Here is a 57671-nt window from a genome sequence, read left to right as displayed (position 1 = left end):
CTCGGATCGCAGGATGCGGTCGAGCATGTGCTGCTGCATGCGGTTTTGTGCACGGATGCCAAGAATATTGCGCACCCACACACTGGAGATATTGAGTGCAAAATCAAACAAAACAAGGCCGCCCATCAGGGCCACGGCCCAGTAGATGGAGCCCGCCACCACGCCCGAAGCCACATCGACGGCGTGCTGCACCGCCCACACCTGGGCCAGCGACACCCCCACCGAGGCCTGACCTATAAGGGCATTGAGCACGGCCTGCAGCCGATTGCCGCGCCAGGCCCACCACAACCAGCGCAGAATGCTGCGGGCCGAGTATTTGTTAGAGCCCGCCATCAACCGGCCCAACCGTCTCAAGGGGTTCTGTCTAAAGAGTTGCATACGCATGTTCTGTCTCGGGTCTCAAGGGTTTATCCGCGCTGGTCGGCTCCCCACATCAGCTTCTCGCGCAGCGTGGAGAAGTAGCGGGCTGACCGCAGTTTGACCATTTGCACCTCGTAGGGGGCCTTGCGGATGGTGATTTGCGTGCCCTCGCACAGCTTTTCCGACCGTCCGTCGATGGCCACGAGGAAGTTGTGGCTGCGGCTTTCCACCTCAAGCCGTATCACACTGTCGTCCTTAACCACGATGGGCCGGATGTTTAGGCTGTGGGGAGCCACGGGAGTGATGCAGAGTGTATCGGCCGACGGCACCACGATGGGCCCGCCCGTGGAGAGGTTGTAGGCCGTGCTACCGGTCGGTGTGGCGATGAGCAGGCCGTCGGCCTGATAGGTCACGAGGTACTCGCCATTGATACTACACCGGATGGAAATCATCGAAGCGTTGTCGCGTTTCAGCAGGGCGATGTCGTTCAGAGCATAGGGAGAGCCCTCGATGGGCTCGCCTTCGGCCTCGATCATAATCACGGTGTGCCGCTCTACACGGCATTCTCCGGCATAAATCTCGTCGATGGCGCAGCCCACCTCACCCGGCAACACTTCGGCCAGAAAGCCCAGCCGACCCATGTTCACCCCGAGGATGGGCGTACCCTTGGCCCCCACCTTACTGGCAGCACGCAGGAAAGTGCCGTCGCCGCCCAGTGAAATCACATAGTCCACGTCGAAATTGTAATCATCGAATACGCCCGAACACCAAGGCTCCTCGCCGCTTTTGACGAGAAATTCATAGTAGGGACGGTCGAAATAGACCTCGGCTTCGTGGGCACGCAGCGTGTCGACGAGCTGCCGCACGGCCACCGACTTATTGACCTGGTACTCGTTACCAAAGAGGGCAAAGCGCAGTTTCTTCATAGGCTGACGGGTGATGGGGTTCGGATTCCATGTTTTTGTAGAGGCGTGCCACGGGCAAGGCCTGTCCTTATTTATACTTCATACCCAGATTCTGCATGATGAAGCTGTAGATGTCGGCATACTCTTCGAGCTGTTTGGCCAGCGGCTTTCCACCTCCGTGCCCCGCCTTGCTGTCGATGCGGACAAGCACCGGAGCCTCGCCCGCCTGACACTCCTGCAGCGTGGCGGCGAACTTGAACGAGTGGGCCGGCACCACACGGTCATCGTGGTCGGCCGTGGTGACGAGCGTGGCCGGGTAGCGGGTGCCGGGTTTCAGGTTGTGCAGGGGCGAGTAGACCCGCAGATACTCAAACATTTCCTTGCTGTCGGCACTCGTTCCATAGTCGGGAGCCCAGTTCCATCCGATGGTAAAGCGGTGGTAGCGCAGCATGTCCATCACGCCCACCTCGGGCACACACACCTTGAAGAGGTCGGGGCGTTGCGTCATGCACGCACCGACGAGCAGTCCGCCGTTGCTGCCTCCCACGATGGCGAGCTTGTCCTTGCTGCTGTATTTATTGCTGGTGAGCCACTCGGCAGCGGCGATAAAGTCGTCGAACACGTTCTGCTTCTGCATCTTCGTACCGGCCTGGTGCCACTCTTCGCCATACTCGCTGCCGCCGCGCAGGTTGGCTTGGGCATAGATGCCCCCGCTCTCGAGGAAAGGAATGCGCATGGAAGAGAACGAGGGGGGCAGCGAAATGTTGAACCCGCCGTAGGCATAGAGGTACACAGGATTCCGTCCATCGCGCTTCAATCCTTTCTTATAGGTGAGAAACATCGGCACGCGCGTGCCGTCCTTGCTGGTATAAAACACCTGCTCGGTCACGAAATCGCCCTGCCTGAAGTTCACTTTCGGCTGCGCGTAGACGGTGCTGCGATCCTGTTCGGCATCGTAGCGGTAGACCGTGCCGGGCACGGTGAACGAGGAAAAGCTGTAGAAACACTCCTTCAACTCGCGCTTGCCGTAGAACGAGGCACTGCCTGCCGAGGGCAGCTTGATCTCGTGCAGCCGACGCCCTTCCAGCGTATAGAGGTACGCATGACTCGAAGCATCCTGGCTGTATTCCAGTATCATCCGGCCGTTGGTAAAGGTCACACCCTCGAGCACACCGCTGCCCTCGGGCACCAGTTCCTGCCACTCCGCAAAGCCCGGACGCTGCACCGTGGTCACCATCAGGCGGTTGCGGGGCGCGCCGTCGTTGGTGTAGAGGTAGATGCTGTCGCCTATGGTCTGTACGGGCGAATACTGCAGGTCCATGTTCGCCGTCATCTGGATGAACTGGGAGCCGGGCACGCGCAGGTCGCGCACGTAGAGATTGTTGCCCGATCCGGCACCCGCCTCATAGAGAAACATCAGCGTTTCCTCCTTGTTCACCGAGACACTGTAGAAGCGCAGAGGGTAGGCGGGATTCTGATAGAAGAGCACATCCTCGCTCTGCGGCGTGCCCATGCGGTGGTAGTACACCTTGTGCACCTCGTTCTTGCTGCTGAATTCCCTGCCTTTCTCCGGCGCATCGTAGGCACTGTAGTAGAATCCATCGCCGTACCAAGCGGCTCCACTGAACTTGCTCCAGCGGATATGGTCGGGCAGGTCGCGGCCTGTTTTCACGTCCTTGACATAGATTTCCTGCCAGTCGCTGCCGCTTCTCGAGATGGTATAAGCCATGTATTTGCCATTGTTGGAGAAGCTGACGCCCCGCAGGGCAACGGTTCCATCCGTGCTCAAAGCGTTGGGATCGAGAAACATCTGCCCCGTGCCGCCCAGCCGATCCAGCCGGTAGAGCACGCTCTGATTCTGCAATCCGTCGTTGCGATAGCAGTACCACGCGCCGTGCTGTTCAAAGGGCACTCCCACCTTTTCATAGTTCGCCACGGCTTTCAACCGGGCCATGAGCTTGCTGCGGAACGGGATTTTGCCCAGATAGGCAGCCGTCACGGCATTCTCTGCCTCGACCCAAGCACGGGTCTCGGCACTGGTGTCATTCTCTAAAGGGCGGAAAGGGTCGGGCACTCTTACACCAAAATATTCGTCCACGGTACCGTCTTTCGGGGCTGCAGGATACTGAATGTGCTGCGCCATAGCCGACGTTGCCGAAAGGGCAAGGGCCGACAGCCATAATGTTTTCTTCATAAGTCTCTCGTCTTCGAGTTTGTGTGCAGTCTGTTTGGCTACTCTTGCAAATTTACGCAAAATCGTCAACAAAAGCCGTTCTACGACCAACGAATATGCCGTTTTATCCTAAATTAACACACGCCACGGGCCCGAAAGTAGATTTTTTTCGTAAGTTTGTACAGTATTTAACGGCCCGACGCGATGCCAATTGGCCGCAAACGGCAACTAATCCCATCAAGACTATGGCTCAAGTTTATGAATTTCTGGCCACCGGTTTCGAGGAAATCGAGGCACTGGCCCCGGTCGACATCCTGCGCCGCGGCGGTGTCGAGGTGAAGACAGTAAGCGTCACGGGCTCCGATTTCGTGGAATCCGCACACGGCGTGACCCTCAAGGCCGACATGCGATTCGAGCAGGGCGGCGACTTTGCCGATGCCGACATGCTCCTGCTACCCGGCGGCATGCCAGGGGCTGCCAACCTCAAGGCCCACGAGGGCGTGTGCCAGGCCCTGCTCCGCCAGCACGAGCACGGCCGCCGCATCGGTGCCATCTGCGCCGCCCCGATGGTGCTCGGCGCCATCGGACTGCTGCAAGGCCGGCAAGCCACCTGCTACCCGGGCTTCGAGAAGTTCCTCACCGGGGCCGACTACACGGCCCGCCTGTGGCAAGAAGACGGCAACATCATCACCGGCGAGGGTCCCGCCGCCACTCTGCCCTACGCTTACCGCATCCTGGGCTACTTCGTTGGCGAGGACCAAATGCGCGAAATACAGCAGGGCATGATGTACGTTCATCTCATGGAGTCGCGCGGCTGAGACGCGCGCCGCCGCTTGTTCCAACATCAAGACAACCCTATGGACTATGCCATCATCGTGGCCGGAGGCAAGGGGCTGCGCATGGGCGGCGACCTGCCCAAGCAGTTTCTGCCCTTGGCCGGCCGGCCGGTGCTCATGCACACGCTGGAAAAGTTCCACGCTTTCAGCCCCGACCTTTCCCTCATCCTCGTGCTGCCCCACGACCAGCAACCCCTGTGGCAACAGCTCTGCACACAACATCATTTCGACATTCCCCACACCCTAACCGACGGCGGCGACACGCGCTTTGCCTCTTCGCAGCGCGGCCTGGCCTGCATTCCCGCCGACGCCGAGGGCCTCGTGGCCATCCACGACGGCGTGCGCCCCTTTGTCTCGCCGGAGGTCATCCGTCGCTGCTTCGACGCAGCCCGCGAAGACTATGCCGCCATACCCGTGATGCCTGTCACCGACACGCTGCGCTATGTGGACCGCGGCCACGGCAACAACGTCATGCGCGCACACTTCCGCACGGTGCAGACCCCCCAGGTGTTCGACATTTCCCTGGCCCGCCAGGCTTTTGCCCAGCCCTATCGCGACAGCTTTACCGACGATGCCTCAGTCGTTGAGAGCCTTGGCTGCCAGGTGACCATGGTCGAAGGCAACCGCGAGAACATCAAACTCACCACGCCGTTCGACCTGTTGGTGGGCGAGGCACTCTGCCAATTAAAAGGGGAAAAAGGGAAAAGAGAAAAGAAGTAAAGAGGTAAAAAGGAAAAAAATTGGCCTCGATTCATCATGCCCACCATCTTAGACCAAGACATCATGTACCTCGCCGGCGTGGGCCCACGCCGGAAAGAGATTCTGGGCAGCCAGCTCAACATCAAGTCGTGGCGCGACCTGCTGGAGTATTATCCTTATAAATATGTGGACCGCACGCGGATATACCGCATCGACGAACTCACGGGTGACATGCCGTTTGTGCAGGTCAAGGGCCGCATTCTGAGCTTCGAGGAGTTTACCATGGGGCCCCGCAAGAAGCGCATCGTCGGGCATTTCACCGACGGCCACGGCGTCGTCGACCTCGTGTGGTTCAATGGCACCAAATATGTTTACCAGAATTACAAGGTGGGCGAGGAGTTCATCGTTTTCGGCAAGCCGACCGTGTTTCAGGGCCGCTACCAGTTTGCCCACCCCGACATGGAGAAAGCCACCGACGTGAAGCTGTCCGAGATGGGCATGCAGCCCTGTTACGTCACCACGGAGAAGATGAAAAACATGGGCATGACCTCGCGCGCCATCGAGAAACTCACCAAGGCCCTCGTGACCCGCATCCCGCCGGGGGCCATCGCCGAGACGCTGCTCCCGTCGATGACAGGCCGCCTTCACCTCATGTCGCGCGAAGATGCTTTCCGCAAGATTCACTACCCGCAGAGCCTCGACGACGTGCAGCGCGCGCAGGTGCGCCTCAAGTTCGAGGAGTTGTTCTACGTGCAGCTCAACATCCTGCGCTATGCCGCCGAGCATCGGCAGAAATACCAGGGCTACATCTTCGGCCGCATCGGCCGCGCTTTCCTCTCTTTTTACAACGATCACCTGCCTTTTGCCCTCACCGGGGCCCAGAAGCGCGTGATGCACGAGATACGCAACGACATGCGCACAGGCCGCCAGATGAACCGTCTGCTCCAGGGCGACGTGGGTTCGGGCAAGACACTCGTGGCCCTGCTCACCATGCTCATCGCCATCGACAACGGCTACCAGGCCTGCATCATGGCCCCCACCGAGATTCTGGCCGAGCAGCACCTCGACACCATCCGCGCGTTTCTTCGGGACTCCGACGTGCGCGTGGCCCTGCTCACGGGCGTCGTCAAGGGCAAGCGGCGGCGCGAAGTGCTCGGCCGGCTGGCCTCGGGCGACATCGACATCCTCGTGGGCACCCACGCCGTCATCGAGGATACCGTGCAGTTCCGCCGGCTGGGGCTGGCCGTCGTCGACGAGCAGCACCGCTTCGGCGTGGCCCAACGGGCCAAGTTGTGGCACAAGAGCGAGCGTCCGCCCCACATCCTCGTCATGACCGCCACGCCCATTCCGCGCACGTTGGCCATGACCATCTACGGCGACCTCGACGTGAGCGTCATCGACGAACTGCCTCCCGGCCGCAAGCCCATCCAGACCTTGCACAAATACGACAACCAGACCACCTCGCTCTACAACGGCATACGCCAGCAGATTCGCGAGGGGCGGCAGGTCTACATCGTATTCCCGCTCATTGAGGAAAGCGAAAAAATGGACCTCAAGAACCTGGAAGACGGCTTCCGCTCGCTTTGCGACATCTTCCCGGAGTTCCGTCTGAGCAAGGTCCACGGCAAGATGAAGGCCCGCGAGAAAGAGGCCGAGATGCAGAAGTTTGTCAGCGGCGAGACGCAGATCCTCGTGGCCACCACGGTCATCGAGGTGGGCGTCAACGTGCCCAACGCCTCGGTCATGGTCATTCTCGAGGCCCAGCGCTTCGGCCTCTCCCAGCTCCACCAGCTGCGCGGACGCGTGGGACGCGGGGCCAAACAGAGCTACTGCATCCTCGTCACCGGCTACGAACTCTCGGCCGAGACACGCAAACGCATCGACATCATGTGCGACACCAACGACGGTTTCCGCATTGCCGAGGCCGACTTGAAGCTGCGCGGCCCCGGCGACCTCGAGGGCACCCAGCAGAGCGGCATGGCCTTCGACCTGAAGATTGCCGACATTGCCCGCGACGGCCAGCTTGTGCAGATGGCCCGCGACGAGGCCCAGCGCATCATCGACGACGACCCCCAGTGCCGGAAATCCGACTATGCCCTACTCTGGAACCACCTGCGCGAGCTGCGCAAGACCCACGTGAACTGGGCGGCCATCAGCTAAGCCGCACCATGCCCTCCCCCATATCCCCTTGCTTGGCACCGTCCGTCACGCCACGGGGTGGCTTTCGGCCGTGGGCCGAATGGCGGCCGGGAGCCATGCACAAATGGGCGGACACCATGTCGAAACAGCCTTTTCGAGGAGTGCGGCCATATCATTCGCAACGCGCGGTCGGACACATTCCATTCTGAATACGGCAAATGTTGTTCTGTTTTTCCCAACGACTTGCGATAGGTCAAGCAGCGGACTGAAATGCTTCCCTTTGTGTTATTTAACTGTTAACGCGTAGGGGGAAACGAGCATAATGTGTTAAATAGACCATAATTTCTGTTAAGAGGAGGGCGTTGGCGGCATTTTTTTAGTATCTTTGTCGGGTCTTCCGAAAATTGGCAGAGCTCTCGTGTTGCCCGTCAATTGGTTTTCGGGGTTGGCATGACCGCTGTTTGTCATGCCGTCGATGGCTCCGCGGAAGGCCAAAACCTATAAAGAAAACAATATAGATGACTTTTAAGACGACAATAAAGACACTTGCCCTATCCCTCCTCTTTGCCTTGGCGGCGGAGCCCGTCTGCGGGCAAGACCTGCTGGCCCGGCAAGCTCCCGTCGACCGCCGCGCCAAAAAGCTCGACTCCATCGAAGTCCGCGCTTTCGTAGAAAAAGAAAACCTGCAGTCCCCCGCAGCTCAACTTTATGGGGACGACTGGGACAACCGCTACGCACACCGCACCACCGAGCTGCCCGATTCCTTTGTCATCAACCTGCGCCACTTCTGCATGCCCACGCCAAGCCGCGTGGTAACCAGCAACTTCGGCAGCCGCTGGGGCCGCCAGCACAAGGGCCTCGACATCAAGGTCTACATCGGCGACACCATCCGCGCCGCCTTCTCGGGCAAGGTGCGCGTGGTGAGATACGAGGGTAGAGGCTATGGCAACTACATCGTCATCCGTCACCCCAACGGCTTGGAGACCATCTACGGGCACCTGTCCAAGCAGCTTGTCACCGAGAATCAGAACGTGCGGGTGGGCGAACCCATAGGCCTGGGCGGCAATACAGGCCGCAGCACCGGCTCCCATCTCCACTTCGAGACGCGCCTCTGCGGCGTGGCCCTGAACCCGGCGCTCTTCTTCGACTTCCGCAATCAGGACGTGGTGGCCGACCAGTACGTATTCAACAAGGCCACCTACGAGCGTGAGTCGGACGTGGCTACCCGCGAACGCGGCAAGGTTGGCAACGGCGGCTACACGCGAGACCAGATTTATGGCGAGGTGGGCCACAGCGAAGAGACGGCCTCCACGGCCGTGCGCAACGCGGCCAATGTGCCCGAGCGCGTCTACTACAAGGTGCTCAAGGGCGACACCCTCGAGTCGATTGCCAAGAAATGCGGCGTGACGGTCGACGTCATCTGCCGGCTCAACGGCTACCGCAAGAACCAGACCGTGCGGCCCGGACAAATCATTCGCTACGTGTAGCCGTCCTGCGGCTTCCGCCTACACCCCAACACACAGCATCCCCCGCCGGCCAGTCCGACGGGGGATGCTTGCGTTTGGCAACAGGCCAAAAGGGAGAGGACGAAACAAAGAGGGCGTGGCCGCAGAATGAAGAAGCCGCAATCGCATGTGTTTTACGCCGTAAACGCGAGGCCGCCACGCCGCAATCGCACGGCCGCCACGCCGCAATCGCACGGCCGTTACGCCGCAATCGCGCAGACCCCAAGGCGGCAGGGCGGTCGAAGCACGCGTCGCCCTACTTGCGCACCACGAACCACAGGTGCATGGCCACCGTGGAGAGCCAGCCGTAGTGGCGGGTCATCACGCGGAAACGCTCGAGCAGCGAGGCACGGTGGTGCCGAACGGTCATGCCGCCGTCGAGGTAATTGACCAGCACCTCGCCCACGCCACGCAGCGGCAACCGTGCGTCCTCGGCCCGCTTCATCACCCGGATGCACCAGTCCACATCGGCCGAGAAGCGGTAGCGCAGGTCGTAGGGCGTGGCCTGTGCCAGGTCGCGGCGGGCATAGAAAGCCTGATGGCACACCAGCATGCCGTGGCGGAACGACCGCCACGAGAGCACGGCCGGCGGCTGCAACTGCCGGTGACGCAGGAAGCGGCCCTCGTCGTCCACAATATCGGCCAGCCCGTAGAGCACGCCGGGCAGCCGCTCACCCTCGCCCACACTGGCCGCCACGTGCTCCAGCGTGTCGGCCGAGGGCAGCACGTCGCCCGCATTGAGAAACACCACATAATCACCCGTGGCACGGGCCAGCCCCTTGTTCATGGCATCGTAGAGGCCGTCGTCGGGCTCCGACGTCACGCTCACGCGGTGGCCGTTGCCGGCCTCGGCCGACCGTTGCCGGTAGGCTTCGGCACGGGCCACGGTGTCGTCGGCCGACCGGCCGTCGACAATGAGGTGCTCCACGGCCGGGTACGTCTGGGCCAGCACACTGTCGAGCGTGCGCTGGATTTCGTGACCGGCATTGTAAGTGCAGGTGATAAGGGAGAACGTAATCATAAGGAATAGTCTTTAAAAGCCATGGCCTGATTGTACACCTCGATGTAGCGCATGGCCACCGACCGCTGCGAATAGCTGGCGGCCACCTTGGAAAGGGCCTGGCGTTGCAGGTCGGCATAGTCGGCTTCGGCGAGCACCCAGCGGATGCCCGCGGCCAAATCGGCCGCATCGCGAAAGGCGGCCACGTAGCCATTGCGCCGGTGGTCGATCATCTCGGGGATGCCGCCCACCTTGAAACCCACGCAGGGCACGCCGCAGGCCATGGCCTCCATGATGGTGTTGGGCAGGTTGTCCTCGAGCGACGGCAGCACGAACACGTCGGCTGCATTGTAGACATCCACAATCTTCCGCTCGTCGCTCACATAGCCCAAGGGGAAAGCGGGCAGGGCCAGCTGGGCGACCACGTCTTCGGAGTGGCCGCCGAGGATAGCCACCACTGTGTCGGCAGCCATATCGGGACGGCTTTCGGCCAACTGCCTCACGGCCTCCACCAAGTAGGTCATGCCCTTGCGCTCCATCGTAGCACGCTGCGACACGAAAAGGATGACACGCTTGTCCACGGGCAGTTGCAGCCGGCTGCGGCACTCCCGACGGTCGCGTGGGGCATAGACACGGGTGTCGATGGGGTTGGGAATGGGCTCCACGTAGAGGCCGGCAAGCAGTCTGCTCTGCCGGGCTTGGTCGGCCAGCCACTTGCTGCACGTCACAAAGTGGATGTTGCTGTTGCGGTAAATCTTCTGCTTACGGGCGTAGACACGGGCCGAAAGATCGTTGACCGAGCCTCCGCCGGGCAGCAGCCGGCAGTGGTGACAACCCGTCTTGAAGGCTGCACAGCCTCGTGCATAGTGGCAGATGGCCGAGGCCGGCCACAGGTCGTGCATGGTCCAGACCACGGGTTTGCCGCTGCGAAGAATCTTGCGGATGGAGCCCAGCGAGAGCATCCCTTGGTTGATCCAGGAGAGATGGACGACATCGGCCTCGCTGAATTCGGGCAGCGAGGTGATGTCGGTACCGGCGTTAGCCATGTCGATCTCGAAGAGATGCTCGCGCGAGAAGTGCAGATGCGCGAAGATGCAGAACCGTTCCCACAGGAAGTTCCACCGCTGCAGCCAAGGCCGGGGCAGGCCGGCCACCATGATGTTGTCGGTCTGCTTGTCGCCCACCAGCATCTTGGCCTTGACCCCATTGTTGTTCAGGGCCTCCATCAGCCGGCCGGCAGCCACGGCCGCCCCCCCGGTTTTCTCGCTTGTATTTACGATGAGTACTCTCATGTGCAATACTGATTTAATGGCAAAGGTAATAAAATCATTTCAAAAGATAGCGGCCAAACAGGCTGTTTTAGGCCTAAATTAGCATTGTGTCCGTACACATTCGTTGATTTGCATCAAGAAAACGGGGCCTTTTGCAGGAAAGCAAGGGAAAAGTGTTGCGGCTTGCCGGAAATCGTCGTACCTTTGCAACGTCAAAAGGTTAATAGATTGTTTAGGTTAGTAATAGATTTAGGTTTTTAGTTATTAGGTTTAAGGTAGATTTGATAGATTGTTTAACGGATGACAATGAAAACCGTGAGGCTTTCATTCGATTTAAAAAAGTTTTTTAGTTAAACATAGGCTATACGCCGGAGCTCGTTGATGAGTTCCGGCGTATTCTCGTTGGTAGGAAATGAATATAGGAGAAAACTGTCGGTGCTATGGGCTGTCGGTTGCCGCTCAATCGGTTGCCGGCAGCCGCTCGATCAGGCAGACGGCATAGGCGGCCATGCCCTCCTCGCGGCCTACAAAGCCCATTCGCTCGGAAGTGGTGGCCTTGATGCTGATCTGATCCTCGTCGCAGCCCATCACTTGGGCCAGACAAACCTTCATGGCAGGGATGTGAGGATTGATCTTCGGCCGCTCGGCGCACACCGTGGCATCGATGTTGCACAGGCGATAACCCTTGGCGGCAATGAGCCCGACCGTCTTTTGCAGGATGATTTTGCTGTCCATATTGAGCGTGGCATCGCTTGTATCGGGAAAGTGATAGCCTATGTCGCGCAGGTTGGCCGCCCCGAGCAGGGCGTCGCAGATGGCATGTATCAGCACGTCGGCATCGCTGTGGCCCAGCAACCCCTGCGTGTGGTCTATCCGGATGCCTCCCAGGATGAGGGCGCGGCCCTCCACAAGTTTGTGGACATCGTAACCCATTCCTATTCGTTGCATGGTTCTTTGGTTTTGAAAGGAGTTATGGAGTTATCTTCTATTAAACAAATCCTTGATGCCGTCCATGTCGAAACTCATGGTGATGCGGAGTGTCTGGTCAAGCGGGTTGCTCTTGGCCGTGGCGATGACATAGGCCGCATCGAGCGAGAAGACGCTCATCTTGAAGCCGGCGCCCACGGTGAAGTATTTCAGGTTGCCCTTGTTGGCATTCTGGTCATGGTAGCCGGCGCGCAGGGTGAACTGGTCGTGGTAAGTGTATTCGGCGCCGAGGCTCCACTGCACCTCCTGCAATTCCTCCTTGAATCCGCCGGGAGCGTCGCTGAAACTCTTGAAAATACCGCTGATGGAAGAGAGGTCATAGTACTTCTTGCGCACGTAATCGTCGTAGTCGTTGTACCTGTCCTTGTCGCGGGCCTCCTTGTATTGCGCCTCCGTGGGCAGGGTAGGCACTAGCAGTTTGTTGGCATCGGCGGCAAAGGTGAACCGGTTGTACTCGTCAATGGGCACCATGAGCGAGGCACCAAGACGCAGGTTGGTGGGGATGAACTCACTGCGATCGTCTCCGCCGAAGTTGATTTTGCTGCCGACATTGGAGATGTTAAGCCCCAGTCCCAACTGGCACTCGCGGTCGCCCAGGTTGATATAATTCTGATAATAGGCGGCCAAGTCGGCGGCGAAGGCCGAGCCGGGGGCCGTGTCGCTGGTGTAGTCGTAGGTGAGATCGGAGTAGATCCAGCGCACCGCGGCGGCAATGGAGAACTTCTCGCTAAGCATCAATGAGTAGGCCACATCGAACGACATCTCGTAGGGATTGATGGTCATCGCGGCGCCTCCGCTCTGGCTTGACTCGAACTGCACCTCGCCCAACGAGAAATAACGCAGCGAACTGGACACCGCGCTGTAGTCACCAATGCGGTAGTAACCGGAGAGATAGGCCAGGCCCATGTCGTTGACGAGCTGGCGCAGCCACGGCGTATAGTTGAGTGCCACGCCGGCACGGCTCACGGTGAAAGGATATTTGGCGGGATTCCAGTACTGCGATGTGGCGTCGGGATCGGTAGCCACACCCACGTCGCCCATACCGGCCGAACGGGCGTCGGGGGCAAAGGTCTGCGAAGTGACCGAGGCATTGACGGGATTGAACATATTGGCCTTGTCCTGGGCAACGGCTCCTGTGGCCGCCATACAGGCCATGCCGGCCATCCACGTTCTCAAGATTCTGTTCATCTGCTATTGTTGATTGTCCTTGAAATAAAGAAAGCCGCACAGCCATGGCCGAACCATGACTGGCGGCAAAACACTACACCATAAACGCCGCAACGGCCTATTTATTGCTGATGACGACTAATTTCCGTGCCTTGGAGGCCTCGGCACTGCCGTCGCTGGCCACCCGCACGCGGTAAAGGTACACGCCAGTGGGCAACCGACTCCCGCCATCCTGGCAGAGATCCCAGTCTATGGTGTAGGCCCCCGGAGAAGAAACGCCACGCTCGCTATGGGTCCAGAGCAGCCGTCCGCTCATGTCGAACACGTCGATGGACACGTCCATGGTGCAGCCTGAGAAGTCGTGGTTCACGATAAACGTGGTGTTGGTGGAGGCGGGATTGGCCGACACATCGACGCTATAGATGGATGGCACAAGGCCCTTGACCACGGTAAACTCGAGCGTGGCTGTGGAGGGATTGTTGAGAACATCCCATGCCCGGAAGAGCAGCGTGTGGCGGCCGGGCTCCAAGGTGGGTATATTATAATAGGTAGAACCGCTGGTATAGGTGCCGAAATCGAACTGGAAATGGTCGTTGAGCGTGTAGGTCTTCGAGGCGTCGCCGTCTATAATGAGCTGCATGTCGTGCCCAATGCCGCTGCCCGAGGCGTTGATGCCGTCGGCATCGGTGAGCCGGGCCACGAAATAGGGCGTGGGATTGACGGCCGAACCGTTCTGGAACTGTGCGGTATTGAGGTAGCAGTAGATTTTAGGGCCCACGGAATCCATCGCCGTCTCGTCGGAACCGCTCAGAGTGAAACCATCCTCGGTGCCGTGAGCCGTGAGCGTACGGGCCGTGTTGACTGCGTAGAGGTTGATGAGTCCACTCTCGTCGGAGTAGCTGATGTCGCGTGGAACGGCAAACGAAAGGCTAAAGCGGCCCTGCCGAACACTGTCGGAACCGCTGTAGAGCGTGCCGGGACGGTCGTAGAAAGTAAAGGCCTTGGTGGTCTCAGCACTGGCATTCTGCTTGCAGGTGATGAGTTGCCGCACATCGCGCACCACGGCCGTCACCACGCCGTCAAAGTCGGAAGCCTGCTCGATGTGCCCGGACAGGCGCACCTTGCTGCCGGCGCGCAGCTTGACAGGAGCCGACGGAGAGAGGGCCACGCCATTGATGGAGTCGACCACGGCCGAGAGAGAGGGCAGGCAAAGAGACAGTGCGGGGTCGCCGAGCAGCGAATACTGCAGCTTGTTGGTGGTGCGGTCGGCATCGGAAGTAATCATCAGATTCTTGGCCTGTCGCTGGGCTTCGCCCAACGTCATGGCCTTGCCATTGGGACGGCTGAGCACCAAACGCAGGAACGCCATGTTGATGAGCTTGTTGTAATCGGCGTAAACCGTGCGCGTGGTGCCGAAGAAAGCCACGGCTCCGCCGTTGGGATTGAGCACGGCGGCCTCGCCAATGGTGGGTGTGGTGCCGTCGAAAGGCATGATGTCGCACGAGGCCGTGATCCAAAGCGGCAGGTTCTTGTTGGTGAAATGCTCGAAATCGGAGAGCTTGAGAACGACTTCATGCGAGATCTGATCCTCGCGGCCGTGGCCGGCATAGTCCATGATGAGCGCGCCGGCCTGCTGCTGCTGCTTGACGATGCTGCTCACCTCGGGGTAGCTGTTGCCCGCCGCCGATGTCTCTCCGGTATAGGCATCCCACATCACTTTCTTGACCAAATAGTCGGGATAACGGGCTGCAATGTCGTTGGCGGCCTCGTCGAGGTCCTTCATGTGCAGGTTCCTGTTGCCGTCGTCACCCATGAACATCAGCACGTTCTGCCAGGCCCCGGCATTGGAATTGGTGGCATAGCCGATGGTTTTGTCTACCATGGCCTTGGCCTCTTCGGCCGTGGTGACCGGGAAACGGCCCACGCCCATGTCGAGTTTGTCTGAGCTTTGGGGATCGCCGCCCTCGCCGTCGTCGAGCAAACAGAAGAAACCGTCGTCGACATAGCACCTCACTGCGTTGAAAGAATTCTCACTCTCGAAGCAGAGCAAGTAGTCGTCGGGATTGAAGTTGCGGCATTCATTGGTGAGCATTCGGTTGTCCCACACACAGTCTCCAAAGAGCAACAGGTGGCGGGGCATGTCTGCCGGGGTCTCGGCGCGATCGTAAAGCATCTTGAGATAACGGCGGTAGGCATTGGCATCAGGGGTTCCACTGGAGAATTCGTTATAGAGTTCGTCGGCCGGAACGATGCGCACACGCAGCGAGTCGTGCCGTTCGTGGAAAGCCGCCAGACGCTGGGCCTGGGCCAGAAGTTTCTGTGAAGTGGGAATGATGATGACCATATCGGCCGCGCCATCGGCGTGAAGATCCTGATTGGTAATGCGGTAAACATACTCGGGAACGGCGGTGACGGCCGACAAGCGGGGGGTCTCGGCGGCATCAGTCCACGCCATCGACACATAGTCGAGACGCACGGGGCCGCCGGAAAGCACGCGTATCTTCACCGTATCTGTGGCATGAAGTCCTGCGACCCGGTAGGTGCCGGATGCCTCATTGCCCTTGTCGAACTCGCCGTACAGCCTGACGGTGAGCGTGCCGAGCACGGAATCATTGAGCAATATCTGGGCCTGGCTCACTGTTCCGGCAGAGATATTGACCGAGAGCAGGCCCGAGGCGGAACGGCTGCGGTTGCCAATCACCACGCGACGGGTGCTCCCCACAGCCGTGCTCTCACGGTCGAAGAGATTGCGTCCGCCGTGATACCAGCTGTAACCATCGGCTTCATAAAGGCTGTGATAGTCGTCGGCGGAGGGATAGAAAGCCGAGACAAAGGTGGCAGAATCGACTTGAGCCGGTGCGTCGGCCGTCTGGGTGAGGAAGTAATAGCCGTAGTCGGAATAGGGATTGCGGGTGCGTCGGGCCGCCGTGTTGCTGCTCCAGCTCACCGGCCCACGGGCAAAAAACAGCCGTTTGCCGCCCACAGTGCAGGTGGGCACCTCGCGAAGGTCGTCGAGTTCCTGTAAATCCTTGGCCCGAAGAACCTCATTTTGCAGGTTGCCGCCATAGCCATAGACCCGCACTTTGCTCAAATCGGTAAAGCCGGCCTGGCGGATGAGCGACTCGCTGAGCTGGTAGACCCCGGTGGACGGCACCCTGATCTTGGCCCATGCACCCGTGGCCAGCACGGAGTGGGCGGCATAACGCGAGGACGCCGCCGTGGCCCGGGTGAGAGCCGCAGCGCGCCGAACGGCACGGTTCTGCACGCGGGCGTCCACCCGCAACATGAAACTGACAAGGATTTGATACCGTCCTTCACGATAAACCAGTGGGCAGAACTGCACCTCCAGAGCCCCTCGCTTGCGGTCGAGAACGATGCGCTGGGCCAGCTGCGGCAGGGCAGGCAGGGAGTCGGACGAGAGCAAACGATAGTTGTTCACGTCCTGAAGAGTCATGTCTATAAACTCAGGATAGAGAATGGAAGCGGTATAAACAGAGTCCTGCCACGCCCCGTCGAGGGGAACGGAATAGGCAAACTGGGGCAGCACAGAGTCTACCCGCACCTCGTCGGAAGTGAGATTGAAGAATCGTTGGGCTTGCATCGTGGTGCAAAGGCACAGGGCGGCAAGCACGGCCCAAGCATGGCGGTCTATTCTCATGGCCTGAAAAACTCCTTTATTTACAATTGAACTCCAACACCTTACGGTCTTCCAGATAGCCCTCCAAATGGTCATCGACATGCACCGGCCCCACTCCGGCCGGCGTTCCGGTATAGAGAATGTCGCCCGTCTTGAGGGTATAGAAGCGGCTGATGTAGGAGATGATCTCGTCCACACGGTAGAGCATGTCGGCCGTGCACCCTTGCTGGACGGTCTTTCCGTTGATGTCCAGATGGAAATGGAGGGCCTGAATGTCGAGAAACTTCTCCTTGGGCACCCACTCGCCGAGGCACGCCGCCCCGTCAAATCCCTTGGACAGGTCCCAAGGCTGCCCTTTCTGCGACAGCCTTTTCTGCAGTTCGCGGGCCGTAAAGTCTATTCCTACGGTGACGGCATCATAGTAGCGGGGCGCAAATCTCACGGGCACCGTCTTGCCCAGCTTGCAGATACGCACCACCATCTCCGTCTCGTATTCAATGCGTCCCAGGTGGTCGGGGATGAAGAACGGCTTGTGATCCTTGAGCAAACTGGAGTCGGCCTTGAGGAAAATCACCGGTTCATCCGGTTTCAATAACGTGCCGTGCAACTCTTTATTGTGCAGGGCGTAGTTCATACCAATGGCAAATATCTTCATGATTCTTAATGACGAACGACGATTTTCTGCCCCGCACGGACATAGATGCCCCGTTGCAGACGGGACACATCCGTGCCGGCATAGCGGCCATCAAGCCTATAGATGGCCGAAGCGCTCGGTCGGGGCGACACCACGGCGACGCCTGCGGCCTGCCGTGCCAGGACAGCCTGAAGCCCTGCATAGGCATCTATCTCGCCGTGTCCGTAGAGCTGGTTGGGATAATGGAGGGTGGGGTCGGGATGACGACAAGTCGAAGCCATCACCTCCAGGCAGTCTTCGGGGGTGAGTTTAGGGTCGGCCTGGAGCCAAAGAGCTATGACACCGGCCACCACGGGCGAGGCCATGGAGGTGCCTCCATTGCTGTTCCAGGCATAGGTGCGGCCGCCATACGTGAAGTGGCGCACGTCGGAGGTGAGGTCGCGGGCCGTTGGATTGTGCTCCAGGTAGAAGCTGCTATAAGAGGAAACAACGTTCTGTCCCGGTGCCATGACATCGGGTTTCAGCCGCCCATCCCACGTAGGGCCCACGGCGGAATAGGGAGTACGACGGCCGTCGGTCCCGTTATCATAGACCATCAGGTTACCCAAATAATTGACAAACTGCGTGCGATAGGCCGTGGCTCCCACGCAGATGACGCGCGGCGCACTGGCCGGCGAGTAGACGCTGTGGGTGTTGTCGCCCGAGCAGAGCGTGGGATCGATCGCGCTGTGATAGAAAGACCCGGTCACGGGAAACAGTTCAACGCGGACCTCGCGCCCGACAAGCTGGAGCGAAGCGGGCGCGCCATTGCGGAAAGGCTGGCCGGAAGTGCTGATGGCCCAGTCGCAAACGGTCTCTGAAGCATCGTAAGCCGAGGGATAAGCCACGGCAGCAACCACATAGCGGGCCGTATCAAGCCGTAGCGTGTCGCGGAGCATGGAGTCGGGTCGGGCAAGTACGGCCGACAGTTTATAGTCGCGTACCAAGGCCGGAAGGCTGTCGCGATAGAAGGAGAGACGCAGGGTGTAGTCGCCATCTGCCTTGGCAGTGGCATAGACGCGGGGCTGCCCACTGGTGCAGAACACGCCGGCCGAGGCCGTTCCTGCCGGTTTCTCTACATAATTGATGCCCTGCCCGGCATTACCTGCAGAAGAAACGATGATGCGTCCGGGCCCGCAGAGCGAGTCGAGCATCTCGTAATAAAGCCGGTCGTAACCGTGGAAATCCTGCTGCGAGCCCTCGCTGAAGTTGATGACGCAAGGCTTCCCCATCCGGTCGGCCTGGTCAAAAATGTATTTGAAACCGAGGGCGTCGAGGGCAAAGGTGTACTTGTAATAATCGGCAGGATCGATGAGCGAAGCGTCTTCGCTCACGGCATTGCTGACCAAGCAGAGGTCGCTCTCGTAGGCAATGCCGCGATAAGGCGAGTTGACGCCCGGCCCCTCTGCCCCACTTCCAGCCGCGATGCCCGCCGTATGCGTGCCGTGCGTCTGGATCAATCCGTCGCGCGGGTGCCCCAACGACAGCAGTTCCGCACGACCAACATAGTCGCGACCCACGGGCAGCGCGGAGCCAAGCGTGTCGGTGGAGAGCTGATCCCAGAGGGCTCGAACGCGGTAAGTGGAGAAGTCGGAGGAATAGAAATTGGGATGGGTCAGGTCGAAACCGATGTCCTGCACCCCCACGAGCACCCCCCGTCCCGTGTAGCCCTGAGGCAGATTCAAGCCCTCGTAAACGGCGGGGGCCTGCACAATCAAGGCCGTGGTGTCCATCAAGGCCGTAGCCCTGCGCCCTGCCTCGATGCGCAACACGTGGCCATTGCGGGCCAACGTGTCCAGACGATTGAGCGGAATCTCGGCTATGGCCAGCGTGCCATACCTGGCCAGCACGCGGCATCCCGCAGTCTCCAGCACCTGCGAACCGGCATCTGCGGTCTTGACAAAGGCGGTGAGCACGGCAGGACGAGCGGGCAAACCCTTACGAAAGTGCGGCCGTTCCTGACGCGCATGGAGCCAGGCCTCGCGCACCAGCGGCGACATCTTCGACAGAACGGCACGCTGCGCCGCCGCCTCCATGGGAGACAGCAACACCAGCAACCCCGTCATCAGCAGGGCAAACCAGGCGGCAGCAAACAGGCAAGAGGGCTTTTTCATCAGAGGGAAACGGCACTTTGAAAGAAAACAAACGGGAGCCACAGAAGACAAGTCTCCCATGGCTCCCCGCTAATATCTGAAGACCAAGCCCGCACAGCGGGGCCCGGTCTGTTGGATTGCGTGTTGAAATCAGTCTGCAGAAAGGCTGAAGCGCTTGTAAGCAACCACTTTCAGCCCCTTGGCCTGCTTGTCGAGCCACTGCGAAACGCTCTGCTTGTCGCCATCGCCAAACTGGAATTCCTGGTCCACAAGGCAGTTCTCCTTGAAGAACTTGGCCATGCGGCCCTTGGCAATGTTCTGAATCATGCCCTCGTTGAGGCTGGCAGCAGCCGTCTCCGACACCTCGGCCTTGATGGCTTTGGCCTTGTCGGCATCCTCCTGCGTGAGCCAACCCTTGGCCACATTGGAGGCAATGTGATCCTCGGAATCCACGAGATTGGCGTTGATGCCGGCCTTCTTCAGGGCCACATTCACCTGACGCTCGATCTGTTCTTCCTTGGTTTTCTCCACGGCCACCTTGAGTTCGCTGTCCTTCACCTCCTGCGACACGCTGGCTTCGTCGAGAGCAACCGGCTTCATGGCAGCCACCTGCATGGCCACTTTGTGGCCGGCATCCTCATTGGCAGCGGTGAGCTGCACGAGCGTGCACAGCGTGTGGCGACCCATGTGGTCGTAAGTATACACATTGTCGCCCTCGAGAACGAGATAGCCGTCGAGCTCCATCTTTTCGCCTACAACGCCCGAACGACGCACCACAGCCTCGGAAATCTTCGTGCCGTCGGCCAGTGTGAGTTCCTTGACCTGCTCCAGACTCTGGGCCTTGGCAGCGACAGCGGCATCGAGAATCTCCTGCGTGAGCTGGATATAGTCGGCTCCGTTGGCCACGAAATCGGTCTCGCACTTCAGCGCAATCATGGCCGCAAAGCCATTGTCGTTCTTTACCAGCACGCAGCCGTTGGAGGTTTCGCGGTCCGAACGCTTGGCAGCGATGGCCAGACCACGCTCGCGAACGAGCTCCACTGCCTTGTCAATATCACCATTGGCTTCGGCGAGGGCCTTCTTGCAGTCCTTCATTCCTGCACCGGTCATGGTGCGCAGCTTCTTGATGTCTTCTATTGTAACAGCCATAATAATATAGTATCTTTTGAATTTTATGAATTGTTGTTGAAAGCGATAGGGTCTTATAGGAGTGCGTGTTAGGGTCTTACAAGATCCTATCTTATCCTATAAGACCCTATGATGACCTTACTCGGCGGCAGCCTCGGCAGGTGCAGCGGTCTCCTCGGGCTTTGCCTCGGCCACCTCTTCTGCAGTCTCCTTGCGTGCACGACGGGCATGACGGCGGCCCTCGGCGGCCTCATCGGCCTGCTCCTCGGCAGCCTTGTCGTCGGCTTTCTCGGCCTTGCGCTCCTCGAGGCCCTCGGCAACGGCAGCGCAGACAGCGTTCAGAATCACCTCCACAGAGTCCTTGGCGTCGTCGTTGGCAGGGATAACGTAGTCGATGTCGCGGGGATTCGAGTTGGTGTCGACGATGCCGAACACGGGAATTCCCAGGCGGTTGGCCTCTTTCACGGCGATGTGTTCTTTCATCACATCCACCACAAAGAGGGCCGAAGGCAGACGGGTCAGGTCGGCAATAGAGCCCAGATTCTTCTCCAGCTTGGCGCGCTGACGGTTGATTTGCAGAATCTCGCGCTTGGAAAGATTCGAGAACGTACCGTCGTTCATCAGCTTGTCAATGTTCGTCATTTTCTTCACGGCCTTACGAATCGTGGGGAAATTGGTGAGCATACCGCCCGGCCAACGCTCGTTCACGTAAGGCATGTTTACCGATGCAGCCTTTTCGGCTACAATATCCTTGGCCTGTTTTTTAGTAGCGACGAACAGAACCTTCTTGCCACTCTTGGCAATGCCCTTCAAAGCCTCGGCAGCCTCGTCGATTTTGGCTACCGTCTTGTTCAGGTCGATGATGTGAATGCCGTTGCGCTCCATGAAGATGTAAGGAGCCATAGCGGGATTCCACTTGCGCTTGAGGTGGCCGAAGTGGCAACCTGCCTGCAGTAACTGGTCAAAATTTGTTCTTGACATGGTCTTTTTTTCTTTAAATTGTTTACTTTCCTTTTAATTCTTTTAGAACCAGCCCGTGGGTAGTCGGCATGCGAATCTCACGGGTTTGGATGCTAAACAGAGTTTTGTAATTCAAAATTCAGAATTCAAAATTCAAAATTAGGCTGGCGCGACGTTAGCGCATGAGCCGCTGTCCGAACCGACATGAGCCGTTGTGTGAACGGGTACGAACCACGAGACAAACGGACATGAGCCGCCACGCGAATGGGCACGGACTGCCACACGGAGGTGCGGTTCCGCTTTGAACCCCGAGCTTTAAATTTTGAAAGCTGAATCTTGAATTTTGAATCGAATCATCGCTTACTGAACTGGAAGCGACGACGAGCCTTGGGCTGACCCGGCTTCTTACGCTCCACGGCACGGCTGTCGCGTGTGAGGAAACCGTGGTCTTTCAGGTTTTTCTTGTCCTCGGCGTTCACCTTGACCAGCGCGCGGGCAATGGCGAGGCGCAGAGCCTGGCTCTGACCCGTGTAACCGCCACCGTCGAGGTTGGCCTTGATGTCATATTTCTCGGCAACTTCCAACAGCTCCAGTGGCTGCTTCACCACATACTGCAGAATGGCCGATGGGAAGAACTCCTTCAAATCCCTCTTGTTGATTGTGATCTTGCCGGTACCCTCAGAGAGGTAAACACGAGCGACGGCACTCTTGCGGCGACCTATTGCGTTGATAACTTCCATCTTTTCTCCTTATTATTTATACTGGTTAATATCGATTGTCTTGGGCTTCTGGGCCTGCTTGTCGTGCTCGGCACCCTCAAAAACATAGAGATTGTCCAACAAGGCGCGTCCCAGACGGCCCTTGGGGAGCATGCCCTTGACAGCGTGACGAATGATCTTGTCGACACCGCCCTTGCGTGCACGAAGCTCCGCGGGCGTGTTGAAGCGCTGTCCTCCGGGGTAACCAGTATAGCGTGTGTAGACTTTGTCTGTCTCCTTCTTGCCGGAGAACACCACCTTCTCGGCGTTCACAATGATGACATTGTCGCCGCAGTCTACGTGAGGCGTGAAGTTAGGTTTGTACTTTCCGCGAATGAGCTTGGCAACTTTAGAGCAGAGACGACCCACAATCTGGTCGGTAGCGTCCACGACAACCCACTCCTTCTTCACAGTTTCCCTATTGGCGGAAATAGTCTTGTAACTTAAAGTGTCCATTTTAAAACTTAAATTTACTACTAAAAAACGTTTTTATTTACCTTGATGCAAGCAGAGACCTCACGGCGCCTCCAGTCTAAAAGAGACCATCCATGGCTTTTGCCCTGCCCCACGGCCGATTCACTAACCGTCGCGTCCGGCCAAAGGCGCGACTATTAACACGGTCGTGTATGGGGCTCTAAGTGTGCCCCGGAAATAATCGGTTCTGCAAAATTACACATTTTATGACGTACAACGCACGACAAAACGGTGAAAACGCCCATGGATTAAGTATTATTAACCTTATTTCGATTAATTAACGTCCCGCGAATACGGTTTCAAGCCATGCCATGGACGGCCTCGCCGCCCGCCCTGCCCAGGGCCGGGACGGGGCGGCCAACGCATGGGCAAACTGCGGGGAAAGGCTGCAGCGCAGACGGCACGGGCGTATTCGCCCGACGATTGCGCCGTAACGGCCTCGCGTTTACGGCCTCAACGTCGCGCGTTTGCGGCGCAATCGCACGGCGTTTACAGCCGCAAACGCAGCCCCAAAAAGCCGCTTTCACTGCCGGAGAACCGTGAGCGGACACCCGCCGAGGCGCGAGGCCATGACCGAGAACGAGCTGCCGGCCGACCCATAGACGTGCCCCGTGGCGGCAAGGGCGTACATATCGACCAGCCCGCCGCGGATGCCCTCGGTGCTGTCGCGGTCGGCCGGGGCCGCCTGCACCACCAGACGGTCGCCGAACAGCCGCTGCAGCTCCCGCTTCGTGGGCTCGTCGTCGGTGGCCAGAAAGATGCGCGTGTCGGCGTGGGCCGCCACCTCGCGCCGCCCCGCCTCGACAAACAGCTGCAAAGGACTCTGCCGAATGCTCTCCGCATTGTCGGTGCGGCGGATGTGGAAGCCCACGGTGTGGGGAGAAAACCGGGCCGCCAGCGAGGCCACGGCTTCGGCCACGGGCCTTGCCGGCCGGAACAACCGGGTGTAGACCGCGTCGGGAAACGTGCCGAACTCCTGATAGCAGCTCATGTAGCTGCGGCGGCCCGCGGCCCAGGCATCGAAGTCGAAGCCCTGCCGTTTCAGCGGCGTCACCTCGGGTTCGTCGATGCGCTGGTCGAAGAGCAGCTGCTGGAACGGGCGCGGCAGCCACAGGTTGCGCCGGCGCGGACGGTCGTGGAGCAGATAATCCAACGGCCGGGCCTCGCGCACCGACAGCTCCGGGCACGGCTCGAAAATGGCTGCATAGGGGGCGCGCAAAGCCCAGTCCTGAAACCAAACCACGCGGACGGCCACCCCCGTGCGCCGTCCCAGCTCGCATGCCGAGGCCATGGCCCGCATGCGATTGGCCAGTCCTCCCGAGGGCACAAAAACTAAACTGCCGTTGCTCATACCTTGTTTTTGGCTGCAAAGGTAAGGAGTTTGCGGCGATTTAGCCATGAAATCAGGGCCTTTTCTTGGACAATTCGCCGATAAAGCGTATTTTTGCATCAAGGAAAAATGGAATCGCTCAAGGAAAAAACAGCTAAGGGACTCTTCTGGGGAGGGCTGAACAGTGGCTTGCAACAGGCCATTGGGCTGGCGTTCGGCATCGTTCTTGCCCGGCTGCTCGCCCCGTCGGACTATGGCATGATGGCCATGATAAGCGTGTTTTCGCTCATTGCCAACGCGCTGCAGAACAGCGGTTTCAGCACCGCACTGGTCAACATCAAGGAGCCTTCCGACCGCGACTACAACTCCGTCTTCTGGTTCAACATCATCGTGGGCCTGTCGGCCTACGCGGTTCTCTTCTGCTGCGCCCCGCTCATCGCCGACTATTACCACACCGACAAGATAGTGCCGCTGAGCCGCTACGCCTTTCTGGGCTTCGTGCTGGCCTCATTCGGCACGGTGCAGAACGCCTGGCTCTTCAAGAACCTGCGGGCCAAGCAACAGGCCAAGGCCGGTATTCTCTCGGTCATCGTCTCGAGCACGGTGGGCGCCGCCTGTGCTTTCAACGGATGGGCCTACTGGTCGCTGGCCACGCAGAGCAACGTCTTCGTGCTCTGCAACACGCTCATGGCCTGGCACTATTCGGCCTGGCGGCCCAGCATGCGCCACATTTCGTTCGGGCCCGTGAGGCGCATGTTCCGCTTTTCGTTCAAGATTCTGGCCACCACCATCACCAACCAGGTGAACAACAACATCCTGAACATCCTGCTGGGCCACTACTTTTCGGCCCACGACACGGGCAACTACAACCAGGCCTACCAGTGGAACTCGAAGTGTTACTACCTGGTGCAGAGCATGGCCAACCAGGTGGCGCAGCCCGTGCTGGTGAACCTGCGCGACGAACGCGGCCGCCAGCTCAACGCCTTGCGCAAGATGATGCGCTTCACGGCCTTTGTTTCCTTTCCGCTTCTGTTCGGTTTCGGGCTGGTGGCCCGCGAGTTTATCGTGCTGGCCATCACGGCAAAGTGGCTGGCCAGCGCCGAAATGATACAGATACTCTGCGTCAGCGGGGCCACGATGCCGCTCTACACCCTGCTGTCCAACCTCATCATCAGCAAGGGCCGGTCGGACATTTTCTTCTGGTGCACCCTGGCGTTGGGGCTGGTGCAGGTGGCCGTCATGCTCCTCATCTGGCCGTGGGGCATCCGCGTCATGGTCGTGGCCTACACCGCGATCAACGTGGCATGGCTCTTCGTGTGGCACGCTTTCGTCTGGCGTCTGGCGGGCTACACGCCCGCCATGTTCCTGCGCGACACGCTGCCCTTTGCCCTCGCCGCCCTCGCGGTCATGGCGGCCGTCCACCTCGTCACGGCCCCCATCGCCTCGCTTCCGCTGCTGCTTGTCAGCCGCATGGCGCTGGCCGCCGTGCTCTATTATGCGGTCATGCGAGTGGCCGGAGCCCGGATTCTGATGGAGTGCCAGCGTTACATCCTTTCCAAAATCCACAAACAGTAAACCCATGAAATTAGCGTTTCTCATCTCTGCACACCAAGATGCACGCCAGCTTGCCCGGCTGGTGAACAGCCTTCCCGAGGACTCGGAGTTCTATATCCACATCGACCGCAAGGCCGACATCCGTCCGTTCCAGGAGCGGCTCGACCGGCCCAACATCCGTTTCATCGAGCATCGCGTCGATGTGGTGTGGGGAAGCCTCAACGAAGTGGAGTATCAGGTGGAGCTTATCCGCGCCGCCCTCTACTACGGCCGGGCTGATTATCTCATCACCCTCAGCGGCATGGACTACCCGCTGTGGGGCAACGGCCGCATCAAACGCTTCTTCAGCGAGGCCGGGGGCCGGGAGTTCCTGCAGGGTATCTCCATGCTCCGCCAGGGCAAGGCCTCGCGCAACTACCGCGACTTCCGCTTCCTGGCCAGCCGTCCATGGCCCGCCGGCAGCCTGCAGAGCAAGCTGCGCGTGGCCCTGCGCCGCCTCGTGGCGGCCACGGGCGTACAGAAAACGCTGCGCATTCACTGCCCGGGCAAGACCTATACCTTATATAAAGGTGCAGCCTGGTGGGCCATCACGCCCGACCTGGCCCGGCTGGTCGTCGAGGAGTGGGACGGCAATGCGCACCTCGTGGGCTACTTCAAGACCAGCTTCTGCCCGGCCGAGACCTTCGTCCAGACCGTGGCTTTCAACTCAGGCTTCGCCTCGCGCTGCATGCTGGCCGAGGGGCGATACCAGAGTCTGGCGGCCCTCACGCCCCTCACCTACATTCACTACCACCCCGTGGTCAAGGTGCTCGACGAGTCAGACCTCGACACACTGCTGGCCTCGGGCAAGATGTTCTGCCGCAAGGTCGTGTCGCACGACAGCGACCGGCTCGTGGAACTGATAGACGCCAACCGGCAATAGGCCGGCGCCGGCACGCCGCCGCACAGGACAGGCACGCCGGCACGACAACCGCCCATCCATAAACCCAATCATAAAACCGACCATGAGAAAGACTCTGATTATGGCCTTGCTGCTGGCATTCGGCCTTGGCCTACAGGCCAGGAACTGGACCCGAGAGCAGGTGGCCGCCCTCATCACCCGCGTAAACAACCATTGGCAAGAGAACCACAAGCCCGAAGTGCGCAGCTTTTGGGACGAAGCCGTGTACCATACGGGCAACATGGAGGCTTGCCAACTGCTGGGACAAGCCGCCTGGCAAGACTACAGCACGCGCTGGGCCGAGCACAACCTGTGGCAAGGGGCCCGCGAAACCGACCCCGCGAAGTGGAAATACCGCCAGTATGGCGAAGGCCAGCAGCACGTGCTCTTCGGCGACTGGCAAATCTGTTTCCAAACTTACATCGACCTCTACTGGATGGCCAACGCCCAAGGGGCGTCGGCCCGCAACGAACGCATGGTGCAGCGCGCCCGCGAGGTCATGGGCTACCAGGTGCGGTCGGCCGCCAACGACTACTGGTGGTGGGCCGACGCGCTCTACATGGTGATGCCCGTCATGACCAAAATGTACCGTCTGACGGGCGATGCGGCCTATCTGGACAAGCTCTACGACTACGTGTGCTATGCCGATTCCATCATGCTCGACGACGAGACGGGCCTCTACTTCCGCGACGGAAAGTATGTCTACCCCCGGCATGCCACGGCCAGCGGCAAGAAAGACTTCTGGGCACGCGGCGACGGATGGGTGCTGGCCGGCCTGGCCAAGGTGCTGCAAGACCTGCCGCGCAGCTGCCGCCACTACGCGTTCTTCCTCGAAAAGTACAAGCGGCTGGCCAAGGCCGTGGTGCAGGCCCAGCAGAAACAAGGCTACTGGACACGCTCCATGCTCGACCCCAAACAGGCTCCCGGCCCCGAAACATCGGGCACGGCGCTCTTTGCCTACGGGCTGCTGTGGGGCGTGAACCATGGCGAGCTGGCTCCGCAGAAGCCCGTCACGAAAGCCATCGACCGCGCCTGGCGCTACCTCACCGAGACGGCCCTGCAACCGGATGGCGGTATCGGCTACGTGCAGCCCATCGGCGAGAAAGCCATTCCCGGCCAGGTGGTCGACCAAAATTCGCAGACCAACTTCGGCACCGGGGCTTTCTTGCTGGCCGCCTGCGAGTATCACCGCTACCTCGGGCGGTAAGTTGTCAGGGCAATATCCGCTTGCCCACCTTCAGTTTGTCGCCCGACAGATCCACCTCGAACAGGCAGGGCTTGCGGATGGTACGGCCCGTGGAGCTGTCGTGGCTGTGCACGGCCATGAGCCACTGCCCCTCAAAGGTCTGGAAAAGCATGCCGTGGCCGTAATTGGGAGGCGTTATCGGATCCGGCTCCTGGAGCCAGGGGCCGTCGAGCGTGCCGCTCTGCGAGTAGGCCACGCCCTGCGTATAGACGTCCATCACCCAGCTGGTCCAGAGCATGCCCAGCCGACCCGTGCCGGTGCGGAAGAGCCAAGGGCCGTCGGTCACCTTGTTGGGGCGCACCCTGCCGTCCACCATCTCCCTGCTCCAAGGGCTGTCGCTGGCCCAGAAGAGCGTCTTGCCCTCGCCGATGCTGCCGCTCAGGTCGGCCTTGAGTTCTATTTTATCGACCGTGCCGTTGCCATTTTGCAGCCACTCCCAACAGTACACCATATACGGTTTCCCGTCGGCATCCACCCAGAACGTTCCGTCGAGCGTGGGCTTGGAGGCCGGCAGATAGGTCTTGTCGCGCATCGGCCGGTATGGGCCCTCGGCCTTGTCGCTCACCAGCACGTGGCTGGCCCGGCGGTCAATCACGTTTCCCGCCACCGTGTCTATCTTCACCGCCTCGTTGGTAAAGGTGGCAAAATAGTAGTATTTGCCTTGATAGCGGTGCAGCTCCGCCGCCCAAATCATCGGGTTCGGGCCCATCCACGAGCTGCTGTCGGGCCGAGCCACGCGGTAAGGGCCCGTCCAACGCTTCAGGTCTGGGCTCTTCCAGAGCAGCCCGCCGGTGCCTGTCATATAATAAAGGTGGGTCACGGGGTCGGCCAGAATGCAAGGATCGCTCAGCCGGATGTCGGCCAAGGCCACGGTTTGGGACGTATCTGCCGGTTCGGCAGCCGCCATGGGCTGGGCCGTCGAAAGGGCCATAGCCAGAGAAAACAAGAGGTTGTACATCATGATAGCTTGTTGTTGACGCTGCAAAAGTAAGCCATTCGCCCGACAACGGCAAGCCCATGCGGGTCTTTTTTCCGGCATGCCGCAATTGAATCTTAATTTATGTTACAGAACACAGCGGCGTGTATGAACTTATGTTATATTTGCAAGGTAATCGATGAAACCGAAGAAACAAAGACAACCTATAACAATTAAAAACATTAACGACCCATGAAACAGAAACCTAATCCATCATCGACACAGCGCATTCTCCTGTCGTCGATATTGGCCTCCGCCTTGTTCGTAGGGCTTCCGCAGCCGCTGCGTGCCGGCATCAACGCCACTCAGACCATCCAGCAGGCCGGAATGGTGAACGGGCGGGTGGTGGACGCCAACGGCGAAGCCATCATCGGTGCCACCATCAAGGTGGTGGGCACCCAGGAAGGCACCGTGACCGACCTTGACGGAAACTACACTGTCAAGGCCAAACCCGGCGATTTGCTCGAGATTTCCTACGTGGGCTACAAACCGCAAACCGTGAAAGCCGGCAGCGGCTCCGCCCGGATTACGCTCATCGAGAACTCCCAGAACCTGAACGAAGTGGTTGTTGTGGGCTTCGGCACACAGAAAAAGGTGAACCTCACTGGGGCCGTGGCTGTGGTCAAAGGCGACGAACTGGCCCAACGGCCGGTGCAGAGCGCAGCCCAAGCCCTGCAGGGCGTGGTTCCGGGACTGCAGATTTCCAGCTCGTCGGGCGGCTCGCTGGACTCCAATCCCAGCATCAACGTGCGCGGCACGGCCACCATCGGTGAGGGTTCCAAAGGTGAGCCGCTGATCCTCATCGACGGCATGGAGGGTGACATTAACACCGTGAACCCGCAGGACATCGAGAGCATCTCCGTGCTGAAAGACGCTGCAGCCTCGAGCATCTACGGTTCGCGCGCACCGTTCGGCGTGATTCTCATCACCACCAAGAGCGGCGGCAGGGACGGCCGCGTGACGGTGAACTACAACAACAGCTTCCGTTTCAGCAACCTGATTCGCGGCAAGCACATGATGAACTCCGTAGACTTCGCCAGCTGGATGAACGACGCCCGCACCAATACGGGCAGCACCGTGTTCTTCGAGAACGACCGCATGAAGCAGATTGTGGACTATCACAATGCCACCCCCGTGAGTCCCGGCGTGCGCAAAACCGCCGACGGCACCCTGCTTTATGCCATTCCTACCCTCAACGGCACGACGTGGGCCGATGGCTACGGCTATGGCATCGACGACGTAGACTGGTACGACGTGGTCTACAAGAACACGGCCTTCGCCCAAGAACACAATGCCAGCGTGAGCGGAGGAAACGAAAAATTCAACTACTACCTCTCGGGCAACTACCTCTACAACGGTGGATTCATCGACATGGGCAGCGACAATTACCACCGCTACAACGGTACCGTCAAGCTCAGTGGAGAGGTTTCTCCCTGGGCCCGCGTGAACTACAACATGCGCTTCACCCGCACCAACTACAAGCGTCCGGCGGCCCTCACCGACGCCCTGTACAGCGACATGGCCCGCCAGGGCTGGCCCATGCTGCCGCTCTACGACCGCAACGGCTATCTCTACAGCTCGCCGTCGCCCGCCCTCGGACTGGCCACCGGCGGCGAAGACCGAAAGGAGCAGGACGTCATCTACCATCAGCTGGGACTGGTGCTCGAGCCCGTCAAGAACTGGGTGACGCACATCGACTTCAATTACAAGATAGACAACAGGATACGTCACTGGGACAGCCAGCGCACTTACAACCACAACGTGGCCGGCGATCCCATCATTTACAACCAGAACTCCAACGTGCACGAAGACGAGTACAAGGACAATTACCTGAATTTCCAGGCCTACAGCGAATACTCCTGGTCGCTGGCCGCAAGGCATAACTTCCACATCATGGCCGGATTCCAGGCCGAACAGCTGAAGCGCACCGAGTTCGGACTGCAGCGAGACGGCATCCTCGACCCCTTCAAGCCCGAAGTTGACCTGACCAGCGGGCTGAGCTACGACGGCAAGGCCGTGGTGCCGAGTACGAACGGCGCACGCAATCAGTGGCAGACGGCCGGATTCTTCGGACGACTCAACTACAACTACAACGAACGTTATCTGGCCGAAGTCAACCTGCGCTACGACGGCACTTCCAGATTCCGCACCGACAAGATGTGGAAGCTGTTCCCCTCTTTCTCGATGGGATGGCGCATCTCGGAAGAGAATTTCATGGAAGAGACCAAGAGTTGGCTCAGCAATCTGAAGCTGCGCGCCTCGTATGGCAACCTCGGCAACCAGAACCTCGACAACTGGTACCAAACTTATCAGACCATCAGCTACCGCTCTTCTGCCGGCAACTGGCTGCAAAATGGCGTGAGACCCAACACCACCGCCGCGCCGGGACTGGTTTCTGCACTGCTCACTTGGGAGACTTCCGAGAGCTATAACATTGGACTCGACTTCGGTTTCCTGAACAATCGGCTGAGCGGAATCTTTGAATGGTACATCCGCAACACCAAGAACATGATGGGCAACGCCCCCGAACTTCCCGCCATCCTGGGCACCAATGTTCCCCAAACCAACAACACCGACCTGCGTACCACCGGCTGGGAATTCCAAATCAGCTGGCACGACCGGCTGTCCAACGGGCTGAACTATGGCATTACACTGAACCTTTCGGATGCCCGCACCAAGATTACGCGCTACCCCAACAACCCCACCAACTCTATAGACACCTACATTGCAGGCCGCTATCTGAACGAAATCTGGGGCTATACAACCATCGGAATTGCCAAGAGCAACGACGAAATGAACGCCCATCTGGCCCATGCCGACCAAAGTACACTGGGCAGCAACTGGGCGGCCGGCGACATCATGTACGAAGATACTAACAACGACAAGAAGATTTCTGCCGGCGCACGCACGCTGGCCGACCACGGCGACCTGAAGGTCATTGGTAATTCCACGCCGCGTTATCTCTTTGGTCTCGACCTGAATGCCAGCTGGAAAGGCTTCGACTTCCGAGCCTTCTTCCAAGGTGTGCTCAAGCGCGACTCGTGGCTCGGCGGCTCATGGGGTTCTCTGGAGTACTACTTTGGGGCAACCAACTCTTGGGAATGGTGGGCCACCGGCATCACCGCCGTCAAGGATTACTACCGTGATGCCAACACCTGGTCGGTGGCCAACGGCTACCAAAGTGCCAATCAGGACGCTTTCCTGCCGCGTGCCACGTTCAGCGACAAGAACGAACAGTGCCAGACTCGCTACCTGATGAATGCCGCCTACATGCGTTTGAAGAACCTGCAATTGGGCTATACCATCCCACGAAACATCACAGGAAAGTGGAGCATCACCAATCTCCGGGTCTTCTTTTCCGCCGAGAACCTCTTTACCATCACGAGCATGCCCGAGCAGTTCGACCCCGAAATGATTGGCAAAGACGCCAAGCATTCCAACGGTTATCCGCTCTCCAAGACATTCTCCTTTGGTCTTAACGTAACCTTCTAACCCCCCGCATGCTATTATGAAACGCTATAAGATTTCCCTGTTGGCCCTGGCCCTCACGGCCGGCTTGGCCTCTTGCAACGACTTTCTGGAGCAAGACCCACCGTCAAGTATCACTCCCGAGAACTTCTACACCAGCGAAGATCAGCTGCAGGCAGCCGCAAACCAGCTCTATACCGACATTCTGCCCGGACATGGAGGCTGGAATTACGGCACCTATACCAGCGACAACAACACCGACAACCAAATGTCGCGCACGCCAGGCAACCAGTTTTCCACCACGCTCTACCGTACCAGCAACACCAACGACGACTGGAACTGGACCCGTGTACGCAACGTAAACTACCAGTTGGGGAAGATTTTGCCCAAGTATAATGCCAAAGCCATCAACGGTTCGGAAGCCAATATCAAGCAGTATATTGGGGAGCTTTACTTCCTGCGGGCATTCGCTTACTTCGACTTGCTCCAGAAATTCGGCGACCTTCCCATCCTCACCGTGGCCATGAAAGACGTGGAAGCAGACCTCGTGGCGGCCAGCAACCGGCAGCCTTGCAACGAGGTGGCGCGCTTTATCCTCAACAATCTCGATACGGCAGCCACCTACATGGAGGGCCACACCGTAGCCACCACACGCATTGGCTACGATGCCGTGCAGCTCTTCAAGAGCCGCGTCGCCCTGTACGAGGGCTCCTGGCTCACCAATTTTGCCGAGACACCTTTCGTGCCCAACGGCACCGGATGGCCCGGAGCCAGCAAGAACAGCGGCTATCAGTTCCCTGCAGGTTCCATCCAGCAGGAGGCACGGTGGTTCCTCCAGCAAAGCGTGGACGCTGCAGAAAAGGTTGCAGAGAAGTATAAGGGGCAGCTGTCGGTCAACAACGGCACCGTGCCCCAGGCGCTCGGGCAGGACAATCCCTATCTCGACATCTGGGGAACAACCGACTGCTCCAAGACTCCCGAGGTGCTTCTCTGGCGGCAATACAGCAAGTCGCTCGGCGTACAGAACGACATTGAGGTCGCAGTTCAGAAAGGTAACATCGGCACCGGCTTCACTCGAAGCCTTATTGAGAGCTATGTCATGAAAGACGGCAAGCCCATCTACGCCTCGAGCTACACCTACAGCGACACTTCCGTCAGCAAGGTGACCGTCGATCGCGACCCGCGTCTCACCGTCATGCTCAAGAAACCGGGCGACAGAAACGCCTTTATCAACGTCACAGACGAGGCCGGCACCCACTGGACCGAGATCGAGCCCGTGCCCAACATCCTCATTTCCAACGCCGAGGACGGCTACATCACGGGCTACGCCATTCGCAAAGGCATGACCCACGACCGCTCGCTCACCGCCAACGGCGGAAGTTACAACGCCTGCGTCGTCTTCCGCGCCACCGAAGCCCTGCTCAATTACATGGAAGCAGAGTACATGCTCACCGGCAATCTGGGCACCGGCCACACCTTAGAATACTGGAGAGCAGTGCGCACCGCAGCCGGATTCACCGGCGATGCCATCGATCCCAACGTCACCATCAATGCCACAGACATGAGCAAGGAGACCGGAGACTGGGGTGCTTACACCGCCGGCAAGGTGCTCACCGACAAGGTGCTCTACAACATCCGTCGCGAGAGACGCTGCGAACTGCTGGCCGAGGGGCTGCGCGACATGGACCTGAAACGCTGGCGCGCCTTCGATCAGCTCATTGCTACTCCCGCCCACACCGAGGGCATCCACTTCTGGGGCACCGTGATGCAGCACTGGTATGCCGCCCAGGATGTGGTGGCCGACGGGTCGAGCGCGGCCACGGTCTCCGCACAGAGCAAGAGCGAGTACTTCCGTCCCCACGAGATTATCAAGGACAACAACAACTTCTACGATGGACTCACCTGGAAGATGGCCCACTATCTGGAGCCGTTGCCGCTGCGACAGTTCCTCCTCACGGCCCCCGACCACGCCACCATGAGCGAAAGTCCCATGTACCAGAATCCGTATTGGGGTCTGGAAACCGACAAGACCGCCGCACAATAACCCCACAGCCCACAGCTTTTTCAGGGGGGCACGCACCGACTGGTGCGTGCCCCCCTGATTTGTTTTTTGAACGAAAAAGGCGGCAAATCTTGCTGATATAAATGATTTTACGTAAATTTGCCTACAAAATTGCAATCTAACCAATTATCAATGATGAAAACAACCCTATTCATTACGGCCATGATGGGCATGGCGCTAAGCATGACAGCAGCCAAGCCCAAGCCGTCTGTCGCGGTCGATCCACAACCCACATGGACAGAATGGAACGACTTACAGGTGAACGAAGTGAACCGTTTCAAGATGCACACCAGCTTCTTCGGCTACGAAAATGAGGCTGCTGCCCTGAAAGGCGACAAGACAGCCTCTGCCAACTACCTGTCGCTGCATGGCCCATGGAAGTTCAACTGGGTGGCCAATGCCGACCAGCGGCCCACCGACTTCTACAAGACCGACCTCGATGACTCTGCTTGGAAGACCATGCAGATACCGGGCAACTGGGAACTCAACGGCTTCGGCGATCCAGAATATGTCAATGTTGGCTTTGCCTGGCGTTATCAATTCGACTGGAACAAACCGCTCAACATACCCACCAAAGACAACCACGTGGGCAGCTATCGCCGCACCATCACCCTGCCGGCCAACTGGAACGGCAAGCAGATCATCGCCCACTTCGGCTCCGTTACCTCCAATATCTACCTCTATGTCAACGGCCGCTACGTGGGCTATGCCGAGGATGCCAAATCGGCTGCAGAGTTCGACATCACCCAATATGTGCACCCCGGGGCCAACCTCATCGCGTTCCAGACTTTCCGTTGGTGCGACGGTTCGCTCAGCGAGGACCAGGATTTCTGGCGCCTCTCCGGCGTGGCCCGCGACAGTTACCTCTATGCACAGGATGCCAAAGTGAACGTAAGCAACCTCCGCATCACCCCCAACCTGGAGAATGACTATACCGACGGCGAGTTGCTCATCGACGTAGACGTGCAGGGCGACCCGGTCATTGAGTTCCAGCTGCTCAACGAAGGAGGGGCCGTGGTGGGCCGATCCACGGGCAACTTCCGCCGCATGACCCGCGGTACAGCCCGTTTCATGGTGCGCAACGTCAAGAAATGGACCGCCGAAACTCCGTATCTCTATACCCTGCTTGCCGTTGTCAAGGATGCCAAGGGCAACGTGGTTCAGGCGATTCCACAGAAAGTTGGCTTCCGCAAAGTCGAGATCAAGAACAGCCAGCTCCTCGTCAACGGCCAGCCCGTACTCTTCAAGGGCGCCGACCGCCACGAGATGGACCCCGACGGCGGCTACGTAGTCACCCGCGAACGTATGATTCAAGACATCAAGATCATGAAGCGGCTCAACATCAATGCCGTGCGCACCTGCCACTATACAGACGATCCTCTCTGGTACGATCTCTGCGATGAGTACGGCCTCTACGTGACGGCCGAGGCCAATCAAGAGAGCCACGGATTCGGCTACAACGATAACTCTGAGGCCAAGAAGCCCATCTTTGCCCGCCAAATACTGGAGCGCAACCAGCACAACATCGAGATACAGTTCAACCATCCGAGCATCATCGTGTGGAGTCTGGGCAATGAAACCGCCGACGGCCCCAATTTCACGGCCGCCTATCAGTGGGTCAAGAGCCAGGATCAGAGCCGCCCCATACATTGGGAGCGCGCTGGCATCGACGGTTCCAACACCGACATCTTCTGCCCCATGTACTATTCGCATGAGGCTTGCGAGCGATATGCACAGAATCCCGCCTACACCAAGCCGCTCATCCAGTGCGAGTACAACCACACGATGGGCAACTCAGGCGGCGGCCTCAAGGAGTACTGGGATCTCGTGCGCAAGTATCCCAAGTTCCAGGGAGGCTACGACTGGGACTTCGTAGACCAGGGACTGCACCGCCATCCCGACTTTAAAGCCAGCCGTACACTGGCCGATTACGAAGCCATCGCCGCCAAATATGAGGTCGGTACCGGCAATATGTCACCCCTCTATACCTATGGCGGCGACTACAACAAGACCGATGCTTCAGACAACAACTTCAACTGCAACGGCATCATCGGCCCCGACCGACAGCTCAATCCACACGCCTACGACCTGGCCTACGTGTATCAGAACATCTGGGCCCAGCCCGTGGACCTCAAGGCCGGAACCGTCTCCGTGTACAACGAATACTTCTTCCGCGACCTCTCCAACTACAAACTCGTGTGGACATTGCTCCAGAACGGCAAGGCCGTTCAGCATGGCGAGGTGGGCGACTTGCAGGTGGCCCCGCAGCAGACACGCACCTACACCCTGCCCTATCAGGTGCCGGCCGATGGCGAAATCATGCTCAACATCGAGTTCAAGCTCAAGACTGCCGAGCCGTTGATGGCCGCCGGGCAGACCGTTGCCCACCGCCAGCTCGCCGTGCGCGAGGAAGCTCCCGTGAGCTACACCGAGAACACGATGATGAATCAGAAGCTGAAGATCGACAACAACAAGAAGAACCCACTTCTGTTGCTCACGTCGGATCAGGCCCGCCTAGCGTTTGACAAAGCCACCGGACTGCTCTGCCAGTACACCGTGGACGGCCAGAACCTGCTCGGCGAGGGCGGTGCCCTGAAGCCCAACTTCTGGCGCGCCGTGACCGACAACGACATGGGCGCACAGCTGCAAAAGAAATTTGTCGCCTGGCGCAACCCCAAGATGACGCTCAAATCATTCGTCGTCGAGAAAGTGAAAGCCGGCAAGGGCACCGCCGCCAAGATAACAGCCACCTACGACATGCCCGAGGTGCAGTCCACCCTCACCCTCACTTACAACGCAGCAGCCGATGGCAGCCTGGCCGTAACCGAGGCCCTGAAGACCACGCCCGGCGCCGAGGTGAGCCCCATGCTCCGTTTCGGCATGCTGATGGAGCTGCCCTACGGCATGGATCAGAGCCGTTTCTACGGCCGCGGCCCCATCGAGAACTACATCGACCGCAAGGAAAGCCAGCCCCTGGGCATCTACACCCAGACGGCCGACCAGCAGTTCTTCCCCTACATACGGCCGCAAGAGACCGGCACCAAGAGTGACATCCGCTGGTGGCAGCAGACCGACGGCGCGGGCCGGGGCTTCCGCCTCACCGCCACCGACCGCTTCAGCGCCAGCGCCCTGCACTACAGCGTGGCCAGTCTGGACGAGGGCGACGAGAAAGCCCAGCGTCACTCGCCCGAGCTCGAGCGCAGCAAGTACACCGAGCTCTGCTTCGATCTGGCCCAATATGGCCTGGGCGACGAGAACAGCTGGGGGGCCTTGCCGCTGCCGCAGCACCGTCTCACCTACAAGGATATGACTTTCACGTTCTGCATCACGCCGCAGACGGTGAAATAATCATCCGCTCCCTACACTCCAAGAGGGTGTGCCAAAACAAAGAATCATAGCCAAATCGCAGGGACATACACCTTGTATGTCCCTGCATTGAACGGTGCGGACAGACACGCGCAGGGGTTATCCCCACATGCAAGCCGCAGTTGTTCTGTTTTGACACACCCTCTTTTTCTTACCATTTTTTTATAGGATAACACCCCGTCACACAGAATCTGGATATGAAAAACAAATGCTATTGGGCCGCCGCCTGCTTAATGGCCCTCTCCCTGCCCCTCCATGCCGACCCCGGCGACACGCTTTCGCTGGACGAAAAGTGGCTTTTCAAACTGGCCAAGACCGAGTCGACGGCCCCCCGCGACTATGCCGCACCCCACTGCGACGACTCCCAATGGGGGTTCCAGAAGATGCCCGGCACCTGGCGCGTGCCCGTTGCCTGGGCCGAGTCCAACTATGTGGGCACCTACCGGGGCTGGCTCAAGATGCCGCCCACACTCAAGAACCGCCGTATCTTTCTCCATCTGGGCTTCACCACGGCCACGGCCGACATCTATGTGAACGGCCAGAAAATAGGCCGCTCCGCCACCGACCGGGCGCAGACCGAGTTCGAGGTGACGCCCTATATCAAGCTGGGCCAGCGCAATCTCTTCGTGTTCCACATGCCCCACTACGACGAGGGCGACACGCCCTTGTCCCCCGACGACAAGACGGGCATCCTCTCGCGCAGCTTTGTCTACAACATGCCCGCCGACGCCAGCCCGGCTCCGGAGCAGGTCCCCGCCCCGGCCTCACCCGGCACCCGCGTGGGCGACCGCCGCAACCTGGCCCTCAGCCGCGGCTTCGACGACACGCCCCAGCGCATGCTCTCCGACATCGAGCGGCTGCGCCAGCTGGGCTTCGGCGCCATCACCTACAACAAACTCTCGTCGTCGCCCGAGTTTCTCGCCTTGGCCCGACAACACAACATGCCGGTGGTGAGCACGCCGCCCGTCACCTCGGAGCGGCTCGTCGACGAGAACAACGCCTACACCCCCGCGGCCTACGACCTGTTGCTGCCCGCACCCGACTTCGATTTCACGAAAGCACTGGCCGACAAACGCCGGCTGGCCGGCGAGGCCCTGCCGCACCCCCGCCCCCGCAAAAAGAAGACAGACGACTGGTTTACCGTCAGGGACAAGACCTATCACATCGTGTTCGACCGCTTCACGGGCCTCATCCACAGCTACACACTGAACGACGTCGCCGTGTTCTCGGCTCGCGTCACCGTGATGCCCAACGCGCGGTTCAAGCTCGTGAGCTTCAAGAACACCCGGCCCCACAAGCTGCGTGGCACCCGGGTGACGGCCGTCTACGACGTGGAGGGCCAGGGCCGCGTCACGTGGGTCTACGACATTGCGCCCAGCGGCGTGCTCACCCTCACGGCCGGGGGCGGCAGCGACATCCTCGTGTCGCTCTCGCCACGGTTTGAGCAACCGCAGGTCCTGGCCCAAGGCTTCACCGGCACCGACACGCTCACCACCCTCCCCGACCGCCGTCCGCGCGCCTACCTCGTGCGGGGCACCGAGGCCAACGGCCACGGCATTGAGGTCATGGGGCCCCGTCCGTTCACCGCCCTCAAGGCTCCGGCCACGACGCAGGTCATCGTCCACCACGACGCAAAAGACTTTGAACTGTCCTTTTTGCCCCTGACCCTGTAAGGTTCGCAGGGCTTTCTACCCGACTGTCCACCTTTTTAAGAAGAAAAATCCACCCCCAAGCGGGTGGATTTTTGTATCTTTGCACCACAACCATTCAACCATTAAGATTTATGAAACATCGAAAACTCTTCTCCGCGCTGGCCATGGGCCTCCTGGTTTCCATGGGAGCCTCGGCACAGCCGCGCCAGTTCACGGTCAACGCTAAGCCCGGCGGCCCCATCCAGCCCACCATGTACGGCATCTTCTTCGAGGACATCAACTTTGGCGCCGACGGCGGTCTTTATGCCGAGTTGGTGGAGAACCGGAGCTTTGAATTTCCCAACAACCTCATGGGATGGGGCACTTTTGGCAACGTCTCCGTGAGTGACGTGAAGCCTGCTTTCGACCGCAACCCGCACTACGTGGTGCTCGAGTCGGCCGGCCACGACCAGAAGTTCACCGGGCTGGAAAACCGCGGCTTCTTCGGCATGGGCCTGAAGAAAGGCATGAAATACGACTTCTCGGTCTATGCCCGTCTGCACGATCTGCAGGGCAAGGAGGCACGGATACGCGTCGAACTGGTGGACGACCAGGACGTGCCCATCGACAAACAGACCATCACCATCAAGGCCAGCCAGTGGCAAAAGGCCACCGCAACGCTCACCTCCAACCGCACTGTGGAGAAAGGACTCCTGCGCATCTTCCTGGAAAGCAGCGACGGTATAGACCTCGATCACGTGAGTCTCTTCCCCGAAGACAGCTGGCACGGACTGCGGGCCGACCTCGTGCAGGATCTCGCCGACCTGCATCCCGGCATATTCCGCTTCCCCGGCGGCTGCATCGTGGAGGGTACCGACCTGGCCACGCGCTACCAATGGAAGAACAGCGTAGGGGCCGTGGAGAACCGTCCGCTCAACGAAAACCGCTGGAACTACACCTTCCCGCACCGCCTCTTCCCCAACTACTACCAGACCTACGGCCTGGGCTTCTATGAGTTCTTCCTGCTCTCTGAGAAGATAGGGGCCGAGCCGCTGCCCATCCTCTCCGTGGGCCTGTCGTGCCAGTATCAGAACAAGGACGATGCCTGCAACGCCCACGTGGGCGTGGACGACCTGCAGCCCTACATCGACGACGCCCTCGACCTCATCGAGTTTGCCAACGGTGCCATCACCACCAAGTGGGGCAAGCTGCGCGCCGACATGGGCCATCCGGCTCCTTTCGGCCTCAAACAGATTGGCATTGGCAACGAACAGTGGGGCGAGCTCTACCCCGTTCGCCTGAAAAAGTTCGTCGAACAGATTCGCGCCAAGTACCCCAACATCAAGATTTGCGGCTCATCGGGACCCTCGGCCAGCGGCGAAATGTTCGACTATGGCTGGGAGCAGATGCGCAAGCTCGACGTGGACCTCGTGGACGAGCACTACTACATGTCGCCCGACTGGTTCCTGAAGAATGCCGGCCGCTACGACAACTACGACCGCAAGGGCCCCAAGGTGTTCGCCGGCGAGTACGCCTGCCACGTCAGGGGACTGGACAAGGAGCCCACCGTGGCCATGAACAACTTCGAGGCCGCCCTGGCCGAGGCCGCCTTCATGACGGGTCTTGAGCGCAATGCCGACGTGGTGTACCAGGCCACCTACGCCCCGCTCTTCGCCCATGTAGACGGCTGGCAGTGGCGTCCCGACCTCATCTGGTTCGACAATCTGCGCAGCGTGCGCTCGGTCAACTGGTATGTTCAGATGCTCTACGCCACCCATCGGGGCACCCACATGCTCTCGCTCACCGAGAACGGCAAGGCCGTCGAGGGTGCCGACGGCCTCTATGCCAGCGCCGTCTACGACAAGGATGCCAAGCAATACATTGTCAAGATAGCCAACACGGGCGACAAGGCGCAGGAGATTGCCCTGAACTTCAAGGGTGCCAAGGGCCTCGGCGCCGGCACCGCCATCACGCTGCATGCCGACGATCCCCGCGCCGTCAACTCCCTGGACAAGCCCAACAGCGTGGTGCCACAGGAGTCCGGCGTACAGGCCAACGGCTCTGCCGCCACCGTTACGGTGCCTGCCAAGACCTTCGCCGTGTACAAATTCTGATCCCAGACACACGCCATCCCACCGCCCCATCCCCGGAAACGAGGATGGGGCGGTGCCGTTTCTGAGACAGAGCAACGGGTGGAGTCAGACAGAGTCATGGGAGGTTTTAGACAGAACAACATATCTTACAGATGGCTCGCGCGGTGGAAAGTCTCACAGATTCCACAGATTTCACAAATACTGCGCGAAGAAAGGCTCACGCAGAGGCACGGAGACAAGGAGGCTGCGCGGTGGAAAGGCTCACAGATTCCACAGATTTCACAGAGACTGCGAGGAGAAAGGGTTCATGCAAAGGCGCGAGGACAAGGAGGCTGCGCGGGGATTTTCAAATCTGAATTTGGGGAAAACGAATGGATGGCCGGTGATTAAAGGTGTTGGCGTAGGGGTCGGCCTCCATGCCAGCCCCTATGTTTGGAACAAACGTTCACGGTGGCAGAATGCGTGAAAACATGGTTGTGCATGCGCCACGGCAGGGCCGTGCCATGACGAATCAAACCCAATCTTTGTGGCATCCCTCGGTCGGGGCAAAATTGTCACGGTGTAAACGCGTTGTGTTTGCGCCGCCATCGCATCCCGTTAACACCGTTATCACGATGCAAAAATGCCGTAAACGCGTTGCGTTTACGGCATTTTTGTTGTAGGTGTATGGTATCATGGTTGATGAAATGCGGTGTTTATGTTGTGGGTACACGGTATCATGGTTGATGGAATGCGGTGTTTATGTTGCGGGTGCACGGTGCAATGGTTGCGGATATACGGTATAGCGTTTTGGAAAATGCGGCGTAATGGCTATGGGTGCACGGTGTCGCCATGGCATGCCAACGGTATGTGGGCATTTCGTATTGCATATAACGTTTGTTCCAAACGTGCGGGACGGCACGGAGGCCGGCCCCTACTCCAATACCCTTGACCAGTTTAGCCCCATTCGGTTACCCTAAGTTCAGATTTGAAAATCCCCGCGCAGCCTCCTTGTCTCCGCGCCTCTGCGTGAGCCATTCTTCGCGCAGCATTTGTGAAATCTGTGGAATCCGTGAGACCTTTCCACCACGCAGCCAATATGTTCTTTTGTTACTATGTCTTTCTCCCACCGCGCGAGCCATCTGTTAAATATGTTGTTCTGTCTAAAACCTCCCATGACTCTATCCATGACCCGCCGTTGTTCTGTCTAAAACCCGGTGGGCACGGGGGCGTCGGGACCGAGGTAGCAGCCCAGTTCGGGCGGTTGGTTGTAGGCCACATTCTCGGCGGCCACACTCGCGCGGTAGGGTATGTCGGTCATGAGGCAGGGCACGCGGTGGGGCGTGGTTATGGGCGACACATAGATGCGCAGCTCCGTGCTCTGCGCGTTGCGGACGACCACCTCCTCGCGCCAGTCGCCCAGGATGTCGGCCGAGAGGCAGGGATTGGACTTCGTGCCGTTGTTGAACTGCCCGTCGAAACGCGTCACCACGTCCATGGCCTGTGTGTCGGGGTTGTAGCGTGTCACCGTCTCGTGGTCGAGCAGCTGCCGCGTGAGGCCGCCGTCCCACCAGATGCCGAAGTTGCACGACAGGCGTGCCACGTCGCGGCTGGCGTCACTGTAGTCCACCTCGCCCCGCTGCTCGTGCTGCCGCGCCGTGGTGCTGAAGGGCGAGGTGAGCGGCACATTGGAGCTCCACACCTCCACGCCATACTGCGTGGAGTCGATGTCGGCGGCCATGGCGCGCCCCACGTCGAAGTCGGCCTTGCGCTGGAACACCACACGTCCGGTGGCCGCCTCGCGTAGGTCGGAGCCGTCGCGGCGGTTCTCGTGGCAGTCCCAGACGAAGAGTTTGTTCGTCCGCGGATCGGCCACGAGGTGGATGGCGTCGCCATGGCCGAAGCCCGTGTTGTAAAGTCCGCGGCCGTCGTGGTCCACACACATCGAGCCATACACAATCTCATCCTTGCCGTCACCGTCCACGTCGGCCACGCGCAGGTTGTGGTTGCCCTGCCCCGCATAGTCGGGACGGGCGTGGTTTTCGAGTCCCAGCTCGCGCAGGAGGGCCAGCTGTTCGGGCTGCGGGTGGGTGTCGAAATACCAGTGCAGCCTGAGGTCGCGGCCGTCCCAGTCCCAGGCGGCCAGCGTGGTGCGCGTGTAATAACCGCGGCAGAACACCGCCGAGGGCCGCCGCCCGTCGAGCCAGGCCAGTGCGGCCAGATAGCGTTCGGAGCGGTTGGCGTGGTCGTCGCCCCAGCACATGAGCGGCCCGCGGTCGGGCAAATAGGGCACAGTCTTGAGTGCTGCGCCGGTGAGTCCGTCGAACACGGTGAGATATTCCGGCCCCTGCATGATGCGGCCATACTGCGGCGTGCCCGCCTCGAGGCTCCGCCAGTCGCGGTTGGCGTCGCCGATGGCACGCCCCGTGCCGTCGATGGTGCCGTCGGCCGTCTTCATCATGAGCTCGGCGCGGCCGTCACCGTCGAAGTCGTAGGCCAGAAACTGCGTGTAGTGAGCCCCCGCCCGGATGTTGCGCCCCAGGCAGATGCGCCAGAGACGCGTGCCGTCGAGCCGGTAACAGTCCATATAGACAGGCGAGGTGAGCCCGACGTGCGAATTGTCGTGGGCGTTGGAGGGCTCCCATTTCAGGAAGAGCTCGTACTGTCCGTCGCCGTCCACATCGGCCACCGAGGCGTCGTTGGCGCTGTAGGTCACGGGCACTCGGCGCGCCATGCCGTCCCTGCGCGGGTCGGCTGCGGGCCTCCTGCCGCCGCCACGGCCACGCTGCCGCGGCCATGCCTCAGTGCTGTCGGCGGTGACGGGCGGCGTGAGTGGGATAGCCAGAAAGCCGTCGGGGGCGGCGGGCGTCACCGTCCACGAGCCGCTGCGGCCGCCGCCGCGCACCTCGTAGGTGGCCGGGACGGCCAGCGGATGGCGGTCGATGAAGAATGTCCCGCCCCCAGTGAGCGGCCGGGGCGTGAGGCGCACGCCGTTGCGGTACACGTCGAAAGGCTCGGCGGCACGGTCGCCGGGCAGCGTGCGCCAGGACACCACCACCTCCGAACCGTGGCGCAGGGCCACCACGCCACGGTTGAGCCGCTCGGTGACCATGCGGGCGCGGTCGTAGCGCGTCTGGGCCATGGCGGGAGTGGAATACAAGGAAAGGGCCGTCAGCCCCAGAAAGAACAGGCGACGCGCACGGGCAGACCTGCCCGCAGCATGGCAAAGGGAATGGCAGAATAGTTTCATGTTGTTTCGTTTGTTGGTTTCGGAGGTCGCGCCGCCGCCCGCCGGAAAGGCTTGATTTCCGGCGGGCGCGTGCAAGCGATTCGTTGCAAAGTTAAATAAAAAACGGGAATGCCGCAGCATTCCCGTAGGTTTTTCGGCGTTGCCGCCCGCAGTTTTCACCGCTCCGGCGCCTATCGGATGAAGAGCAGCTCGCGGTATTTGGGCAGTGTCCAGAGCTCGTCGCTCACGATGAGCTCCAGCTTGTCTATCTGGTAGCGTATCTCCTCCATCTTGGTTTCCACGGTGTCGTGGTAGGCGATGGCGCGGTCGCGCAGGTTGTCTATCCTGTTGGCCACCTTGCGGGCGTTGACCAGTTCCTCCACGCCCGTCTCGATAATCTGGGTGCGCTCGGCTATCTCGCGGATGAGTTTCTTGTTGCGTGCCGTGAGGTGCGTGGCCTCACCCTCGTCGAAGATGGCGTACATGTTGTCCACATTCTTGGCCAGCTGGCTCTGGTAATGGGTGGCCACGGGGATGATGTGGTTCATCGTGAGGTCGCCCATGACGCGCGCCTCGATCTGTATCTTCTTAATGTAGATCTCCCATTTCACCTCGTTGCGGGCGCGGAGCTCGTTCTCGTGCATCACGTTCAGCCGCTCGAACATCCTGATGGTGGCGGGATCGAGGTAGCGGTCGTAGGTGAGCGGGCACGAACTCTCGGTGTCGAGCCCGCGGCGGGCGGCCTCGGCCACCCACTCGTCGCTGTAGCCATTGCCGTCGAAATGGATGGGGGCGCAGGTGTTGATGTCCTCGCGGAGAACGTCGAGAATGGCACTTGTGCGGTCTTCGCCGGCCTGTTCCAGACGGTCCACACGCTCCTTGAAGTCGGCCAGAGCCTCGGCCACCGTGGTGTTGAGCACGATGAGGGAGCACGCGCAGTTGGCCTCGGAGCCCACGGCACGGAACTCAAAGCGGTTGCCGGTGAAAGCAAAGGGCGACGTGCGGTTACGGTCGGTATTGTCGATGAGCAGTTCGGGAATCTCGGGAATGTCGATGTTCATGCCCTGCTTGCCCTTGAGGGTGAAGAGTTCTTTCTTGTCGGCCTTGCGGATATGGTCTATCAGGTCGGCGAGTTGCTTGCCCAGGAACGACGAGATGACGGCGGGCGGCGCCTCGTTGGCCCCCAGGCGGTGGGCATTGGTGGCCGTCATGATGGAGGCCTTGAGCAGTCCGTTGTGGCGGAACACGCCCATGAGCGTCTCGACGACAAAGGTGACGAAGCGCAGGTTGTCGGCCGGAGTCCTGCCGGGGGCGTGGAGCAGCACGCCCGTATCGGTGGAAAGGCTCCAGTTGTTGTGCTTGCCCGAGCCGTTGATACCCTTGAACGGCTTCTCGTGGAGCAACACCTGGAAGCTGTGTTTGTGGGCCACCTTCTTCATCAGACCCATCAGAAGCATGTTGTGATCGACGGCCAGGTTGCACTCCTCGAAGATGGGGGCCAGCTCAAACTGGTTAGGAGCCACCTCGTTGTGGCGTGTCTTGCAGGGAATGCCCAGCTCGAGGGCCTGCGTCTCCAGGTCTTTCATGAAGGCTTGCACGCGCTCGGGGATGGTGCCGAAGTAGTGGTCGTCCATCTGCTGGTTCTTGGCCGAGTCGTGGCCCATGAGGGTACGGCCAGTGAGCATCAGGTCGGGGCGGGCCGAGTAGAGGTCCTCGTCAACGAGGAAGTACTCCTGCTCCCAGCCCAGATTGGTCTGCACCTTGTTCACGTCGGGGTAGAACAGGCGGGCCACATCGGTTGCAGCCGTGTTGAGGGCATGGAGCGAGCGCAGCAGCGGCGACTTGTAGTCGAGGGCCTCGCCCGTATAAGAAATGAAGATGGTGGGGATGCAGAGCGTGTCGTCCATGATGAAGACGGGGCTTGTGGGGTCCCAAGCCGAGTAGCCGCGGGCCTCGAAAGTGTTGCGGATGCCACCCGAGGGGAAGCTCGAAGCGTCGGGTTCCTGCTGTACGAGCAGCTTGCCGGAGAACTCCTCGACCATGCCGCCACGGCCGTCGTGCTCCACAAAGGCGTCGTGCTTCTCGGCGGTGCCCTCGGTGAGGGGCTGGAACCAGTGGGTGTAGTGGGTCACGCCGTTCTCCTCGGCCCACTGCTTCATGCCCTGGGCCACGGCGTCGGCGATGCCGCGGTCGAGGCGGGCACCGTTGTCTATCACGTCGATGAGCTTCTCATAAACGTCTGAAGGAAGATACTTGTACATCTTCTGCCGGTTGAAAACCTTGCGGGCGAAATACTCGGAGGGGCGTTCAACGGGTGCCACAACCTCGTGGGGGCGCTTGCGGAAGGCCTCGGTCACCGCCTCAAATCTCAAATTGGCCATTATCCTTGGGTATTAAAGTTTGCACTGCAAAATTACGCCAATCCGCCCAAAAGGCAAAACATTTGCCGGCTTTTTTATCCCCGGGCTACCTCTTTGTACAGATTTCGGGGCACGATGGCCCCAATAGTGTCAGCCGGGCATGCCGTGGCGGCGATGCCGCGAAGCGGGTGCCGGCGGGAGAAAAAAAGGGAAACGAGACGTTGGGCGATACGGATGGAATGACTACCTTTGCACCGTCAACCTCCAAATAGTCACTCATCAACGACCAATCCCATGAATTTGAAATCTATGGCAGCCGGCCTTGCCCTCTGCCTCCTGCCCGGCATCGCCGGGGCGCAAGACGAAATTCCCACCCACGAAATCATGGTGAGCGTGGGCACCGGCACCACCAACCTGGGCTGGGACACGGGCAACAACTACGATGCCGCGTACTGGACCCGCTACGAAGACCCGCTGCTGAACTATCGTTGGAGCAGCGTCTACGACAAGGGCACCGTGCAGCTGCCCTGCTTCGGCCTGTCCTATCGGAAAGACTTCGGCCGCAAACACCGCTTGGCCTATGGCTTCAACGTGGCCTACGAACCCAAGCACGGCAGTTGGAAACACCGCCTCACCGACGAGACCGTCTACCGCATGAAAGACAACTACCTGTCCGTGCTGCCCATGGTGCGCCTCTACTACAAGCGTCGCCCGGGCTTCCGCATGTATGGCGAGCTGGGCGTGGGCGGTGCGCTGAACGTGTGGCAGAACGGCGGCGAGCCCGACAGCCACGGCCGCGTGCTGCTCACCGGCCAGCTCACCTACCTGGGATTCCAGTGGGGCCACCTCCTGTTTGGCTCGGTAGAGCTGGGCTTCGGCAGTCTCGGACTGCTGCGCGTGGGCACCGGCTACCGGTTCTAAGCATCATCCCCTATCCGTAAACACTTTCACATCAGACACATCTCATGAAAAAAATACTTGCCCTACTGCCCGCCATGCTGCTCTCACTGCTCCTCTCGAGCTGCATTGTCGAAGAGCCGGAAGAGAATCACCGTCCCACCCGGGGCATTTACGAGGCCTTCGAATATGTCAGGAACGCCAACCGGCCGATGCTCGATGCGCTGTTCATCACCTACCGCATGCAGGAGTACAACCGGCTACAAACCGACTCGGCACGCCAGGCTTTTCGCAAGACCTACCTGCGGGACATGACGATTAAAGACACGGTATCAAAGGAAAACTCTTTCAATCCTATGTACATATTGACCGATCGGAAGAGCGACTACTTCTATACACAGTACACCATTACCGACTATAGATACAACTATCTACGCATAGAATGTACCACCTATTTGTATAAAACGAAGACCCATCGCATGTTCGACGTCCATCAACAAAGCGACGGTTCATGGAGGATTGACAACTATGTTATCCATCCAACCACCAGCACCGACGATTCATCCAGGGAGCTGTATTGGGCCGATTTGTTCTCGGTGGCCAACCGATTCTATGTCTGGGGCTCCGACCTGACAGCCAAATGGACGCTCCAGGACAATGGAGAACCGCAGTGCCGGCTGGAGGGGAAGATAGAGATGTACACCCTATTGAATATTCCTCTCCTTATCGAGGCACCCTTGTTGACACCATTCACCGTCAGCTATATACCCGCCGACACCACCGCTGCCGGCGGCGAAGGGAAGCCGGGGAGGCTGCGGGCGAGCGGCACACTGGGTCTCAACATCACCGATAGAGGCACAAAAGAGACTGAGCAGGCCACGGCGAAGTTCTCGGGAAAAGACGACGGACGCGTGCTCATCACCGCCCGCAACCTGTCGGAAGAGTGGTGGTACTAACCTCTGTGGACGGCTCCGCCACAGGCCGCCGGCCCGCAACGAAACGGAGACGGCGGGGGCGGCGCATGCAAAATCTCACCGCAATCACGGTTAAAGTCACAAAAACTTCGTACCTTTGCCCCAAGAAATACAACGAGAAAATATGAGTTACAATTTATTAAAAGGTAAGCGAGGCATCATCTTCGGTGCGCTCAACGAGAAGTCCATCGCATGGAAAGTGGCCGAACGAGCCGTAGAAGAGGGTGCCGTCATCACTCTCTCGAACACACCAATAGCCGTGCGCATGGGCACGGTGACCGCCTTGTCGGAGAAGCTCGGCTGCGAAGTCATCCCGGCAGATGCCACCAATGTGGAGGACTTGGAGAACGTGTTCCGCCGCTCCATGGAGGTGCTCGGGGGAAAAATCGACTTTGTGCTCCACGCCATCGGCATGTCGCCCAACGTGCGCAAACGCCGCACCTACGACGATCTGGACTACAAGATGCTGAACACCACACTCGACATCTCGGCCGTTTCGTTCCACAAGATGATTCAAAGTGCCAAGAAACTGAATGCCATCAACGAGTACGGCTCCATCGTGGCTCTCTCCTACGTGGCTGCACAACGCACTTTCTACGGCTACAACGACATGGCCGACGCCAAGGCCCTGCTCGAAAGCATCGCGCGTAGCTTCGGTTACATCTACGGCCGCGAGCACCACGTGCGCATCAATACCATATCGCAGTCGCCCACAATGACCACGGCCGGCGAGGGCATCAAGGGTATGGACCGCCTCTATGACTTTGCCAACCGCATGTCGCCACTGGGTAATGCCGATGCCGACGAGTGCGCCGACTACTGCATCACCCTGTTCTCCGACCTGACCCGAAAGGTTACCATGCAGAACCTTTTCCACGACGGCGGCTTCTCCAACGTGGGAATGAGTCTGCGTGCCATGGCCACTTACGAGAAAGGACTCGAGGATTACATGGACGAGAACGGCAACATCATCTACGGATAAGGCTTCGACAAGCCACAACAAAAGCCTCTCCAAGCCCTTTCAAAGGAGGGGATGTCAAACGGGGCCATCGCTGCACAAGCAGCGATGGCCCCGTTTCGTTTGTGGTGTGGGGAGGCTTTACTTCTTGTTCAGCTTCAGCAGCCGTTGGTATTCCTTCTTGGTGATGCGCATGAAAGAGCCGTGCTGCGGTGCCGTAACGCCCTCGATGTCCACGGGGTCGTGGAAATTGCGCAGGTTCTCGTCGGCCTTACAGATGCGGTAATGCTTGGGATGGTCGCTGTATTGGATGTAAGCCACGCGCCAAGTCTTGTCGCCGATGAGCTGGAAAGCCGACGAACCCTCGCAGTTCTTACGGCCCTCAAAGCTCACGTAGTCGTCTTCCACAGGCTCGCCCCAGCCGTAGGTGAGGTGGTCGGAGGTGGCGGTATAGATGCCGGGACGGCCTCCTTCTTTCTTGATGAGCATGTGATACTTGCCGTCAGCCAGCAGATTGATGTCGGCATCAATGGTGGCATAGCCCCAGTCGAAGAGCAAACGGGGCATCGTGAGCTGGGTAAAGTCCTTGTTGGCATAGCTGTAATACATGCGGTCGTAGGCCTCCTCGGGGCGATTCAGCATGGAATAATAGATCATGTAGCCGCCTTTCTCACCGCTGGGCCAACGGTAGTTGGGATCCCAAAATATCTGTGGAGCCCACACGCGGTTGATGGTGGACCAGTCGCGATAGGGCGACGTGGCGGTAGCGCCATCGCTGAAAATCGAAGGGCCCTTGCGGTAATCGAAGGTCACCGAAGTCCAATTCACGAGGTCATCACTCTTGAGCAGGTCGATGCCGTAGTTGTCCCACTTGTGGCTTTTGGCCACGCACATGTCAGTGGTAACCATGATATAGCCCTTGCCATTCCATGCGCGGGTGATGTAAGCATCGCGTGTTCCTCCCTCGATGCGGGCGTGCTCCTTGGGGTCGAAGATGGCGTTGCCTTCCAGAATGTCCTGATAATGGTAGCCGTCGCGGCTCACGGCATAGGCCGTGTACTCGCCCTTGTCACTCATGTGACAGTAGAGATAACCGTAGTCGCCCTTGACAGGGTTCTGCGCCGAGGCGGTCAACGTGAGCCATGAGAGCAGCGCAAGCGTGATTTTTTTAGAATAGTGCATAAGCTTTAATGATGGTTTTAAGTTGATTTTTCAGGGTATTCAACTCGCCTGCTCCAGTCCGCGCTTGCGGAAAATCCAGATTTCGACTGAGTTAATCATGTTTTGCCAGAGGATGTAGCAGCCGGGACCTACCGACGACAATGGGTGCAAAAAGGCCGTGGCAACCCAGATGGCGAAGGCCGTATTCTTCTGTCCCAAGGCCTGTCCGGCCTCAATTGTCCTGCCGAAATAGTGGCCAATGAAGCGCCCCGTGGCAAATTGGATGATGCAAAGAAGCAGTGCCATGGCAGCGATGGACAGGAAAAAGAAGACCGAAGTGTGGCCCCACGCATCGGCAATATTCATGGCAGTGGTGCCGGTGACCACCACAAGCGACGCGCCCCACATGTAGTAGCTCAGGTCTTTGACGCTGATTACCCAGCGGTGAAGCCGTCCGAAGCCGTGCTTCACCACGAAAGCGAGCAGCATGGGAAGCAGCAGCACGACACTCACTTTCCATAGAATCTCCAGGAAGAGCGGCAAAAACGAGACCGCCTCCAAGGCGGCGTCGGTCTGCGGCAGCAGGGGGAAACAGAGGGGAATGAGCAGTGCAGAGATGAAGTTGGACACGAAAGTATAGGTTGTCATCTCCTCCAAACTGCCCCCGAGTTTGGCCGTCACGACGGCCGCAGCGGCCGCGCAGGGCCCGATGATACACACCAAAATGGCCTCGAGCATGACGAGGGCACGGCCCGTAATGCCGAACCCCACAACGCCTCCGACCAGTGCCAGCACGAAGATGACCTGCTGAAGGCCCGTCCAGAAGTGCCATTTCACGGGCAGCAACTTGCGGAAATCCACCTTGCAGAACGTCACGAAAAGGACGAGAAACATGAAGTCTGGCAGCACGTTGGCATTGTAAGGCTCATACCATTGCCCGATAGGACGCAACACGGAAACGAAGCGAAACAGCAAGTAGACGGCCGTGCCCGTTGCCATGGCAACGGGCAGAGTCCAGTCCTCGATGAATTTAACGACGCCCATACGCACTGCGGATGAAACTACATCACGCCGAGCCACCTGAGAATATCGTTCAGATTGGCCACCACCATGAGCAGCAACAGGATGGTGATGCCCACGTATTCGGCCCGAATCATAAAGGTCTCGGAGGGCTTGCGACGCGTTACAATCTCGTAGAGCAGGAAGAGCACGTGGCCGCCGTCAAGGGCAGGGATGGGCAGAATGTTCATGAAAGCAAGCATGATGCTCAGGAAAGCGGTCATCTTCCAGAACAGATACCAGTTCCAGCTGTCGGGGAAAAGGCTTCCGATGGAGCCGAAACCGCCCAGCGACTTCGCGCCGTCGGCCGAGAAGACATACTGCATATCGCTCACGTAGCCGGCCAGTACGTTCCACCCGTACTTGATGCCGGCCGGAAAACTTTGCCAGAAACTATACGTAATGTGCGTGGTGCGGTCCTTGTACATCTTCTCCAAGTTGGGAGCGACGAAGCCTAATTTGAGGTTGGAGGTGAGCATAACGCGCAGCGTGTCGGTCTTTCCGGCAGAGGCTTTGGCCACGACCAGCGTCACGTTCAACAGCCGCAGACTGTCGCGATGGGTGCTCACGGCCGAGAGTTGGTCGGCCACACGGCCTATCTCCTCCGCGAGTTCGTTGTAAGAGTCGACGGCCTTTCCGTTCACGGCCAGTATCTTGTCGCCCTTGGCCAAGCCGGCCTTGAAAGCCGGAGAGACGATGGAATCCTTGCTGCCCTCGGCCACAGGCACACGCGGCGGCACGCTGTCGATGAGGGCGGGAACAAACGGCCTCAGGAACTGCGGCGTGGTCTTGAGCATGTCGAGCAGGTTCAAATCACCGGGAAGAGCCACGCGAACAGGCTTGCCATTGCGGATGACGTCGGCATACTGCGCCTTGGACAAGTCGCGGTAGACATCGACATTAAAGTCGCGGAACGTCCCCAGGTCGGTGCCCACAAGGATGTCGTGGTCGTGGAAGCCCAGCTTTTTGGCCTCGGTATTGAACTTCATGCCCTGCGACATGTCGGCCATGTTGATGTAGCTCTCGCCCCAATGGAACATAACCATCGAGTAGATGAACAGTGCCAACAGGAAGTTCACGGTCACGCCACCTATCATAATCATGAGCCTTTGCCAAGCCGGCTTGGTGCGAAACTCCCATGGCTGCGGCTCGCGCTTCATCTGTTCGGTGTCCATGCTCTCGTCGATCATGCCTGCTATTTTGCAGTAGCCGCCCAGCGGCAGCCAGCCCATGCCAAACTCGGTGTTGCTGTTTTTGGGTTTGAACCTGAAGAGCTTGCCGCTCCATTTGCCCACGGAGACATCGAAGAAGATGAAGAATTTCTCCACCCTCACGCCAAAGAGCCTTGCGGCCACCATGTGGCCGCCCTCGTGGAGCAGCACCAGCAGCGAGATGGACAGGATGAACTGAAGCAGCTTGATCAGAAAAATTTCCATGTGTTTTTAAAAGGTTTTATGGGTGAAGAAAAGTCGCCGCAACCTCGCGGGCCTCGCGGTCGGTCTGCAAATAAGTGTCGAGATCGGGCTTGCGGTCGAACGTTGCCGTCTGCATGGTGTGCTCAATGATGTCGGCCATGCCGAGGAACGAGCACTCGCCACGGCGGAAAGCGGCATTGGCCACCTCGTTGGCCGCATTGAGAATGCAGGGCATGTTGCCGCCCTGACGGATGGCTTCGTAGGCCAGGGCCAGACACTTGAACTTGCTTGAGTCGGGCTCGAAGAAGTCGAGACGGGCTGCAGCGAAGAGGTCGAGGCGGTCGCCGGCCAGCGGCAGACGCTCGGGATAGGAGAAAGCATACTGGATGGGCAGCCGCATGTCGGGCACACCGAGCTGTGCTTTCACCGCTCCGTCCACGAACTGCACGCCGCTGTGCACAATGCTCTGCGGGTGGATGAGCACCTGAATACGGTCGGCAGGTACACCGAAGAGCCAGCGGGCCTCCATCACTTCAAAGCCTTTGTTCATGAGCGACGCCGAGTCGATGGTGATCTTTGCCCCCATGTCCCACGTGGGATGACGCAGTGCATCGGCCGCAGTGACACCGGCAAGCTGTTCGTGATTGTAGAGACGGAAGGGACCTCCAGAGCAGGTAAGCAGTATCTTGTCCACCTCGTTCATGTCCTCTCCCACCAGACTCTGGAAGATGGCACTGTGCTCCGAGTCGACGGGCAGCAAGTCGACGTGGTGCTGCCGCACCAGATTCAGGATGAGTTCACCGGCCACCACCAGCGTCTCCTTGTTGGCCAGGGCAATCTTTTTGCCGGCCTTGATGGCATGGATGGTGGGCACCAGCCCCGAGAAGCCGACCATCGAGGCCAGCACCACGTCCACCGGTCCGGCCTCGACCACCTGGCCGAGGGCCTCGCTGCCGGCATAGATCTGGATGTCGGGACGGTCGGCAAGCAACGCCTTCAGCTCGTCGTAGCGGGCCTCGTTGGCGATGACCACACAGGCAGGACTGAACCGGCGCGCCTGTTCGGCCAGCCGTTCCACACTGTTGTTGGCCGTGAGGCAGTAAGCCTCGTAGCGGTCAGGGTGCTGGGCTATCACGTCGAGGGCCTGCGTGCCGATGGATCCGGTGCTGCCCAGAATACATATCTGTTGTTTCTTCATACGTTGTTTGCTTGGCCCTGGGATGTCTGTGGATGGTTCAATCCAGCGAGAGCAGCCCGTCGGGGATGGTCATGGTGAGGGTGCGGGCGGCCTTGTCCACGCCCGTGACGAGCTCGTCGCTGGCCGGAATGAGGCATTCGCCGCCCGCGTCCGTCTGCACGGCGAAGAGCGTGTTCACGGTGCTGGTGTCCACATCGGCGATGCGTCCCACGGTCTTCCCCGTGCCGGCATCGACCACGCAGTAGCCAATGATTTCGGCCCACGACGCATTTTCGGTGTCGGCCTCGGCGTGTTCGCGCGGAAAATACACGCTGCAGCCCGTGAGTTCGCGGGCTTGCTCCTCGGTGTCGACGTCGGCAAACTTCACGAGTGCCACCTCCGACGAGCGAAACCGATACGCTTCCATGAAGAACGGCACCAGGATGCCGTCGATCTCCAGAACGAGAAAATCGGCGTCCACGCGGTCGAACACGTCGTCGCTGAACTGGAACGACAGCTCGCCTTTCACGCCATGCGGCTTGCCCAGGCGGCCTATGCGGTAGACCTCCTCCTGCCTAATCATCCACGCGCCGAATCTTGGCCCCCAGCTTGTTGAGGCGTTGTTCGATGTCCTGATAGCCGCGGTCTATCTGTGCTATGTTGGCAATGCGGCTCGTTCCGCTGGCGCTCATGGCGGCAATGAGCAGGGCGATGCCAGCCCGGATGTCGGGGCTCGTCATGCGTCCGGGCCGCAGCGTGATGCGGTGATCCTGCCCCACCACCACCGCGCGGTGCGGATCGCAGAGGATAATCTGGGCTCCCATGTCGATGAGTTTGTCGACAAAGAACAGCCGGCTCTCGAACATCTTCTGATGGACAAGCACCGAACCGCGGGCCTGCGTGGCCACCACGAGCAGCACCGAGAGCAGGTCGGGCGTGAGTCCGGGCCACGGCGCGTCGGCCAAAGTCATGATGGTGCCGTCGATGAAGGAGTCGATGACGTAGTGGCTCTGGTGCGGAATCACGATGTCGTCACCCTCCACCTTGAGCTTCACGCCCAGCCGGCGGAAGGCATCGGGAATCATTCCCAGGTTGCGCAGCGACACATCCTTGATGCGCACACCGCTGCCCACCATGGCGGCCATGCCGATAAACGACCCCACCTCTATCATATCGGGCAGCACGCGGTGGGTGGCCCCGTGCAGACGGGGCGTTCCGATGATGGTGAGCAGGTTGCTGCCGATGCCGCTGATGCTGGCGCCCATGGCGTTGAGCAGGTGGCACAGCTGCTGGATGTAGGGCTCGCAGGCCGCATTATATATAGTGGTGTTGCCGTGGGCCATGACTGCAGCCATGATGATGTTGGCCGTGCCGGTGACCGACGCCTCGTCGAGCAGCATGTAAGCGCCCTTGAGACGCTGGGCGCGAATCTGGTAAACGTCGCGCTCTTCGTCGCGCACGAACTGTGCCCCGAGGTTCTTGAAGCCCAGGAAATGGGTGTCGAGCCTGCGCCGTCCAATCTTGTCTCCACCCGGTTTGGCCACGGTGGCCTTGCCAAAGCGGCCGAGCAACGGCCCTATCATGAGCACCGAGCCGCGCAGCGAGGCACACTTCCCGACAAACTCCAGGCTGTCCAGATAGTCCAGATTGAGCCCGGAGGCCTGAAAGGTGTAGTCGTTGCGGCTGTGCCGCGTCACCTTGACACCGATGTCACGAAGCAGCTGGATGAGGTTGTTCACGTCGAGAATGTCGGGGATATTGCTCATCCTGACCGGCTCTTCGGTGAGCAGCGTGGCGCAGATCACCTCCAGCGCCTCGTTCTTGGCCCCCTGGGGGGTGATGGAACCGCTGAGCCGGTGCCCGCCTTCAATGATGAATGACTCCATGGCTATCTCTTCTTGCGTTTCCTTTCGGTCTCTCGCATCACAATCTTGTCGAACTTGAACTTGCCCAAGTCCAGCTGAATCTTGCCGTCGGTGTAGCGTGCCAGGTCGTCGGCCACCTTCTCGTCGCTGTTGTAGCCGTGGCTCCACTGCATGAGGTCGCGCTTCATCTGGTTGGCGGCGAGCCGCGCCAGTGCGTCGCGCTCCTTGCCCGGGGCCATGGTCTTGAGCCGCTCGAAGATGTCGAAAACCATGCGGCCGTAGTGGCGCACGGGGATGCGGCCCGAGGGATAAGGCAGCGGTTCGGGGCGCGTGTGGATGGCATGGGCCTGCGACACGTCGTAGGGCCAGTCGATGTCGAGCTTGAAACCGCTGATGAGGGCCAGGTGGTCCCAGAGCTTCTGCTTGTAGTCGGCATGGTCTCTCACCTGTGGCGACATGCGCTCCATGACGGCCACGATCGACTCGGCACACCGCTGCCGCTCCGCCTTGTCGGGCAACGAGACGGCATGGTCCACCATGTTTTGCACTTCCCGGCCATATTCCGGCAGCACGAGCTGGCCGCGCTGGGTGTTATAGTCCAATCCTTCTATGTTCATAATATCGGCCTCCGCCAGTCCCCTCACGCGAGGGGCGTGCCGGCAGGAGGTGGGCACGGCACTTTGGAATGATAAGAAAAAAGCCCCCCACCCCGTTGCCGGGGGAGTGCGGGGAGCGTGTGCTACAACAGTTTGCGCGGCTGCTTGGCCACGAAATCCTTCAGGTAGAAAGGCACGAAATAGGCCACGTCCTCGAACCGGCCCTCGGCCATGCGCTTTTCGGCCAGCGGAAACATGTTCTTGGCCAGGGCCTCCACGCCCTCGATGAAGCGGGCGTTGGGATGGCGTACCACCTCGCGGCACTTCATGGCGCCGTTGCCGAAGAAGTAGACCGGCCGGCTGTCCAAATACTCACGGTAGGTCTCCGCCTCCACCACGTCGGCGTGGATGGGCCGCACTTCCCGCAGACTGCGGTCGAAAAGCTGGGCGTAAACCTCCATACGGCGGGCGTCGAGCATGGGACAGAGCAGGGCGTCGGCCTCGGCCACCTGCTCTTGCAGCAGCACCGGCACGCAGAGCAGCTCCAGCGTGGGCACGGCGATGAGCTTC

41 protein-coding genes (2 of these 41 cut by a window edge) are annotated in these 57671 nt (G+C 59.6%); 15 read left to right on the top strand and 26 right to left on the bottom strand.

Annotated features, from left to right (window positions below):
- The 3 genes from L888_RS0102845 to L888_RS0102835 form a co-directional block, all read right to left on the bottom strand.
- On the bottom strand, positions 1-333 hold the 5' portion of the coding sequence (locus L888_RS0102845) for an ABC transporter ATP-binding protein (protein WP_027951795.1). 1317 nt of this gene lie to the left of the window's left edge; 333 of the gene's 1650 nt are visible here — the first part of the coding sequence; it begins with the start codon at positions 331-333; its stop codon lies off the left edge, out of view.
- A gap of 74 nt (positions 334-407) precedes the next feature.
- Positions 408-1286, bottom strand: coding sequence for an NAD kinase (locus L888_RS0102840; RefSeq protein ID WP_027951794.1), 879 nt, complete (start codon positions 1284-1286; stop codon positions 408-410).
- Between the two features lie 67 nt (positions 1287-1353).
- Positions 1354-3459 (bottom strand): prolyl oligopeptidase family serine peptidase, encoded by a 2106-nt coding sequence (locus L888_RS0102835; protein WP_027951793.1) that lies wholly within the window; start codon positions 3457-3459, stop codon positions 1354-1356.
- Positions 3460-3683: 224 nt separating this feature from the next.
- Here L888_RS0102835 and L888_RS0102830 point away from each other — a divergent pair, with 224 nt between their 5' ends.
- From L888_RS0102830 to L888_RS0102815, 4 genes are all read left to right on the top strand, one after another.
- Positions 3684-4256: a DJ-1 family glyoxalase III gene (locus L888_RS0102830; RefSeq protein WP_027951792.1), complete on the top strand. Its 573-nt coding sequence runs from the start codon at positions 3684-3686 to the stop codon at positions 4254-4256.
- A gap of 39 nt (positions 4257-4295) precedes the next feature.
- Positions 4296-4994 carry a 2-C-methyl-D-erythritol 4-phosphate cytidylyltransferase gene (locus tag L888_RS0102825; RefSeq protein WP_027951791.1) on the top strand — a complete coding sequence of 233 codons (699 nt, stop codon included), beginning with the start codon at positions 4296-4298 and terminating at the stop codon, positions 4992-4994.
- Positions 4995-5030: 36 nt separating this feature from the next.
- Entirely contained in the window at positions 5031-7133 is a 2103-nt protein-coding gene (recG, locus tag L888_RS0102820; protein WP_027951790.1) for an ATP-dependent DNA helicase RecG, read from the top strand.
- A gap of 497 nt (positions 7134-7630) precedes the next feature.
- The gene (locus tag L888_RS0102815; protein WP_005844941.1) at positions 7631-8599 is read left to right on the top strand and encodes a peptidoglycan DD-metalloendopeptidase family protein; all 969 of its coding nucleotides are present in this window, start codon (positions 7631-7633) and stop codon (positions 8597-8599) included.
- A gap of 274 nt (positions 8600-8873) precedes the next feature.
- Here L888_RS0102815 and L888_RS0102810 read toward each other — a convergent pair whose 3' ends face one another.
- The 12 genes from L888_RS0102810 to L888_RS0102755 form a co-directional block, all read right to left on the bottom strand.
- On the bottom strand, positions 8874-9638 hold the full coding sequence (locus L888_RS0102810; protein ID WP_027951789.1) for a glycosyltransferase family 2 protein: 765 nt from the start codon (positions 9636-9638) through the stop codon (positions 8874-8876).
- Complete coding sequence (locus L888_RS0102805; RefSeq protein WP_027951788.1) at positions 9635-10909, bottom strand: glycosyltransferase family 4 protein; 1275 nt, start codon at positions 10907-10909, stop codon at positions 9635-9637. Before L888_RS0102805 ends, L888_RS0102810 begins: the two co-directional genes overlap by 4 nt.
- 438 nt (positions 10910-11347) lie before the next feature.
- The gene (ispF, locus tag L888_RS0102800) at positions 11348-11836 is read right to left on the bottom strand and encodes a 2-C-methyl-D-erythritol 2,4-cyclodiphosphate synthase (RefSeq protein ID WP_027951787.1); all 489 of its coding nucleotides are present in this window, start codon (positions 11834-11836) and stop codon (positions 11348-11350) included.
- 30 nt (positions 11837-11866) lie between these two features.
- On the bottom strand, positions 11867-13063 hold the full coding sequence (porV, locus tag L888_RS0102795; protein WP_005844951.1) for a type IX secretion system outer membrane channel protein PorV: 1197 nt from the start codon (positions 13061-13063) through the stop codon (positions 11867-11869).
- Between the two features lie 97 nt (positions 13064-13160).
- Positions 13161-16700: a type IX secretion system sortase PorU gene (gene porU, locus L888_RS0102790; protein WP_027951786.1), complete on the bottom strand. Its 3540-nt coding sequence runs from the start codon at positions 16698-16700 to the stop codon at positions 13161-13163.
- A 16-nt stretch (positions 16701-16716) separates the two neighbouring features.
- A complete protein-coding gene (locus tag L888_RS0102785) occupies positions 16717-17334 on the bottom strand; it encodes a fumarylacetoacetate hydrolase family protein (RefSeq protein WP_027951785.1) in 618 nt (205 codons plus the stop codon).
- 5 nt (positions 17335-17339) lie between these two features.
- The gene (locus L888_RS0102780; RefSeq protein ID WP_044248481.1) at positions 17340-19466 is read right to left on the bottom strand and encodes a S8 family serine peptidase; all 2127 of its coding nucleotides are present in this window, start codon (positions 19464-19466) and stop codon (positions 17340-17342) included.
- Positions 19467-19595: 129 nt separating this feature from the next.
- Positions 19596-20594, bottom strand: coding sequence for a translation elongation factor Ts (gene tsf / locus L888_RS0102775; RefSeq protein ID WP_027951783.1), 999 nt, complete (start codon positions 20592-20594; stop codon positions 19596-19598).
- A 117-nt stretch (positions 20595-20711) separates the two neighbouring features.
- Positions 20712-21554 carry a 30S ribosomal protein S2 gene (rpsB, locus tag L888_RS0102770; protein WP_005844962.1) on the bottom strand — a complete coding sequence of 281 codons (843 nt, stop codon included), beginning with the start codon at positions 21552-21554 and terminating at the stop codon, positions 20712-20714.
- Positions 21555-21886: 332 nt separating this feature from the next.
- The gene (rpsI, locus tag L888_RS0102765) at positions 21887-22273 is read right to left on the bottom strand and encodes a 30S ribosomal protein S9 (RefSeq protein WP_005844964.1); all 387 of its coding nucleotides are present in this window, start codon (positions 22271-22273) and stop codon (positions 21887-21889) included.
- Between the two features lie 12 nt (positions 22274-22285).
- Positions 22286-22747, bottom strand: coding sequence for a 50S ribosomal protein L13 (rplM, locus tag L888_RS0102760; RefSeq protein ID WP_005844966.1), 462 nt, complete (start codon positions 22745-22747; stop codon positions 22286-22288).
- 541 nt (positions 22748-23288) lie between these two features.
- On the bottom strand, positions 23289-24116 hold the full coding sequence (locus L888_RS0102755; RefSeq protein WP_027951782.1) for an O-fucosyltransferase family protein: 828 nt from the start codon (positions 24114-24116) through the stop codon (positions 23289-23291).
- A 108-nt stretch (positions 24117-24224) separates the two neighbouring features.
- Here L888_RS0102755 and L888_RS0102750 point away from each other — a divergent pair, with 108 nt between their 5' ends.
- The 3 genes from L888_RS0102750 to L888_RS0102740 all read left to right on the top strand — a co-directional run bounded on the left by L888_RS0102750 (position 24225) and on the right by L888_RS0102740 (position 27796).
- On the top strand, positions 24225-25670 hold the full coding sequence (locus L888_RS0102750; RefSeq protein WP_027951781.1) for a lipopolysaccharide biosynthesis protein: 1446 nt from the start codon (positions 24225-24227) through the stop codon (positions 25668-25670).
- A 4-nt stretch (positions 25671-25674) separates the two neighbouring features.
- Positions 25675-26571: a beta-1,6-N-acetylglucosaminyltransferase gene (locus L888_RS0102745; protein WP_027951780.1), complete on the top strand. Its 897-nt coding sequence runs from the start codon at positions 25675-25677 to the stop codon at positions 26569-26571.
- An 82-nt stretch (positions 26572-26653) separates the two neighbouring features.
- Positions 26654-27796: a glycoside hydrolase family 88/105 protein gene (locus tag L888_RS0102740; protein WP_027951779.1), complete on the top strand. Its 1143-nt coding sequence runs from the start codon at positions 26654-26656 to the stop codon at positions 27794-27796.
- 4 nt (positions 27797-27800) lie between these two features.
- On the opposite strand, the gene L888_RS0102735 is transcribed toward L888_RS0102740, so the two are convergent.
- Positions 27801-28742, bottom strand: coding sequence for a glycoside hydrolase family 43 protein (locus L888_RS0102735; RefSeq protein ID WP_390183297.1), 942 nt, complete (start codon positions 28740-28742; stop codon positions 27801-27803).
- Between the two features lie 261 nt (positions 28743-29003).
- Between L888_RS0102735 and L888_RS0102730 the strand changes: the two genes are divergently transcribed.
- The 5 genes from L888_RS0102730 to L888_RS0102710 all read left to right on the top strand — a co-directional run bounded on the left by L888_RS0102730 (position 29004) and on the right by L888_RS0102710 (position 41452).
- Positions 29004-32303 carry a SusC/RagA family TonB-linked outer membrane protein gene (locus L888_RS0102730; protein WP_027951778.1) on the top strand — a complete coding sequence of 1100 codons (3300 nt, stop codon included), beginning with the start codon at positions 29004-29006 and terminating at the stop codon, positions 32301-32303.
- A gap of 16 nt (positions 32304-32319) precedes the next feature.
- Positions 32320-34323, top strand: a complete 2004-nt coding sequence (locus L888_RS0102725; RefSeq protein WP_027951777.1) for a RagB/SusD family nutrient uptake outer membrane protein — start codon at positions 32320-32322, stop codon at positions 34321-34323.
- Positions 34324-34476: 153 nt separating this feature from the next.
- Entirely contained in the window at positions 34477-37689 is a 3213-nt protein-coding gene (locus tag L888_RS0102720; protein WP_449404747.1) for a glycoside hydrolase family 2 TIM barrel-domain containing protein, read from the top strand.
- Positions 37690-37904: 215 nt separating this feature from the next.
- Entirely contained in the window at positions 37905-39380 is a 1476-nt protein-coding gene (locus L888_RS0102715; RefSeq protein ID WP_027951775.1) for a hypothetical protein, read from the top strand.
- Positions 39381-39490: 110 nt separating this feature from the next.
- A complete protein-coding gene (locus L888_RS0102710; protein WP_027951774.1) occupies positions 39491-41452 on the top strand; it encodes an alpha-L-arabinofuranosidase C-terminal domain-containing protein in 1962 nt (653 codons plus the stop codon).
- Positions 41453-42617: 1165 nt separating this feature from the next.
- Here L888_RS0102710 and L888_RS0102705 read toward each other — a convergent pair.
- Complete coding sequence (locus L888_RS0102705; RefSeq protein WP_245594804.1) at positions 42618-44552, bottom strand: rhamnogalacturonan lyase; 1935 nt, start codon at positions 44550-44552, stop codon at positions 42618-42620.
- A gap of 278 nt (positions 44553-44830) precedes the next feature.
- Positions 44831-47020 (bottom strand): glutamine synthetase III family protein, encoded by a 2190-nt coding sequence (locus tag L888_RS0102700; RefSeq protein WP_027951772.1) that lies wholly within the window; start codon positions 47018-47020, stop codon positions 44831-44833.
- A gap of 273 nt (positions 47021-47293) precedes the next feature.
- Here L888_RS0102700 and L888_RS0102695 point away from each other — a divergent pair, with 273 nt between their 5' ends.
- The 3 genes from L888_RS0102695 to L888_RS0102685 all read left to right on the top strand — a co-directional run bounded on the left by L888_RS0102695 (position 47294) and on the right by L888_RS0102685 (position 49852).
- Complete coding sequence (locus L888_RS0102695; protein ID WP_005844999.1) at positions 47294-47920, top strand: hypothetical protein; 627 nt, start codon at positions 47294-47296, stop codon at positions 47918-47920.
- Between the two features lie 44 nt (positions 47921-47964).
- Positions 47965-48852, top strand: coding sequence for a hypothetical protein (locus tag L888_RS0102690; protein WP_027951771.1), 888 nt, complete (start codon positions 47965-47967; stop codon positions 48850-48852).
- A 142-nt stretch (positions 48853-48994) separates the two neighbouring features.
- Entirely contained in the window at positions 48995-49852 is an 858-nt protein-coding gene (locus L888_RS0102685) for an enoyl-ACP reductase FabI (protein ID WP_005845002.1), read from the top strand.
- Positions 49853-49969: 117 nt separating this feature from the next.
- Here L888_RS0102685 and L888_RS0102680 read toward each other — a convergent pair whose 3' ends face one another.
- From L888_RS0102680 to tsaB, 8 genes are all read right to left on the bottom strand, one after another.
- Positions 49970-51010, bottom strand: a complete 1041-nt coding sequence (locus L888_RS0102680; protein WP_005845003.1) for a glycoside hydrolase family 43 protein — start codon at positions 51008-51010, stop codon at positions 49970-49972.
- Between the two features lie 39 nt (positions 51011-51049).
- A complete protein-coding gene (locus L888_RS0102675) occupies positions 51050-52033 on the bottom strand; it encodes a transporter (protein ID WP_027951769.1) in 984 nt (327 codons plus the stop codon).
- Positions 52034-52050: 17 nt separating this feature from the next.
- Complete coding sequence (gene rseP, locus L888_RS0102670; RefSeq protein WP_027951768.1) at positions 52051-53484, bottom strand: RIP metalloprotease RseP; 1434 nt, start codon at positions 53482-53484, stop codon at positions 52051-52053.
- Positions 53485-53500: 16 nt separating this feature from the next.
- Positions 53501-54661, bottom strand: coding sequence for a 1-deoxy-D-xylulose-5-phosphate reductoisomerase (locus L888_RS0102665; protein ID WP_027951767.1), 1161 nt, complete (start codon positions 54659-54661; stop codon positions 53501-53503).
- A gap of 37 nt (positions 54662-54698) precedes the next feature.
- Positions 54699-55223 (bottom strand): ribosome maturation factor RimM, encoded by a 525-nt coding sequence (gene rimM, locus L888_RS0102660; protein WP_027951766.1) that lies wholly within the window; start codon positions 55221-55223, stop codon positions 54699-54701.
- Positions 55216-56526: a UDP-N-acetylglucosamine 1-carboxyvinyltransferase gene (gene murA / locus L888_RS0102655; protein ID WP_027951765.1), complete on the bottom strand. Its 1311-nt coding sequence runs from the start codon at positions 56524-56526 to the stop codon at positions 55216-55218. Before murA ends, rimM begins: the two co-directional genes overlap by 8 nt.
- Before the next feature lie 2 nt (positions 56527-56528).
- Complete coding sequence (locus L888_RS0102650) at positions 56529-57122, bottom strand: DUF4290 domain-containing protein (protein ID WP_027951764.1); 594 nt, start codon at positions 57120-57122, stop codon at positions 56529-56531.
- Positions 57123-57244: 122 nt separating this feature from the next.
- Positions 57245-57671: the 3' portion of a tRNA (adenosine(37)-N6)-threonylcarbamoyltransferase complex dimerization subunit type 1 TsaB gene (gene tsaB, locus L888_RS0102645; protein WP_005845013.1), read on the bottom strand. 266 nt of this gene lie beyond the right edge of the window; only the last 427 of its 693 coding nucleotides appear in the window; its start codon lies beyond the right edge, outside the window; the stop codon is at positions 57245-57247.

The organism is Hallella seregens ATCC 51272, assembly GCF_000518545.1.
Taxonomy (GTDB): Bacteria; Bacteroidota; Bacteroidia; order Bacteroidales; family Bacteroidaceae; genus Prevotella; species Prevotella seregens.
This window is presented reverse-complemented; position numbering and strand designations above follow the sequence as displayed.

Bases quoted from the DNA above. Each gene is read 5' to 3' on its own strand.
- L888_RS0102690 (WP_027951771.1), top strand. From the start codon at position 47,965: ATGAAAAAAATACTTGCCCTACTGCCCGCCATGCTGCTCTCACTGCTC.
- L888_RS0102825 (WP_027951791.1), top strand. From the start codon at position 4,296: ATGGACTATGCCATCATCGTGGCCGGAGGCAAGGGGCTGCGCATGGGC.
- rplM (WP_005844966.1), bottom strand. From the start codon at position 22,747: ATGGACACTTTAAGTTACAAGACTATTTCCGCCAATAGGGAAACTGTG.
- L888_RS0102815 (WP_005844941.1), top strand. From the start codon at position 7,631: ATGACTTTTAAGACGACAATAAAGACACTTGCCCTATCCCTCCTCTTT.
- porV (WP_005844951.1), bottom strand. From the start codon at position 13,063: ATGAACAGAATCTTGAGAACGTGGATGGCCGGCATGGCCTGTATGGCG.
- L888_RS0102725 (WP_027951777.1), top strand. From the start codon at position 32,320: ATGAAACGCTATAAGATTTCCCTGTTGGCCCTGGCCCTCACGGCCGGC.
- L888_RS0102715 (WP_027951775.1), top strand. From the start codon at position 37,905: ATGAAAAACAAATGCTATTGGGCCGCCGCCTGCTTAATGGCCCTCTCC.
- L888_RS0102700 (WP_027951772.1), bottom strand. From the start codon at position 47,020: ATGGCCAATTTGAGATTTGAGGCGGTGACCGAGGCCTTCCGCAAGCGC.
- L888_RS0102785 (WP_027951785.1), bottom strand. From the start codon at position 17,334: ATGAAGATATTTGCCATTGGTATGAACTACGCCCTGCACAATAAAGAG.
- L888_RS0102740 (WP_027951779.1), top strand. From the start codon at position 26,654: ATGAGAAAGACTCTGATTATGGCCTTGCTGCTGGCATTCGGCCTTGGC.
- recG (WP_027951790.1), top strand. From the start codon at position 5,031: ATGCCCACCATCTTAGACCAAGACATCATGTACCTCGCCGGCGTGGGC.
- murA (WP_027951765.1), bottom strand. From the start codon at position 56,526: ATGGAGTCATTCATCATTGAAGGCGGGCACCGGCTCAGCGGTTCCATC.
- L888_RS0102675 (WP_027951769.1), bottom strand. From the start codon at position 52,033: ATGGGCGTCGTTAAATTCATCGAGGACTGGACTCTGCCCGTTGCCATG.
- L888_RS0102780 (WP_044248481.1), bottom strand. From the start codon at position 19,466: ATGAAAAAGCCCTCTTGCCTGTTTGCTGCCGCCTGGTTTGCCCTGCTG.
- L888_RS0102745 (WP_027951780.1), top strand. From the start codon at position 25,675: ATGAAATTAGCGTTTCTCATCTCTGCACACCAAGATGCACGCCAGCTT.
- L888_RS0102735 (WP_390183297.1), bottom strand. From the start codon at position 28,742: ATGGCGGCTGCCGAACCGGCAGATACGTCCCAAACCGTGGCCTTGGCC.
- L888_RS0102650 (WP_027951764.1), bottom strand. From the start codon at position 57,122: ATGAACATAGAAGGATTGGACTATAACACCCAGCGCGGCCAGCTCGTG.
- rseP (WP_027951768.1), bottom strand. From the start codon at position 53,484: ATGGAAATTTTTCTGATCAAGCTGCTTCAGTTCATCCTGTCCATCTCG.
- L888_RS0102730 (WP_027951778.1), top strand. From the start codon at position 29,004: ATGAAACAGAAACCTAATCCATCATCGACACAGCGCATTCTCCTGTCG.
- L888_RS0102750 (WP_027951781.1), top strand. From the start codon at position 24,225: ATGGAATCGCTCAAGGAAAAAACAGCTAAGGGACTCTTCTGGGGAGGG.
- L888_RS0102710 (WP_027951774.1), top strand. From the start codon at position 39,491: ATGAAACATCGAAAACTCTTCTCCGCGCTGGCCATGGGCCTCCTGGTT.
- L888_RS0102755 (WP_027951782.1), bottom strand. From the start codon at position 24,116: ATGAGCAACGGCAGTTTAGTTTTTGTGCCCTCGGGAGGACTGGCCAAT.
- L888_RS0102695 (WP_005844999.1), top strand. From the start codon at position 47,294: ATGAATTTGAAATCTATGGCAGCCGGCCTTGCCCTCTGCCTCCTGCCC.
- L888_RS0102685 (WP_005845002.1), top strand. From the start codon at position 48,995: ATGAGTTACAATTTATTAAAAGGTAAGCGAGGCATCATCTTCGGTGCG.
- L888_RS0102835 (WP_027951793.1), bottom strand. From the start codon at position 3,459: ATGAAGAAAACATTATGGCTGTCGGCCCTTGCCCTTTCGGCAACGTCG.
- L888_RS0102840 (WP_027951794.1), bottom strand. From the start codon at position 1,286: ATGAAGAAACTGCGCTTTGCCCTCTTTGGTAACGAGTACCAGGTCAAT.
- tsf (WP_027951783.1), bottom strand. From the start codon at position 20,594: ATGGCTGTTACAATAGAAGACATCAAGAAGCTGCGCACCATGACCGGT.
- rpsI (WP_005844964.1), bottom strand. From the start codon at position 22,273: ATGGAAGTTATCAACGCAATAGGTCGCCGCAAGAGTGCCGTCGCTCGT.
- L888_RS0102810 (WP_027951789.1), bottom strand. From the start codon at position 9,638: ATGATTACGTTCTCCCTTATCACCTGCACTTACAATGCCGGTCACGAA.
- L888_RS0102680 (WP_005845003.1), bottom strand. From the start codon at position 51,010: ATGCACTATTCTAAAAAAATCACGCTTGCGCTGCTCTCATGGCTCACG.
- L888_RS0102720 (WP_449404747.1), top strand. From the start codon at position 34,477: ATGAAAACAACCCTATTCATTACGGCCATGATGGGCATGGCGCTAAGC.
- porU (WP_027951786.1), bottom strand. From the start codon at position 16,700: ATGAGAATAGACCGCCATGCTTGGGCCGTGCTTGCCGCCCTGTGCCTT.
- ispF (WP_027951787.1), bottom strand. From the start codon at position 11,836: ATGCAACGAATAGGAATGGGTTACGATGTCCACAAACTTGTGGAGGGC.
- L888_RS0102665 (WP_027951767.1), bottom strand. From the start codon at position 54,661: ATGAAGAAACAACAGATATGTATTCTGGGCAGCACCGGATCCATCGGC.
- L888_RS0102805 (WP_027951788.1), bottom strand. From the start codon at position 10,909: ATGAGAGTACTCATCGTAAATACAAGCGAGAAAACCGGGGGGGCGGCC.
- L888_RS0102830 (WP_027951792.1), top strand. From the start codon at position 3,684: ATGGCTCAAGTTTATGAATTTCTGGCCACCGGTTTCGAGGAAATCGAG.
- rimM (WP_027951766.1), bottom strand. From the start codon at position 55,223: ATGATTAGGCAGGAGGAGGTCTACCGCATAGGCCGCCTGGGCAAGCCG.
- L888_RS0102705 (WP_245594804.1), bottom strand. From the start codon at position 44,552: ATGGCCCAGACGCGCTACGACCGCGCCCGCATGGTCACCGAGCGGCTC.
- rpsB (WP_005844962.1), bottom strand. From the start codon at position 21,554: ATGTCAAGAACAAATTTTGACCAGTTACTGCAGGCAGGTTGCCACTTC.